Source organism: Natrinema sp. HArc-T2 (assembly GCF_041821085.1).
Classification (GTDB): domain Archaea; phylum Halobacteriota; class Halobacteria; order Halobacteriales; family Natrialbaceae; genus Natrinema.
The window spans coordinates 333324-378168 of record NZ_JBGUAZ010000004.1 but is presented as its reverse complement, the minus strand read 5'-3'; the positions used below and the strand labels follow the sequence as shown (position 1 = coordinate 378168).

General features: G+C 63.8%; 52 protein-coding genes and 2 tRNA genes (1 of these 54 running past the window's edge). 23 read left to right on the top strand and 31 right to left on the bottom strand.

Annotation, left to right across the window (positions count from 1 at the left end):
- Positions 1-132: 132 nt before the first annotated feature.
- A tRNA-Cys gene (locus tag ACERI1_RS12695) sits at positions 133-208 on the top strand.
- Between the two features lie 346 nt (positions 209-554).
- Here the strand turns inward: ACERI1_RS12695 and ACERI1_RS12690 are convergent.
- The 3 genes from ACERI1_RS12690 to ACERI1_RS12680 all read right to left on the bottom strand — a co-directional run bounded on the left by ACERI1_RS12690 (position 555) and on the right by ACERI1_RS12680 (position 1581).
- Positions 555-628: transfer RNA gene (locus ACERI1_RS12690), tRNA-Lys, on the bottom strand.
- A 62-nt stretch (positions 629-690) separates the two neighbouring features.
- The gene (locus ACERI1_RS12685; protein ID WP_373618545.1) at positions 691-1386 is read right to left on the bottom strand and encodes a hypothetical protein; all 696 of its coding nucleotides are present in this window, start codon (positions 1384-1386) and stop codon (positions 691-693) included.
- A 54-nt stretch (positions 1387-1440) separates the two neighbouring features.
- Positions 1441-1581, bottom strand: a complete 141-nt coding sequence (locus ACERI1_RS12680) for a hypothetical protein (RefSeq protein ID WP_373618544.1) — start codon at positions 1579-1581, stop codon at positions 1441-1443.
- A gap of 723 nt (positions 1582-2304) precedes the next feature.
- Between ACERI1_RS12680 and rimI the strand changes: the two genes are divergently transcribed.
- The 5 genes from rimI to ACERI1_RS12655 all read left to right on the top strand — a co-directional run bounded on the left by rimI (position 2305) and on the right by ACERI1_RS12655 (position 4837).
- Positions 2305-2778 carry a ribosomal protein S18-alanine N-acetyltransferase gene (rimI, locus tag ACERI1_RS12675; protein ID WP_373618543.1) on the top strand — a complete coding sequence of 158 codons (474 nt, stop codon included), beginning with the start codon at positions 2305-2307 and terminating at the stop codon, positions 2776-2778.
- Between the two features lie 43 nt (positions 2779-2821).
- Positions 2822-3229 (top strand): DUF5810 domain-containing protein, encoded by a 408-nt coding sequence (locus tag ACERI1_RS12670; protein ID WP_373618541.1) that lies wholly within the window; start codon positions 2822-2824, stop codon positions 3227-3229.
- Positions 3230-3254: 25 nt separating this feature from the next.
- Positions 3255-3665, top strand: a complete 411-nt coding sequence (locus tag ACERI1_RS12665; protein WP_373618540.1) for a DUF5809 family protein — start codon at positions 3255-3257, stop codon at positions 3663-3665.
- 85 nt (positions 3666-3750) lie between these two features.
- On the top strand, positions 3751-4353 hold the full coding sequence (locus ACERI1_RS12660; protein ID WP_373618539.1) for an NUDIX hydrolase: 603 nt from the start codon (positions 3751-3753) through the stop codon (positions 4351-4353).
- 109 nt (positions 4354-4462) lie between these two features.
- On the top strand, positions 4463-4837 hold the full coding sequence (locus ACERI1_RS12655; protein WP_373618537.1) for a rhodanese-like domain-containing protein: 375 nt from the start codon (positions 4463-4465) through the stop codon (positions 4835-4837).
- Between the two features lie 130 nt (positions 4838-4967).
- On the opposite strand, the gene yciH is transcribed toward ACERI1_RS12655, so the two are convergent.
- The 6 genes from yciH to ACERI1_RS12625 form a co-directional block, all read right to left on the bottom strand.
- Positions 4968-5261 (bottom strand): stress response translation initiation inhibitor YciH, encoded by a 294-nt coding sequence (gene yciH / locus ACERI1_RS12650; RefSeq protein WP_006180453.1) that lies wholly within the window; start codon positions 5259-5261, stop codon positions 4968-4970.
- A 117-nt stretch (positions 5262-5378) separates the two neighbouring features.
- Entirely contained in the window at positions 5379-7664 is a 2286-nt protein-coding gene (locus ACERI1_RS12645; RefSeq protein ID WP_373618536.1) for a DUF3488 and DUF4129 domain-containing transglutaminase family protein, read from the bottom strand.
- Entirely contained in the window at positions 7661-8662 is a 1002-nt protein-coding gene (locus ACERI1_RS12640; protein WP_373618535.1) for a DUF58 domain-containing protein, read from the bottom strand. The genes ACERI1_RS12645 and ACERI1_RS12640 overlap by 4 nt, the downstream gene beginning before the upstream one ends.
- Positions 8659-9639 (bottom strand): AAA family ATPase, encoded by a 981-nt coding sequence (locus tag ACERI1_RS12635; RefSeq protein ID WP_373618534.1) that lies wholly within the window; start codon positions 9637-9639, stop codon positions 8659-8661. Before ACERI1_RS12635 ends, ACERI1_RS12640 begins: the two co-directional genes overlap by 4 nt.
- A gap of 209 nt (positions 9640-9848) precedes the next feature.
- Positions 9849-10043 (bottom strand): cold-shock protein, encoded by a 195-nt coding sequence (locus ACERI1_RS12630; protein ID WP_008010533.1) that lies wholly within the window; start codon positions 10041-10043, stop codon positions 9849-9851.
- Positions 10044-10139: 96 nt separating this feature from the next.
- Positions 10140-10367 (bottom strand): hypothetical protein, encoded by a 228-nt coding sequence (locus ACERI1_RS12625; RefSeq protein ID WP_373618533.1) that lies wholly within the window; start codon positions 10365-10367, stop codon positions 10140-10142.
- 86 nt (positions 10368-10453) lie between these two features.
- On the opposite strand from ACERI1_RS12625, the gene ACERI1_RS12620 reads away from it, so the two are divergent.
- Entirely contained in the window at positions 10454-10648 is a 195-nt protein-coding gene (locus ACERI1_RS12620) for a hypothetical protein (protein ID WP_373618532.1), read from the top strand.
- 36 nt (positions 10649-10684) lie between these two features.
- Here ACERI1_RS12620 and ACERI1_RS12615 read toward each other — a convergent pair whose 3' ends face one another.
- The 6 genes from ACERI1_RS12615 to ACERI1_RS12590 form a co-directional block, all read right to left on the bottom strand.
- Positions 10685-11722 carry a 5,10-methylenetetrahydromethanopterin reductase gene (locus ACERI1_RS12615; protein ID WP_373618531.1) on the bottom strand — a complete coding sequence of 346 codons (1038 nt, stop codon included), beginning with the start codon at positions 11720-11722 and terminating at the stop codon, positions 10685-10687.
- A complete protein-coding gene (locus ACERI1_RS12610) occupies positions 11719-12492 on the bottom strand; it encodes a coenzyme F420-0:L-glutamate ligase (protein ID WP_373618530.1) in 774 nt (257 codons plus the stop codon). The genes ACERI1_RS12615 and ACERI1_RS12610 overlap by 4 nt, the downstream gene beginning before the upstream one ends.
- Positions 12493-12612: 120 nt before the next feature.
- Entirely contained in the window at positions 12613-13338 is a 726-nt protein-coding gene (locus ACERI1_RS12605; RefSeq protein ID WP_373618529.1) for an aspartate/glutamate racemase family protein, read from the bottom strand.
- Positions 13331-14923: a hydantoinase B/oxoprolinase family protein gene (locus ACERI1_RS12600; protein WP_373618528.1), complete on the bottom strand. Its 1593-nt coding sequence runs from the start codon at positions 14921-14923 to the stop codon at positions 13331-13333. Before ACERI1_RS12600 ends, ACERI1_RS12605 begins: the two co-directional genes overlap by 8 nt.
- Positions 14920-16950 carry a hydantoinase/oxoprolinase family protein gene (locus ACERI1_RS12595; RefSeq protein ID WP_373618559.1) on the bottom strand — a complete coding sequence of 677 codons (2031 nt, stop codon included), beginning with the start codon at positions 16948-16950 and terminating at the stop codon, positions 14920-14922. Before ACERI1_RS12595 ends, ACERI1_RS12600 begins: the two co-directional genes overlap by 4 nt.
- A 47-nt stretch (positions 16951-16997) precedes the next feature.
- The gene (locus tag ACERI1_RS12590; RefSeq protein ID WP_373618527.1) at positions 16998-18203 is read right to left on the bottom strand and encodes an Nramp family divalent metal transporter; all 1206 of its coding nucleotides are present in this window, start codon (positions 18201-18203) and stop codon (positions 16998-17000) included.
- Between the two features lie 456 nt (positions 18204-18659).
- Here ACERI1_RS12590 and ACERI1_RS12585 point away from each other — a divergent pair, with 456 nt between their 5' ends.
- From ACERI1_RS12585 to ACERI1_RS12570, 4 genes are read left to right on the top strand one after another with little or no spacing between them, the layout of a single operon-like run.
- Positions 18660-19322, top strand: a complete 663-nt coding sequence (locus ACERI1_RS12585; RefSeq protein WP_373618526.1) for an energy-coupling factor ABC transporter permease — start codon at positions 18660-18662, stop codon at positions 19320-19322.
- Positions 19319-19597 (top strand): energy-coupling factor ABC transporter substrate-binding protein, encoded by a 279-nt coding sequence (locus tag ACERI1_RS12580; RefSeq protein ID WP_373618525.1) that lies wholly within the window; start codon positions 19319-19321, stop codon positions 19595-19597. Before ACERI1_RS12585 ends, ACERI1_RS12580 begins: the two co-directional genes overlap by 4 nt.
- A 6-nt stretch (positions 19598-19603) precedes the next feature.
- Positions 19604-20332, top strand: coding sequence for a cobalt ECF transporter T component CbiQ (cbiQ, locus tag ACERI1_RS12575; RefSeq protein ID WP_373618524.1), 729 nt, complete (start codon positions 19604-19606; stop codon positions 20330-20332).
- Positions 20329-21054: an energy-coupling factor ABC transporter ATP-binding protein gene (locus ACERI1_RS12570; RefSeq protein ID WP_373618523.1), complete on the top strand. Its 726-nt coding sequence runs from the start codon at positions 20329-20331 to the stop codon at positions 21052-21054. Before cbiQ ends, ACERI1_RS12570 begins: the two co-directional genes overlap by 4 nt.
- A gap of 10 nt (positions 21055-21064) precedes the next feature.
- On the opposite strand, the gene ACERI1_RS12565 is transcribed toward ACERI1_RS12570, so the two are convergent.
- Together ACERI1_RS12565 and ACERI1_RS12560 are read right to left on the bottom strand one after the other, a co-directional pair.
- Positions 21065-21616, bottom strand: a complete 552-nt coding sequence (locus tag ACERI1_RS12565) for a ribbon-helix-helix protein, CopG family (protein WP_373618522.1) — start codon at positions 21614-21616, stop codon at positions 21065-21067.
- A 71-nt stretch (positions 21617-21687) separates the two neighbouring features.
- Positions 21688-22188, bottom strand: coding sequence for a metallophosphoesterase family protein (locus ACERI1_RS12560; protein ID WP_373618521.1), 501 nt, complete (start codon positions 22186-22188; stop codon positions 21688-21690).
- A gap of 61 nt (positions 22189-22249) precedes the next feature.
- On the opposite strand from ACERI1_RS12560, the gene ACERI1_RS12555 reads away from it, so the two are divergent.
- Entirely contained in the window at positions 22250-23635 is a 1386-nt protein-coding gene (locus ACERI1_RS12555; RefSeq protein ID WP_373618520.1) for an NUDIX domain-containing protein, read from the top strand.
- Between the two features lie 143 nt (positions 23636-23778).
- Here the strand turns inward: ACERI1_RS12555 and ACERI1_RS12550 are convergent, their stop codons facing one another.
- Positions 23779-23967 (bottom strand): hypothetical protein, encoded by a 189-nt coding sequence (locus ACERI1_RS12550; RefSeq protein ID WP_373618519.1) that lies wholly within the window; start codon positions 23965-23967, stop codon positions 23779-23781.
- Between the two features lie 218 nt (positions 23968-24185).
- On the opposite strand from ACERI1_RS12550, the gene ddh reads away from it, so the two are divergent.
- Positions 24186-25112, top strand: coding sequence for a D-2-hydroxyacid dehydrogenase (gene ddh / locus ACERI1_RS12545; RefSeq protein ID WP_373618518.1), 927 nt, complete (start codon positions 24186-24188; stop codon positions 25110-25112).
- 326 nt (positions 25113-25438) lie between these two features.
- Here ddh and engB read toward each other — a convergent pair whose 3' ends face one another.
- Together engB and ACERI1_RS12535 are read right to left on the bottom strand one after the other, a co-directional pair.
- The gene (gene engB / locus ACERI1_RS12540) at positions 25439-26062 is read right to left on the bottom strand and encodes a GTP-binding protein EngB (protein WP_092930680.1); all 624 of its coding nucleotides are present in this window, start codon (positions 26060-26062) and stop codon (positions 25439-25441) included.
- A gap of 98 nt (positions 26063-26160) precedes the next feature.
- Positions 26161-26634: a hypothetical protein gene (locus ACERI1_RS12535; protein ID WP_373618517.1), complete on the bottom strand. Its 474-nt coding sequence runs from the start codon at positions 26632-26634 to the stop codon at positions 26161-26163.
- Between the two features lie 129 nt (positions 26635-26763).
- Between ACERI1_RS12535 and ACERI1_RS12530 the strand changes: the two genes are divergently transcribed.
- Complete coding sequence (locus ACERI1_RS12530) at positions 26764-28056, top strand: TIGR00341 family protein (RefSeq protein WP_373618516.1); 1293 nt, start codon at positions 26764-26766, stop codon at positions 28054-28056.
- A gap of 54 nt (positions 28057-28110) precedes the next feature.
- On the opposite strand, the gene ACERI1_RS12525 is transcribed toward ACERI1_RS12530, so the two are convergent.
- A complete protein-coding gene (locus ACERI1_RS12525; protein ID WP_373618515.1) occupies positions 28111-29094 on the bottom strand; it encodes an NOG1 family protein in 984 nt (327 codons plus the stop codon).
- A gap of 82 nt (positions 29095-29176) precedes the next feature.
- On the opposite strand from ACERI1_RS12525, the gene ACERI1_RS12520 reads away from it, so the two are divergent.
- Positions 29177-29548, top strand: a complete 372-nt coding sequence (locus ACERI1_RS12520; RefSeq protein ID WP_373618514.1) for a DUF5518 domain-containing protein — start codon at positions 29177-29179, stop codon at positions 29546-29548.
- 37 nt (positions 29549-29585) lie between these two features.
- Here the strand turns inward: ACERI1_RS12520 and ACERI1_RS12515 are convergent, their stop codons facing one another.
- The 4 genes from ACERI1_RS12515 to ACERI1_RS12500 form a co-directional block, all read right to left on the bottom strand.
- The gene (locus ACERI1_RS12515; protein ID WP_373618513.1) at positions 29586-29939 is read right to left on the bottom strand and encodes a four-helix bundle copper-binding protein; all 354 of its coding nucleotides are present in this window, start codon (positions 29937-29939) and stop codon (positions 29586-29588) included.
- Positions 29940-30060: 121 nt separating this feature from the next.
- Complete coding sequence (hisE, locus tag ACERI1_RS12510) at positions 30061-30345, bottom strand: phosphoribosyl-ATP diphosphatase (protein ID WP_373618511.1); 285 nt, start codon at positions 30343-30345, stop codon at positions 30061-30063.
- Positions 30346-30813, bottom strand: a complete 468-nt coding sequence (locus tag ACERI1_RS12505; protein ID WP_373618510.1) for a bifunctional nuclease family protein — start codon at positions 30811-30813, stop codon at positions 30346-30348.
- Positions 30814-30920: 107 nt separating this feature from the next.
- A complete protein-coding gene (locus ACERI1_RS12500) occupies positions 30921-33386 on the bottom strand; it encodes an ATP-binding protein (protein WP_373618509.1) in 2466 nt (821 codons plus the stop codon).
- A gap of 217 nt (positions 33387-33603) precedes the next feature.
- On the opposite strand from ACERI1_RS12500, the gene ACERI1_RS12495 reads away from it, so the two are divergent.
- Together ACERI1_RS12495 and ACERI1_RS12490 are read left to right on the top strand one after the other, a co-directional pair.
- Positions 33604-34677: a DUF4157 domain-containing protein gene (locus ACERI1_RS12495; RefSeq protein WP_373618507.1), complete on the top strand. Its 1074-nt coding sequence runs from the start codon at positions 33604-33606 to the stop codon at positions 34675-34677.
- A 3-nt stretch (positions 34678-34680) separates the two neighbouring features.
- Complete coding sequence (locus tag ACERI1_RS12490; protein WP_373618506.1) at positions 34681-35520, top strand: hypothetical protein; 840 nt, start codon at positions 34681-34683, stop codon at positions 35518-35520.
- A gap of 106 nt (positions 35521-35626) precedes the next feature.
- On the opposite strand, the gene pdxT is transcribed toward ACERI1_RS12490, so the two are convergent.
- On the bottom strand, positions 35627-36244 hold the full coding sequence (pdxT, locus tag ACERI1_RS12485) for a pyridoxal 5'-phosphate synthase glutaminase subunit PdxT (protein ID WP_373618504.1): 618 nt from the start codon (positions 36242-36244) through the stop codon (positions 35627-35629).
- Positions 36245-36423: 179 nt separating this feature from the next.
- On the opposite strand from pdxT, the gene ACERI1_RS12480 reads away from it, so the two are divergent.
- Positions 36424-36639, top strand: a complete 216-nt coding sequence (locus tag ACERI1_RS12480; protein WP_373618503.1) for a DUF4177 domain-containing protein — start codon at positions 36424-36426, stop codon at positions 36637-36639.
- A 51-nt stretch (positions 36640-36690) separates the two neighbouring features.
- Positions 36691-37671 (top strand): hypothetical protein, encoded by a 981-nt coding sequence (locus ACERI1_RS12475; protein WP_373618558.1) that lies wholly within the window; start codon positions 36691-36693, stop codon positions 37669-37671.
- 133 nt (positions 37672-37804) lie between these two features.
- Here the strand turns inward: ACERI1_RS12475 and ACERI1_RS12470 are convergent, their stop codons facing one another.
- Positions 37805-37966: a preprotein translocase subunit Sec61beta gene (locus ACERI1_RS12470; RefSeq protein WP_008010615.1), complete on the bottom strand. Its 162-nt coding sequence runs from the start codon at positions 37964-37966 to the stop codon at positions 37805-37807.
- 118 nt (positions 37967-38084) lie between these two features.
- Here ACERI1_RS12470 and ACERI1_RS12465 point away from each other — a divergent pair, with 118 nt between their 5' ends.
- Positions 38085-38354, top strand: a complete 270-nt coding sequence (locus tag ACERI1_RS12465; protein WP_008010616.1) for a co-chaperone YbbN — start codon at positions 38085-38087, stop codon at positions 38352-38354.
- A gap of 134 nt (positions 38355-38488) precedes the next feature.
- Here the strand turns inward: ACERI1_RS12465 and npdG are convergent, their stop codons facing one another.
- Together npdG and ACERI1_RS12455 are read right to left on the bottom strand one after the other, a co-directional pair.
- On the bottom strand, positions 38489-39157 hold the full coding sequence (gene npdG / locus ACERI1_RS12460; RefSeq protein WP_373618502.1) for an NADPH-dependent F420 reductase: 669 nt from the start codon (positions 39155-39157) through the stop codon (positions 38489-38491).
- A gap of 91 nt (positions 39158-39248) precedes the next feature.
- Positions 39249-39506, bottom strand: coding sequence for a hypothetical protein (locus ACERI1_RS12455; protein WP_373618557.1), 258 nt, complete (start codon positions 39504-39506; stop codon positions 39249-39251).
- A 93-nt stretch (positions 39507-39599) separates the two neighbouring features.
- Here ACERI1_RS12455 and ACERI1_RS12450 point away from each other — a divergent pair, with 93 nt between their 5' ends.
- The 3 genes from ACERI1_RS12450 (at position 39600) to ACERI1_RS12440 (ending at position 44119) form a co-directional block, all read left to right on the top strand.
- Positions 39600-40439, top strand: a complete 840-nt coding sequence (locus ACERI1_RS12450; RefSeq protein WP_373618501.1) for a glycerophosphodiester phosphodiesterase — start codon at positions 39600-39602, stop codon at positions 40437-40439.
- 351 nt (positions 40440-40790) lie between these two features.
- On the top strand, positions 40791-43262 hold the full coding sequence (locus tag ACERI1_RS12445; protein WP_373618500.1) for a cbb3-type cytochrome c oxidase subunit I: 2472 nt from the start codon (positions 40791-40793) through the stop codon (positions 43260-43262).
- 89 nt (positions 43263-43351) lie between these two features.
- Positions 43352-44119 carry a Nif3-like dinuclear metal center hexameric protein gene (locus ACERI1_RS12440; protein ID WP_373618499.1) on the top strand — a complete coding sequence of 256 codons (768 nt, stop codon included), beginning with the start codon at positions 43352-43354 and terminating at the stop codon, positions 44117-44119.
- On the opposite strand, the gene ACERI1_RS12435 is transcribed toward ACERI1_RS12440, so the two are convergent.
- Together ACERI1_RS12435 and ACERI1_RS12430 are read right to left on the bottom strand one after the other, a co-directional pair.
- The gene (locus ACERI1_RS12435) at positions 44120-44440 is read right to left on the bottom strand and encodes an ester cyclase (RefSeq protein WP_373618498.1); all 321 of its coding nucleotides are present in this window, start codon (positions 44438-44440) and stop codon (positions 44120-44122) included.
- Between the two features lie 246 nt (positions 44441-44686).
- Positions 44687-44845: the final stretch of a putative quinol monooxygenase gene (locus ACERI1_RS12430; RefSeq protein ID WP_373618497.1), read on the bottom strand. It continues 231 nt past the right edge of the window; only the last 159 of its 390 coding nucleotides appear in the window; its start codon lies beyond the right edge, outside the window; the stop codon is at positions 44687-44689.

Sequence of the window (44845 nt, the reverse complement as noted above, 5' to 3'; positions counted from 1 at the left end):
CTTTAACCCTACACAGCTGCTGCTCCAGCAGTGGCTGTGTGGGGTTTTCTGCGTATATTCACGGCACAATTTCAGACACGGGCTGTTCCGTACCGCTACGCTTAAACGAACGCAGTAACAACGATAAGATGCGCCAAGGTGGCAGAGTCCGGCCGAACGCAGCGGCCTGCAGAGCCGCCCACCGCCGGTTCAAATCCGGCCCTTGGCTCTCACACGTTATCCAGAAGTCCAAGACGATTAGATCTGGGAAACTCTTCTTTTATTTCGAGGTGCTATGTGTCGCTCTTGAGAGCATCTCAACGTCCGAATGTATCCTGTGTATGAAAGCACTGATGAGTTCCCCGAAGCGATCGAATCAGTTGATATGGCCTTCCACGCGATGCATTTGTCCGCGCTCGAGCACAGCGGCGCGACAGTCGACTCGAGAGTTCGCACAACGGCCTGACGTTGAGATGGAGTTGCTCGTGTACCCGGTTGTGACTGGTTTCGTTACCGAACGCTGACGAGTGTGGTCGCATTGCTCCTCACGATCACGAAAGTGTTCGTCGCAAAAGCGGGCCGGGCGCGATTTGAACACGCGACCGTCTGGTTAAAAGCCAGACGCTCTGCCAGACTGAGCTACCGGCCCTGTAGTTCTCTCTTTTGGGGAGGACCGGTTAAACGTTTCTTTCTCGGTCGGCGCCGAGGCCGTCATTCGAAGTAGTCCTCAAGTGCGTCCGTGACGAGCTGACCTGGTTCGACGCCCTCGATAGACGCCCGTTGCCGGAGATCGCGGTACGTCGTCGGTGAGAGCGTGAGTTCGAGCTCACCGAGGACGACGTCGTGTTCGACGAGCGCCCGATCGATCGGAACGCCATCGTTGACCTTGCTGGCGATACTGCGGACATCGCGGACGGTGAGGTCGCCATCGAGGGTTGCCCACGCGAGCAACAGTCGTGCTTCGCCACCGACGCGAGCGATGTGTTTGGCAGCAGTCGGTGCGATTCGTCCGAGCGCCACCTGTTTACGGACCGATCGCGGGAGGTCGTGGACGCGGGCCCACTTGCGGATAAACGAGACAGTCGTTTCGCCACTGGCGCGTTCGGCTGCGGCTTTGTACGACCCCTCGCCACGGACGAGGGCGGCACAGGCGGCTGCACCGCGGAGCATGTAGAGGTGGTCGTCGGTGGTTTTCCCAGCGGCGAACTGGCGGACGGTTTCGGCGGCGTCGGCAAGACTGTCGGGATCGTCAGGATCGAACTGAACGGCTTCGCGGGCGCGGGTTCCGGTGACCGATTCGTCGCCCCGGATAACTGGTGCGCCGACGGGCGATTCACGATCCGTCGGAATCGATCGACCGTTCTCACCGCGGCGGTTCGAACCCTCACCGGGCCGATTGTCGGTCATAACCCTGAATAGGTAGCTCGCATCAAAAAGCTCATTGTCTAGACGAGAGAGGTGTTACTCCTCGCGCTTCTCGGCGAGGTGCTCCCAGATTTCCGTACAACCAGCGCCTTCTTCGATGTCAGCGAGATGTGCGTCATCACGTTTCGTCGATTCTTGGTCGACCGGCTTTGGGTTGCATTCGGCTGCGTCAGTCATCGACGGTGCTTCGAACCCAGCCAGCATAAGTACCGTTTCGGCTGCAAGAGATACCCGTGCTCTGTCTTATGGGTCTATTATGCCGCTATCTCCGACGATAGCGCGTCCGACGCCAGCGTTTCGAACTGGTTTTGTAAGCGAGTTTACCCGGTTCGAGAGCAGGACTCTCCTCTGTCTCAGCTCTGAGGCAAAAAGCGGATCTCTGTGACCGACTGCTCGCTCGAGCCGCGCAGACAGCCCGAAACACGGAACTGTCCGGCGTCGTGTTGTCGTTCGAGAGAGCTAGTTCGTGCTGTTTCGGTTAGCTCGGGTGTGTACACGGCCCGACTGCTGTCGTGGCATGCCGGTGAACGTCGTCGTTCGTACGCTGGAGCGCTCACGTCTTCCGCAAGCCTCGAGGACGCAGGGGACTCGCTTGCGGCCCAGTGGTGGCAATATACTCCGCTAGGTGAGGCGCTCCTTGCGGCGAATTGTGTGCCAGTGTACCACGATGATGGCGTTGTGAGGCGGTGCTAGCGACAGTTGAACCCGAATTTGAATCGGATACTGCCTGCTCAGTTCCGTCGCGACGGCTCTATGTGCTGGCGCGCGGTCGCTTGACACTGGTCGCCGCGATCCGGTCGGTCGGCTCATATCGAATACGCCGCAACCGTGAACTGCGAACCGCCAACGTCTCTGCCGCGACGCGCACGGCTTTTACTGTTCGGTGTGTTAGCCTCGCGTGTGACGACCCCCGCTCCCGAGGATGGCGAGACGGTGTCAATTAGACCTGCAGAGCGTGCGGACCTCCTCGCGGTGGTTCGAATCGAGAACGCCTCTTTCTCGCAGGCCTGGCCGTACGACGCGTTCGAGCGGTTCCTCGGCGAGCCTGGCTTTCTCGTCGCCGAAACCGACGGAAAGATCGCTGGCTACGTCGTCGCCGACGTTACACAGCAGATCGGGCGCGCACTCGGACACGTCAAAGATGTCGCCGTCCATCCAGACCACCGTCGGGCAGGCGTCGCCTCCGCGTTGCTCTCCCGGTCGCTCGGCGTGCTCGCGGCCCACGGTGCCGACACGGTCAAACTCGAGGTGCGGCGGTCGAACGACGGGGCGAAACGGCTGTACCGGGAGTTCGGCTTCGAGCCGTTGCGGCGAGTTCCAAGCTATTATGCCGACGGCGAGGATGCGATCGTAATGATTCGGAAGTTGGGATAGCGGGTTGCGGGACGTTTTAGCGTCCGGAGTCGTACGAGTACGTATGGGATACGCCTGTCCGGTCTGTGACGCCGAGGAGGCAGACGCAGTACACCTCGCGAACCACCTCGCGATCACCGCGTCGCTCGGTCGCGACGACCACCGTGCGTGGCTCGCCGAGTACGCACCTGACTGGGGCGACTGCACGCCGGAGGAACTCGGCGAGCGCATCAGCCCGCACGCGGAAGAAATCGACACGCCCGAGTTCGAGGCGGCTGGCCACGATCACGGTCACGGACACGACCCCGGTCGCCCCGACTCGCTCGAGGAGGGAATCGCACGCCAGAGCCGCCAGCCAGGCCGCGGGTCGATGACCGCCGAGACTCAGCACGTCCTCGAGGAGGCCGCTGAGCTGACCCGCGAGATGCAGACGGAACGCGAGAGCGACGCCGACGAGAACGAAAACGCGTAACTACCACTCTCCCGACGTGACTGATATGCACACTGAGGGGACGTTTACCTTCGAGTCGGGCGAGGACGCGCGAGCGACGTACGACGCCGTCGGGCCCACAGCCCAGACGGTCGTCCGTGAGGTCGCAAAGGCGATGGCGTTCGACCGCGAGGAGTACGACGAGCGCGTCACCGGTGACGTCGTCGAAACGGCTCGTGATGCGCTCTTTGCGAGCTTACTCGAGGTCCACGTCGGCAGCCGTGCCGAGTTCGAGGACTGGCGTGAAACGTACGACGGCGAAGTGACGACAGTCGGTCACGAGGCCGTCGATCACGTCGTCTGGCACGTGGGGCCGGAGGACGAAGCCATCGCGGCGACGTTCCAGAACGAGGAAGCTGCGGCAGTTGCAACGCTTCGGCGGCAGGCGTTTGGGCGTTTGTACCGAGAGCTCGTCTAGACGGCCCGTTCGGAGCACAGGGAACGGGCCGGCTCCACGCCAGTGACCGCCATCTATTATCCGCTCGCGCACGCACCTTTCGACGATGACTGTACCCGACGACTGGGAGCTACTCGAGGAGCGAACGGAGTACGAGACGGGCTGGTACGACGGCGGTTACGACCGTCTCCAACAGCCGGATGGCAGCGAGAAGCGCTATTACTGGGCCGACCTGCCGCCAGCAGTCGTCGTGGTTGCGCGGATCGACGCCAGCGTGCTCGTGGAGACGACCGGACGGGGTGTCTCTGACGACGCCGCCGATGCTGGCGAGGAAGATCGGGTTCTGTTCGTCGAACAGTATCGCCCGACGATCCGCGAAACCCATCTCGAGCTTCCGGCAGGGATCGTCGAGGACGGCGAGTCCTACACGCAGGCGGCGACGCGCGAACTCGAGGAGGAGACCGGCTTTCGCCCCACGAGTACCGCACTCCTCCAGGAGTACGCGGTCGCGACCGGTGTCTTGCGCCACGACCGTGCGATCGTCTACGCCGAGGGACTCGAGCCGGGCCAGCGAGAACTCGACAACAACGAGTTCCTCGAGGTGATGACGGTGCCGGTGAGCGAGGCCCTCGAGCGTGCCCGTGAGCAGCCGACGAACGACGCGACGTTGGAGGGGCTGTTGCTCGCGAAAGAAGACGGGTTGCTGTAGGCGCTGTCGCCTTTCTCGCTCGACCGTTCGATTACGAGCCCGGTCAATTATGGTTCGGGTGACTGCCAAACCTGTACTGACTTAGGTCCACGCGTCTAACACGCCGCTGATGGACGGCGAAATCTCCACTGACGAGGTCCACGATCTTCTCGAGGACGATGCTGACGTTCGCATCGTCGACATTCGCGACGAACAAGCCTTCGAGCACAGTCACATTCCCGACAGCGAGAACATCCCGTTTTACGAACTCACGGGCCGGGTCGACGAACTCGAGGACGCCAACCACATCGTTACCGTCTGCCCGCACGGCAAATCGAGCGTGCAGGCTGCACAGCTCATCGGCTCTTATGAGGGGACTGCCGACGCACTCGTCGAGAGCATGGCTGGTGGCCTCGAGAAGTACGGCATGAAGTTCGGTCTCGTCCGTGAGGACACGGCTGATACAGATGGCGCGGAATCGACCACGAACGAGTCACCGTTCTGATCGCTGGCGTGGCGTGATAGCAGGATTATTGAACGACAGCGTCGCGACTGCTCGAGAGCGGTAAAAAACGGAGGTAGTAGAACTGCGACGCGGTCGTGGGCTCGGAAGCCGTCTCAGAGCATCGCGGGCATTAGGCGACGTTGAAGCCGCGGTCCCGAAGGAACTCCTCGATGCGGCCGGTGTGGTTCCCCTGGAGCTCGATCTGGTCGTCCTCAACGGTGCCGCCACAGGCGAACTTCGATTTGAGATCCGACGAGAGACTGTCCAGATCGACGTCCTTCGGATCGAATCCTTCGACGATCGTTACCTCTTTCCCGTATCTGCGCTCGTCAATGCGGATGTTGAGTTGCTGTTGTCCCTTGGCCACGTCCTCGCAGACGCAGAGTTCCTCGGGCAGCCCGCACGTCGAGCAGACTTCCGACATTACGTTCGTTGCTATGAAACGGGCATATTAAACACTATCGGGACCCGCATGCTCTCGCGTGGTTCTTTTTGTGTACGCCGGAACTCTCACGGTCACTGACTGCGGAGCTGTCAGCTGTCAGCCGTCTCGACGCAGCCACCCGACTATCGGGAGTCGGGCGCGAGCGAGGTCGTCGACGATCGCGATTGCGTCGTCGGCTTCCGCCCGACTGACGCCGTTTCCGTAGGTCGCTCGTTCGTAGTAGTCGACGACGCGTTCGGTTCGCGGATCGATCGGCGTCGCGTCGGCTGTCCTCGACAGCGCGTGTAGGTATGCACGAACCGACTCCGACCGACGCCGCGGACGATACTGCCGGGCGAGCAGGCGCTCGAGGCGGGTAAAGGCGCGTTCGGCGTCCCGATCGGGGTCGTGTCGGCGACCGTGCCAGTAGAGCTCGAGGGTGTGACGGAGCCGCGTCGTCGCGTTGGTTCGACGCGCGCCTGCGGCGAGGCCGACGAGAGCCACGAACCCGAGTGCTGCCGTTTCGCGCGTGATCGTGACGAGCGGGCCGTCGTTCGTCGAGTCGCCGCCGTTCGTGCCGGTGGCGGGATTGGACGGCGTCTCGTTCGTTTCGTTGCCCTGCGTTGTCGATGTCGAGTTGTTCGAGTCGTTCGGATCGGTGGGTTCGTTGGGGTCGGGTTCCGGTTGTTCGACGGGCTCGTTACCAGTTGGGTCGGACGGCTCGTCGGAAACGGGCACGTCGTCGCTTTCTTCGGTGTCTACGCTCTCGGTGTCGGCGTCGCGGGCTTGCTCGAGCCGGTCGGTGTGAACCGCATCGCGGCTGTCGCCCGGTGTCGGATCGAACCGGACCCAGCCGTGTTCGGGGAAGTAGACCTCGACCCAGGCGTGGGCATCGAGCCCGCGGACGACGTAGGTATCGTCGTCGACCTGCTGGCCGCTCGTGTAGCCGGTAACGTAGCGGGCCGGAACCCCTTCCGCGCGGAGCATCTGAGTCATTGCCGTCGCAAAGTAGACGCAGTAGCCTGCCTCCATCTCCGTCGTGAACGCCTCGGCGACGTTGCCGTCGGGTTTGGTGACCGACAGCGAGTACTCCTTCGAGGACTCGAGGTGGCGTTCGATCGCGACTGCGGTTTCGTATGGATTCTGTGCGTCAGCCGTGATTTCGGCGGTCTGCGATCGGAACTCGCTCGAGGTGCTTTCGGGCAACTGGAGGTACCGATCGGTCACCGCGTCGGGATAGTCCGTTCCGGCAGCCCGGAGCGCTACCGGATCGGGATCGACGACTGCACTCACGACGGTGTAGCTCTCGCCCGCCGACAGCGGCGTCTCCGGCCGCGGCTGGCCGTGTCCTGAAACGGTCGTCCGTCGTGTCACGTCGCCCTCGAGGGCGATCGGTTGTGGTGCGACGGGCATGACGCCCAGTTTCGTCTCGGCGGTGATGGTCTGCTCGACCGTCTCGTCGCTGTTTGGTGGCGACGCGAGCCGCCCATCGTACCGGCTGCTTCGACCGGTTCGGACCCACCCGTCACCGGTGAATCGATCGTAGACGCCGGTCCGCCAGTACGATCGCTGGTCCGACTCGACGGTAAATCGGACCGCCGGCGAGAGCTCGACCGCTCCCGCGATCCCCGACCGCTGGGGCGCGGTATCGAGCGTTGCCTCGAGCGTGCCGGGCTCGCCCTGGGCGAGGTGGGTCGGCGCTGCCGGCTGGCCGGGGACGACTGTAACTGAAAGCGAGAGGACGATGGCCAGCGCGAACAGTGCTGCGAGCAGGTCTGCCTGCTCGATCGAGCCGCCACGGCGCTCGAGTTCGCCGGCAGCGACGGCACCGATGGCGGCGAGGGTGCCGACGACGGTGACGAGGGTGCCCGCGTCGCCGGTCAACACGAGAAAGCCGAGTGCGGCCCCGCCGGGGACGACGCCGAGTCCGTACCGGCCTCGCACGGCGAGATACCACGAGAGAAAGACGGGGGCAGGTACAAATCCCAGCGTCCAGATGCCTGCTTGTACCATCTGGAGAAGTGGCAGGCCGGTTGCGAGCGCGACGGTATCCGAGACGATCGTATCAGCCGCCGTCACGACGATGCTCGGGTCGACGCCGGCCGACGTGAGGTAGTAGGCGAATCCGACCCCTGCTGCCGCCAGTGCAAGGGCCGCTGCGGTCCACGGTCGGATCAGTCGCGCGAGCACCGTCGCCCCGACGAGCATCACTGCGACGAGTGTGATCAGCGCCCGACTGCCGCCGACGACCTGTGTAACCCCGTAGAGGACACTTACGTACGATGCTGTCAGGACTAGCAGACAGGCCAGTGCGAGCGTGCGGGCAGCCCCGTTCTCAGCGGTCTGGCCCGTCTCGAGCGAGATCGGTTGCTCGTTGGCCTGCCCGGATGTGTCTGTGCTCATACCGTCACCTCCCGGTGGTCGCCACTGGTGACCTCATCGAAGGGGAGTTTGCTGTCATCGGTGACGATCGTCGTTCCGTGTGCGTCGGTCCGAACCAGCACGTCGGCGGCCTGTCGCGTCCGTTCGTCGAGGTCGCCGGCACCGACGACGGCGAGCAGGCCGAGGAGCGACCGGTGGTGTTCCCGTCCCGCTCCCGGTGGTTCTCTCCCGTTGGGAACGACGAGCCCGACTGACGCCCCCTGCTCGAGGAGGGCAGTCACGACGGTCGCGGCGGCGGCTGCCAGTTCGTCGTCACAGCCGGCGAAACAGCCGGCGGCGACGGTGACGGCACCGGCTCCCTCGCCGTCGTCGTACTCCCTGACGAGCAACTCGCCGTCGGGGTGTTTGGCCGCGCTCTTCCAGTGAACGTCGCGCAGCGGATCTCCGCGACGGTACTCACGGAGGTGGTCGAACGCCTCGCGTTCGTGGCGATCGGTGACGCCGGCCAGCGCCTGCAGGTCGTCGACCGCACCCCGACCGAGCTCGTGGAGCTGCGGATAGACGAGCACGGGCGTGCGGTCCGTGTACGCGAAACGGCGTTCGACGAGCCCGGCAACGTCGCTGACGACGATCTCGAGCGGGCCGACTCGATGGCTGCCTCGGTGTGCGAGTTCGATGTCGTAGGTGACCGTCTGTTCGTCCTCGAGTGTGATCGCGGCAACGGGTGCTGTAGCCGTCGAGAGACCGTCGCCGACGGTGTCGCGGACGGTCGCGGCGAGCGGGCTGTCGGTCTCGATCGTGACTGTGACTGTCCGGTGCTCACCGACGAACCCCTCGGCGACGGGCTGGCGGGTGACGCGTGGTCGATCTGTACGGCTGACCGTGACGAGGCCGGCAAGCAAGACGACGACCAGCGGGACGACGACCGCGTTCAGCGCTCGAGGACCGTATTGCCAGCTCAGTGCAACGGCTCCGCCCGCGGCGGCGACGACGGTCCAGCCACGGCGTGTGAGTCTCATTCGACGGGAACGCGCTCGAGGGCGTCGTCGACGACCGTGTCCCCGTCACGATCGCGATCGGTCGTCTTGATCCGATGGCTCATCACCACGGGTGCCTCGATCTGAACGTCGTCGGGGAGGACGTACTCCCGACCGTTCGCGGCGGCACGTGCCTGTGCCGCACGCAACAGCGAGATCGACCCGCGAGGGCTGACACCGATGTGTGCGTGCTCGCGGGTGTACGCGGCGAGTCGCGTCACGTACTCCCTGACTGGCTCTGCGACTTGCACCGTCGAGACGGTCTTTCGGGCAGCGATGAGCGTCTCGCGGTCGGTCACCGGCTCGAGCGCCTCGATGGGATGGTCGCCGACGGTCCGACCGAGCAGGTCGGCTTCCTCGTCGGGATCGGGGTAGCCAAGCTGGAGTTTCTTCATGAAGCGATCGACCTCGGCAAAGGGCAGGTCGTAGGTCCGGTTCGGCTCGACAGCGTTCTGCGTCGCGATCACGGTAAACGGCGTCGGTAGCGCACGCGTCTGGCCGTCAGTGGTGACCTGTTGTTCTTCCATCGCCTCGAGCAACGCGGCCTGGGTCTTGGGTGGCGCGCGGTTGATCTCGTCACCGAGGACGATGTTGCCGAAGACGGGGCCGGGCTGGAACTCGAACTCACGGGTTTGCTGGTTGAAAACGTTGACGCCGGTGACGTCGGTCGGCAGGAGATCGGGCGTAAACTGGATGCGGCTGAACGAACAGTCGACCGACGTGGCGATTGACCGCGCGAGCATGGTCTTACCGACGCCGGGAACGTCATCGAGTAGGACGTGGCCACGGCCCAGCAAGGCGATGACGACGTGTTCGATGACGTCCTCGTGGCCGACGATGACGCGTGAGACGTTCGCTTCGATGTCGGCACAGAGCCGTTCGACTGTCGCGGTCTCGAGGTGATCGTCCTCGGCGGTCGGCTCGGTACCTGCATCTACTGGTGGATTGGTATCAGTCATATGCTGGAAGCTCTCGACGAGGACCCGGTCATTACTACGGCATCCACCGCTCCGGAACATATGTTTTGTGCCACGTGAATGATACCTGTCGGAGAATGCGTTACCGTCGATACCTGCCGATCGACCGGCAGCGTCTCACGGATCTGCTCGCTCGAGCGCTGCTGCTATGCGTGTAGCAATCAGAAAACGATACCTCCTATCGGACCGGCCTAGAGCCGCTCGACGTTCGTCGCGCGTGGCCCCTTCTCGGCCTCCTCGATGTCGAACTCCAGCTCCTGACCCTCTTCTAAGTCAGGACCGCCGATGTCCTCCATGTGGAAGAACACGTCCTCGTCCGCGTCGTCAGTCTCGATGAATCCGTAGCCGCCAGTGTCGTTGAAGAATGCGACCGTACCTTTCGCCATTGCAGGTGAATAAAGCCCCGACGAAGACATAAAACTTCGGGAGCGCACTCGCAAGGCCGCCTCGAGACGGGCTGTATTGCCAGTCTCACCCCTCTCCTACCACGTTTTGCAGTCGGGACAGACGAATTCGCCGTCGCCACGCCAGACGCGGTCGGTCGACTGCTCACAGCGGTTGCACGTATATGTTCCCCAGGCGTACGTCGGCTGGATGGTCGTCTTCGGCACTGGAGCCGTTTCCGATGACGAACCATCGTCGTCAGTACTCGAGCCGGACGCTGATTCGTCGGTGGCCGTAAACTCGGAGAGCGTCGCGTCGTCGGTCACGCGTCGGGATAGATTCGCTGTCGGTATAATCGCTCCGTCGGCGCGGGACCGGCACGGCCAAGTACCATCGATAACAACCCCCGAATATGGTCACCATTACACCGATGAACATTGTCGTGGAAAACATCAGTGATATGATTAGACTCTTCAGCGACGTGGCGATGGGCGATGGCCTTGCGCCTCTGCTCGTCCTCGTCGGCGGACTCATCGTCGCGTTCTCGATGGCCGTCTTCGGCCTGCTGACCCTCGGTGCCGTCGGCGACCTCTTTACCGCGAGCTAAGATCGATCCCGACGCTACGTTTTGGCAGTTGTTTCGTCACTGCGTCGCACGAGCGAGCGCCTCGCTCGCCCGTTCGACCGCGTCTTCGAGGTCCGGCCCTAGCGGCGAGCCCACGACGATCCCGTCGACGTGCTCGAGCGCAGCCGCGAACCGGTCGGCGACCGTTTCCGTCGTCCCCGCGATACAGAAGGCGTCGATCATCGCCGGGGTGACGTGGCCGAACGCCTCGGTCAGCTCCCCTTGCTCGAGTGCCTCGCTCACGGCAGTGGCCGCCTCGCGGTCGATCTCGTGGCGCTCGAGGACCGGCTCCGCGGCCCCGCCGACGATGAATGCGACGGGCGGGCGGGCCGCCTCGCGTGCCTCGTCCTCGCTGCCGGCGACGCTGACGCTCGCGAACGCGAGCGCTTCGAACTCGCCGTAGTCATCGGGCCGATCGGCAAGCCCTTGCTCGAGTTGGCCAGCGGCCCACTCGAGGTCTTTCGGATGCGAGGCGTTGACAAGCGCGCCGTCGGCGTGTTTGGCGCTCATCCGGAGCATGTGCGGCCCCTGTGCCCCGACGTAGGTCGGAATCTGCCCGGATGGGGGCTCGAAATTCAACGAGGCGTCGGTCGCGCTGAAGGTTCCGTCGTGGGTAATCGTCTCGCCGGCCCAGAGGTCGCGCGCGCGATCAAACGTCTCGAGGACGCGCCGGAGCGGTCGGTCGCGGTCGATGCCCAGATTCGACAGTGAGGAGCGGTCGCCGGCACCGACGCCGAAGACCGCGCGACCGTCACTGACCTCGTCGATCGTCGCCACCTGTGCCGCGAGTTTCACGGGGTGGGTCTCGTAGGGGTTGACTACGCCCGGCCCGAGTCGGATCTCCTCGGTGGCGTCGGCCATCCGCGAACACACCACGAACGGGTCGCGGTTGAAGTAGTGGCTGCTGGCGAACGCGATGTCGAACCCTTCGGTTTCGGCCAGTGCCGCGAGGTCGGCGATCCGCTCGGGTGGGTGTTCTGGCGTGAGTTCGATGGCCCACGTCGGGTCGTCGTTCGCGGTCGGTACGTCGTCGCTCGAGTCAGTGGTGTCTGTCATGTGTCGTCAAAGCTCCATTCTCGCAGCGCCTGGCGGACGAAATCGTCCTCGACGGCGCGAAACAGTTCGTCGCTGCCTGCGTGATCGCCAAAGTTCCAGTTGCGGACGACCACGGCGGGCGTCCCGCCGGCCCCCTCGCCAGTGACGAGGTTCGCAGCGGCCGCGAGTTCGTCGACCACGGACTGGACGGTGACGCCGAGTTCGTGACCGTCGCGATCCTGCTCGCCGCGCCAGTCGCGGCTTGCGGGCATACCGGCCCAGCCGATCGCGACGCCCTGCTGGCCGTGGCGAAACGACCGCCCGCAGGTGTCCGTGACGATCACCGCGACGTCCTCGATACCCTGCTGTGCGAGCCCCGTACGGATCCGTTCGGCGCTCTCGCTCGGTCGCTTCGGCAGCAACAGCAGGTCGTGGTCGGGCACGTTCGAGCGATCGATCCCTGCGTTCGGCGCGATGTGGCCAAAGCGGGTTTCGGCCAGCAGGAACGGGCAGTCTATCAGCAGTTCCGTACTCTCCTCGAGCACCGCCTGTGCGAACCGCGGATCTTTCTCCTCGCCGGCCACGGCCTCGATGCGGTCGGCGATCTCCTGGGCGCGGCCGCTGACGAGGTAGTCCGCGAGATCGGCCGTCCGGCCCTCGGCCTTCGAGACGATCGTGCTCGCGACGGTGAGTACGTCGCCGGGCTCGAGGGCGGCCCGCTCCGCGACGAGCGCGGCGATGTCGTCGCCGGGGCGGATCTCGGGCAGGTCCGCCACGCCGTTGAGCTTCATACCGAAGCGTAGGGCAGCGCCGTCAAAAGCGCACCGTCACCGGAGACTTCAGCCAGGGATGGCGATTGTCAGCGCACTTCCACCACGGTGACGCGGCCCCGATACCGACAGGACGTGGCGCTATCGGTCGTGGTCGAACAGCGTTCCCGGACCATCGATCGCGATCCCGGCTGTCCCACAGACGTCCCACAGCGTCGCGCCGTTGCTCGTGATCACCGGGACCCCCAGTTTCGACTCGAGGTCGTCGACCGCAGCCAGCGAGCGGTAGTTCGTACAGGAGACGAAGACGGCGTCGAGGTCGGCGGCGTCATCGACGTGCTCGAGCACCTGTCGGGACACGTCGTCGGGCGTCAACGCGCCGATGGCCGTATTCGCTTCGAGTCCCCGGCCGTCGATCGATTCGACCCCAAACCCTGCCGCCTCGAGGAAGTCCCGCTCCTTTTCGTCGAGATCGCTGGTATAGGGCGTCACGACCGCGATTCGCTCGGCATCGAGCGCCTCGAGCGCGCGGACGACAGAGCGAGCCGTCGCCACTGCGGGAACGCTGGCTGCCTTGGCCAGTCGCTCCTCGAGTTCGGCGTCGAACCCCGGCCCGTGGAGCAGGCTGCCGGTAGTACAGGCGTATGCGACCGCGTCGACGTCGGCGTGACCGAGTAACTCGGCGGCGCGGGCCGCGTCGTCGCTCATCGCGTCGAGTTCGTCGACGGTTACCGACTCGAGGGCCATCCGCGCGCCGTGGACGGTGACCGACTCCGGGAGATGCGCTCGAAACTCCGGCTCGGCCGTCGTGTTCGACGAGGGGACGACCAGGCCCAGCCCTTGGGGGCGCTCGCTCGGCTCAGACATCGTCGTCACCGTCGTCCGCTGCCGGTTCGCCGTGGCCGCCGCCACCGGGCGTCTTGACCGTGACCGTCGTGCCGGCGTCGACGTCGACGGTCGTCTTCGCCGGAGCCGGCTCGCCGTCGATCAGGTTCTCGCCAGTCGCGCCGTTTTCGCCGCCGGCGACGCCCTTCGGCGCGTGGCGACGGCGTTCGGTCAGCAGCGAGACCGTCGCCGCTTTCTCGACGGTGACCGAGCGCTCGAGGCCCAGTCCCCCGCGATGGCGACCGCGGCCGCCGCTGCCCTCGCGGAGCGCGTAGCGCTCGACCCGCAGCGGGTACTCGGTCTCGAGCGATTCGATCGGCGTGTTGAGCGTGTTGGTCATGCCGACCTGGACGCCGTCCATCCCGTCGCGCTCGGCGCGGGCACCGAAGCCGCCGGCGATTGTCTCGTAGTAGGTAAAGGAGCCGTCCCGGGCTCCGATGGTGAGGTTGTTCATCGTTCCCTGGCCCTGTGCGGGAACCCGATCTGGTGCCGCCTGCGCGAGCGCGGTGAAGACGACGTCGGTGACCCGCTGGCTGGTCTCGACGTTGCCGCCGACGACGGCGGCTGGCGGCTCCGGATTCAGGAGCGTCCCTTCGGGCGCGTGGACGCTCACGGGCTCGTAACAGCCGTGGTTCGGCGGGATCTCGGGATCGGTGATCGAGCGCACGACGAAGTAGACGGCGCTCGTCGCGACCGCCAGCGGCGCGTTGAGATTCCCTGCGAGTTGGTCTGCGGTCCCCGAGAAATCGACGTCGATCGCCTCGCCGTCGACCGTCACCGTGACGCTGATCGGGATGTCCTCGTCGGTCACGCCGTCGCCCTCGAGGACGTCGGTCGCCTCGTAGGTGCCGTCGGGTAGCGCCGCGATCTCCTCGGTGATCCGCTCGCGCGAGTAGTCGATTACGGCATCGAAGCCGGTGAGGACGGTTTCGCGGCCGTGTTCGTCGAACAGTGCGGCGAGGCGTTCCTCGGCGCGTTCGTTGGCTGCCTGTTGTGCGCGGAGGTCGGCCCGGCGCTCGCGGGCGTTGCGGACGTTCGCGAGTACGAGCTCGCGGACGTCCTCTCGGGGCTCGCCGCCCTCGACGAGTCGGGTCGGTGGCAGTCGGAGCCCTTCCTGATAGATCTCCTGTGCGCCCGCGGGCATGCTGCCAGGGGTCATCCCGCCGACGTCGGCGTGGTGGGCCCGCGAGACGGCGTAGCCGACGATCTCCTCGTCGGGGGCGATCGGCGAGACCATCGTCACGTCCGGCAGGTGCGTCCCGCCGGTGAAGGGGTCGTTGAGCACGAACACGTCGCCCGGCTGTGGGTCGTGTTCGCGGACGGCCTCGACGGCGGCCGGCATCGCGCCGAGGTGGACCGGAATGTGCTCGGCCTGAGCGATCATCCGCTCCTCGGCGTCGAACAGCGCCGTCGAACAGTCCCGTCTCTCCTTAATGTTCGGCGAGTAGGCCCCGCGGATCAGGGTCTGTCCCATCTCCTCGGCGACGCTCTCTAACTGGTTGCGCAGGACCTCGAGGGTCACTGGGTCGATACTGTCCGCCGTGTCGGGTGTCGAATCCCCTGTCATTGTGCTTCTGCCTCCGTTCGCGTCATGACGAGCGTCCCATCGGCGAGTATCTCGCCGGTCCAGGCTGGCGGGACGACCGTCGTACTCTCTGCCTGCTCGAGCACCGCTGGCCCTGCGACCGACGCGCCGGTCTCGAGTCGATCCCAGTCGTAGACTGTCGTCTCCCGCGCGCCGGCCTCGGGGAAGTGTGCCTCCCGGGAGCCGACGACGGCGTCGCCCGTTCCAGTGTGGCTGATTCCCGGTTCGGTCCCCGGAATCGTCGCCGTCGCGCGGAGGTTGACGACCTCGATCGATTCGTCCATCGCGTAGCCGTAGGTCCGCTCGTGGGCTGCGTGGAAGCGGTCTGCGACCGCCGCCGCGTCGAACGTCTCGTCGACGGGGACGGTCAACTCGAAGCTCTGGCCCGCATACCGGCAGTCGGCGGCCCGTTCGACCCGCGCCGCGTCCCGGTCGGACGCGTCCGCGAGCACGTCCGCGACGAGGTCGTCGTAGACGCTCTCGAGCGTCGCTCGCTCCGCGCCGTCGAGATCGACGCCTACCGTTCGCACGGCGTCGTAGCTCTCGTCGGCCGCGAGGAGGCCAAACGCCGAGAGGACCCCACCCGGTCGCGGGACGACGACCCGATCGACCGACAGCGAGTCGGCCAGTGCCGCGGCGTGCATCGGGCCCGCGCCGCCGAAGGCCACGAGCGCGAACTCGCGAGGGTCGTGGCCCCGCTCGACGGTCACCGAGCGGATCGTCCGCGTCATCGTCGCGTTCGCCACGCGGTAGACGCCTTGTGCCGCCTCGAGCGGTCCCTCGAGGCCCGCTTCGTCGGCCAGTCGACCGAGCGCGTCTCGGGCTGCCTCGACGTCTAAGGTCATCTCGCCGCCGAGTGCGGTCTCGGGGCCGATGTAGCCCAGCACGACGTTGGCGTCGGTGACGGTCGGCTCAGTCCCGCCGCGACCGTAGCAGGCGGGGCCGGGCTGAGAGCCCGAGGATTCCGGCCCGACACGGAGCGCGCCGCCGGCGTCGACCCAGGCGATCGAGCCGCCGCCCGCGCCGACGGTGTTGACGTCGACCATCGGCGTCCGGATCGGCAACCCATCGATTTCGGCGTCGGTCGTCCGTTCGGCCTGGCCATCACGGACGAGGCTCACGTCGCTCGAGGTCCCGCCCATGTCGAAGGTGACGAGTCCCGCGACGTCGTCGTCATCGACGGTCGCTGCGGCACCGACGACGCCGGCGGCAGGTCCCGACAGCGTCGTCGTCACGGCGTGTTCGCGCACCGTTTCGGGGTCGGCGATCCCGCCGTTGGCCTGTATGATCCGCGGTACGGGGATGCCGGCCTCGCTGGCCTCCTCGACCAGCTGGCCGACGTAGGTATCGATCGCCGGTCGGACGTAGGCGTCGACCGCCGTGGTCGAGGTGCGCTCGAACTCGCGGAACTCCGCGAGCACCTCGTGGGACGCGGAGATGGGTACGTCCAGCTCCTTGCGGAGCGTCTCGGCGACGACCCGCTCGTTTTCCGGATCCGCGTAGGCGTGCAACAGCGAGACCGCGACCGCCTCGACGTCGCGCTCGCGTAGCGTCGCCGCCAGTTCGCGGATCTCGGTTTCGTCGACCGACCGTTCGACGCCGTCTTTGGTCGTTCGCTCGTCGACCTCGAAGCGCCGCTCGCGGGGGACCAGCGGGTCGGGCTTTTCGGCCTCGAGATCGTACAGATCTGGCCGGTCCTGCCGGCCAATCTCGAGGACGTCCCGGAACCCCTCGGTCGTCACGAGCGCCGTCTTCGCGCCGCCGCGCTCGAGGAGGGCGTTGACCGAGACGGTCATCGCGTGAGCGAAGCCGTCGATCTCGCTGGGTGCGATGTCGGCGCTGTCGCAGGCTTTCTCGATGCCCTCGAGGACACCGATGTGTTGTGGTTCCGTCGAGGGCACCTTCGCGGTGACGAGCCGGTCATCGATCGAGAGTGCGACGTCGGTAAACGTGCCGCCGACGTCGACGCCGATGCGGGTCTCGTCGCTGCTCGAGTCGTTGTGCGTCATTGCGTCCGAATTCGTATCGTGGTTCGTTGCGTCTGTCATTGAGATCGTTAGACGAGGAGAACGTCGTAGAGCGTTCGGAGGCCAATACCGACGACAACGAGCGTGACGATCCCGCCGAGGACGTTCTGGAGGGTGGTGTTCGTGTACTCGCCCAGCAGGTCGCGGTTGTTCATCGCGTAGATGAGGAAGACCGCCAGGATCGGCAACAGGAGTCCGTTGGCCACCTGTGCGAAGACGATCACCTGGATAGGATTGTAGTCCAGTGCCGAGAAAACGATGCCGATGCCGAGGATCGTCATCCAGATCGCCCGGAATCGCGTCGATGTCAGGTCACGTTCCCAGCCGAGCGCGCCGGCGGTAGCGTAGGCACCCGCAAGCGGCGCACTCATCGCGCTGGTAAAGCCAGCAGCGAACAGGCCGATCGAGAAGAACGTGAGCGCGTAGCCGCCGAAGACGGGCTCTAACTGATCGGCCATCGCACCGACGTTGTCGATCTCGGTTCCCGCGGGAAAGACCGCGGCAGCCGTGACGACGATCGCCGTCGTTATCAGGCCGCCGACGACGACCATCCCGATCGTGTCGGCGCGACACTCGGCGAGGTCGCTTGCGCCGTCCCACCGTTCCTGGACAGTGCTCGCGTGCAGGAACAGGTTGTAGCCGACGACGGTGGTGCCGACGAGACCGGCGATGAGATACGCCGAGCCGTCGGGAACCGTCGGGACGAGGCCGCCCGCAAGCGCGCCGACGTCCGGTCGGACCATGACGGCGTTAAGCAGGAACGCCGCGCCCATGACGCCGACGAGGCCGATGAAGACCCGTTCGATCAGTTTGTAGTTCCCCGTCCACAGCAGTCCGGCGGCGATCAGGCCCATAATCGGGCCCCAGACGTTCTCGCTGACGCCGGTGATCGTCGCCAGCCCGGCGGCACCGCCGACGATGTTCCCCGTCTGGAACGCTGCCGTCCCGATTCCGATCGCGCTCACGACGAGTGCGACCGAGATCGTCCGCGGGAGCGGATTGTCGAACTCGTTTCGGAACGCTTCACCCAGTCCTTCCTGCGTAATCAGGCCCAGTCGCGCGCTCATCTCCTGGAGGACGATCGTCGCCAGAATCGAGAACGCGATCGTCCACACGAGCAGGTACGCGTACTCTGCTCCGATCACACTTGCAGTCGTTACCGTCCCTGGACCGACGAACGCCGCCGCGACGAGCGCTCCTGGTCCGATCGCTTTCAGCCGGTCAATAACACCCATGATGCGTATTCACATACAACACTCTCCGAACTCCTCAAAAGGGTTGTTAAGAGTCGAACATACGGTCACGCAGCCTAGTGTGAACTCGAGATCGTCGTATGAATTCGTATGAACTCGTGTGATCGTTCTCCTCTGCTCCGGGTCTAGTGGACGCTGCAATCAGTGCTCGATTCGGTGGCGCCAGCGGACGAGCTATCGTCGTCACTGGACGTCAGTGCACACCTGATCGAACGAGGTTGTGCGATCGGTCTGTCACTCGTTTCAGTTGTTACTATAGTGACGGGACCTATCAGCTGTGCGCTCACTGCTGTACAGTCTGGCCGAACTTCGATAACCGCGTGCCTCCACTGAATTTCGGGGGAGTGAGCGCCTTCTCGAGAGAAAATCTGCTTGTATTAGATCAATCAAAATTGTTTTAATGGGGAAGCCAGATAACTGCGAGTACGGCGATTACATATGCACATCATGGAAGGGTTCCTGCCCGGCGTCTGGGCGCTCGCGTGGTACGCGATTGCGGCCCCAGTCGTCGGCTACGGGATGCTGAAGACGGCACGTTTAGTGAAGGAAAGGGATGTTAACAAATCTCATATTGCCGTCGCTGCGGCGTTCATCTTCGTGCTGTCGGCGCTGAAACTGCCGTCCGTTACCGGGAGTACGTCGCATCCGACGGGCACTGGCATTGCGGTCGTCCTCTTCGGGCCAGCCGTCACCGCGTTTCTCTCGACGATCGTTCTGCTGTATCAGGCGCTGCTGCTCGGTCACGGCGGCCTGACGACCCTCGGTGCGAACGTCGCATCGATGGGGATCATCGGCCCACTCTTTGGCTGGGTCGTCTACCGCTCGGTTAAACCCCACACGGACCTTCAGAAGGCGACGTTCGCTGCAGCCCTCGTCGCCGACTGGACGACGTACGTCGTCACGTCCACCCAGCTCGCTCTTGCGTTCCCGGCGGAACCGGGGCTCAGTGGGGTGCTCGATTCCGCGATCACGTTTTTGGGCGTCTTCGCGCTGACGCAGCTCCCGATCGGAGTCGTCGAAGGCGCACTCGCGGCTGGCTTGATCGGCTACATCTCCATGTCGAGTGAGTCGGTCCGAACCCGGCTTGGGGTGACAGCATGAATCGGTGGCTCGCCGCGGGTGGCCTCCTGATGGTCGGGCTCGTCCTCTTTTCGTTTACCACTGCGGGTGCATGGGGTGGGGCCGACGGCGCTGCGGGCGAGAAAGTCGATTCCGTCGCCCCGGATTACGACCCGTGGTTCGAGAGCCTCTGGACGCCCCCGAGCGGCGAAATCGAGAGCTTGCTGTTCAGTCTCCAGGCAGCGATCGGCGGCCTCCTGATCGGCTACTATCTCGGACGAACGTCTCCGCTGCAATCCGCGTCTGAGACGCCGTAGTGAGTCATGCACCACACGAGCCTGGAACAGATTCAGATCACCGCGAACTCCCGAATCGAAGGACGCTTGAACGCGTACTTCGTCTTTGCCGCACTGGTGTTGCTCCTCGTCGCTCCCAGTCGGCTCGCGTACGTCTGTGCACTCGCCTGCTTCGTGTCACTCGGTATCGATGCGACAGGCCACGACTATCTGCAGGTGGTCCGACTGCCGGTGTACTTTCTGCTCCCGAGTCTGGTCCTCATCGCGCTGTTTACCAGCGGGCCGACCGCCGTCTCCATGGGCCCGCTCTCGATTTCTTCGACCGGGATCGACCGGTCGATAACGACCGGACTCCGATCGTTCGGATCGATGACGATCCTGGGCTATCTGGTCGTGACGACGACGGTCCCGCAACTGTTCGTCGCGTTGCGATCGCTGCGGTGTCCACAGTTCGTCATCGAAATCTCGTTGCTCACCTACCGCGTCATCCAGATCCTGCTCGACGAACTCCGCCGCCTCGAGTTCGCGGCGAGAGGGCGTCTCGGCTTCCGGACGCGCCGGTCGACGTTTCGAACAGCGAAGTTGCTGTCGTTTTCAGTGTTCTTGAAGTCGATGTCACGAGCCGAGACCCTCAACGACGCGATGCTGGCGCGGAACTACAACGGTGAGATGCCGATGGCACGGACCACCAGTCAGGGCCACGGCTACGCGGCTGCCGTGCTCACGTTGATCGCCATCGCCGGGTGGGCCGTATGATCGAAACCGACGACCTGCACTTCCGACACGGCGACGACCCCGTCCTCGATGGCGTGAACTTCGAGGCACACACGGGTGAGGTGACGGTCATTTTCGGTCGTAACGGCGCCGGGAAGTCGACGTTGTTGCGCCACTTCAACGGCCTGTTCGAACCCGATTCGGGAACCGTGTTCGTCGGGGGCGAGCCCGTCGAATACGACGACGCCTCGCTTGCTGACCTGCGGATGCGCGTTGGACTCGTCTTTCAAAATCCCGACGATCAGATCGTCGCGCCGACGGTCGAACAGGACGTCGAGTTCGGCCCGCGGAACGCGGGCATCGACGAGCCCGACAGGATCGAGCGTGTCCTCTCGGAGTTCGACCTCGACGGACAGACCGACCGTCTGTGTAACACGCTGAGCGGTGGCGAGAAGAAACGCGTCTCGCTGGCCGGCGTCCTCGCGATGGAACCCGAGTACGTGCTGCTCGACGAACCGACCGCTGGACTGGACGGCGATGGGTGTCGGACGATAGTCAGATTCGTCGAGTCTCTTACCGACGCCGGGATCACGCCGATCATCGCGACCCACGACGTCGGCTTCGGGCTCACCGTCGCCGATACGGTGACGGTGCTGGAAGACGGCGTCATCGATTACCGAGGAGAGACCTTCTCGCAGGCGCTCGCCGAACGATACGGCCTTCGAAACTACGTCTTCGAGACGTGGGCGTCACCCGCCGAGTGACTCGCCGCCGTCAATCCCTGTTCTCGTCTCCCTCGGTCACGATCACCTTCGAAACGCCTTGCTCGAGTCTGATCTCCGTCGGTAACTCGACGGTGCTGCGTTCGATGAATCGTGTCATGAACCAGCGCACCGCCTCCGAGGGAAAGACGAGGTGATAAACCCCGTCGCCTTCCTGACGGACGTCGAGAAAGCCACAGAACGACAGCCACTCGAGGAGGTCCCCGACTTCGTCGAACCGGGTCGCGTACTCGTGGGCGTGGTAATCTGAGACGCGGTCGGCAGCCTCGACGAACGCCGGATCGGGATCACCGCCGTCGTAGCAGTACGTGAGGAAAGCATGCAGGAAGTCGATGTCAAGCAGGACGTGCTCGCCCGACGAGAGCATCTGGTAGTACTGTTCTAAGTTGTCGCTTGGCTTCCCACTCGCCGCCTCGAAGTTCGCCGCGTAGAAGGTGAGGGCGCGCCGTACGACCTCGCTCTGTCCGTTCCCCGTCTCGGCAACGAGCGTCTCGAGGGCCGTCGCCGAGTCGTCGTCAAGCGATACCGTCACTCGCTGTGTCATAGTCACACAGGGGTACTCGAGACGGATAGCGTTCACGCACTCTGCCGATCGGTGTCGGATGCCCGATCGATTTAGCCGGATCGCAACTCGACTTCCAGCTCTCCGTCCGTGACGGTTGCGACGTACATCGTCGCGCGGTCGGCAGGTGCCGCACCGGTCGCGCTGCCGGGATTGAGAACGCGCACGCCGTCGACAGCCGTGTCGACGACCTCGTGGGTATGACCCGCGACGACGACCGGCTCGGCGGTGGTCGCTTCGACGCGCGCGGTCTCGACAACCCGTCGCTGCCAGCCCGCCGGCGAGCCGGTTCCGTGGGTCACCGCGAACGTCACCCCGCCGACCTCGAACGTGTCGGTGTGGGGAAGCTCGAGTGTCGGCGGATCGGTGTTTCCACGGATGGCGGTCAGGTTTCCGTTCGCGAGGGCTGCGATCCGCTCATAGGACCGTTGAGAGTCGAAATCGCCCGCGTGGATCGCGTGGTCAGCCGCCTCGAGTTCGTCGCCGACCCAGTCGGGGACGGCGCGTTCGCGGGAGGGGACGTGCGTGTCGGAGACGATCGCAACTCGTGACATATGTGGTCCGACGACAGCCAGTCCCGAAAGCGATTCCCTCCGCGCGCTCGTCTCCCAGTGTATGACCGAACAGAGAGGGAGCGATGCTGATGACGACGAAGCGGCCCTGGACCACGTCGTCACCGGGTTTCTCCGTAACCGTGGCGAGATCCTGTTGCTCCGACGCAGCGATGCAGTCGGAACCTACACCGGCCAGTGGGGTGGCATCTCCGGCTTCGCGGAGGGCCAGCCCGACGACCAGGTCCGCGTCGAGATCCGCGAAGAAACCGGCCTCGAGCCCGATGCCGTCTCGCTCGTCCGCACCGGACGACCGGTCGAGTTCGAGGACACCGACCTCGTGCGCGAGTGGGTCGTCCACCCCTATCTATTCGATTGCGAGACCCGTGAGCTCGAACTGAGCGAGGAACACGACACTGCCGAGTGGGTGTCTCCGACCACGATCTGCGAGGGCGTGGGCGACGACCGCGAGACGGTGCCGAAGCTGTGGACGGCCTACGAGCGCGTCGCCCCCACCGTCCGATCGATCGCGGCCGACGACGAACACGGCGCTGCATACCTGTCGATACGCGCACTCGAGGTGGTGCGCGATCGGGCGGGGCTGCTCGTCGCCGAGCGCAGCGAGTTCGGCGCGGATCCCGACGACGAATGGGACGAACTCGCGGAACTGGCCCGTCGACTGCTCGAGGCGCGACCGTCGATGGCTGTCCTCCGAAATCGGGTCAACCGGCTGATGGCCGACGCAGACGGCACTGACGGCGATGCACCAGCAGTCCTCGAGTCGGCACTGTCGAACATCGACCGTGCGCTATCGGCTGATTCGGACGCCGCGAACAACGCGAGCGACCACATCACGGGTAGCGTCGCGACCCTCTCGCGGTCGGGGACCGTTCTCGAGGCACTCCAGCAGGGTGCCCCCTCGCGGGTGTTCGTCGCGGAATCGCGACCTGGTTGTGAAGGGATCGCTGTCGCCGAAACGCTCGCGGAGACGACCGACAGCGCCGTCACGGTTCACACCGACGCGGCGGTCGCGCACGTGCTCGCACGCGACGATATCGATCGGGTTGTGGTCGGCGCGGATACCGTCCTCCCCGACGGCACTGTGGTGAACAAGACCGGCACGCGCGCGCTGGCGATTGCTGCCGCCCGTGAGGGGGTTCCGGTTTCAGTCGTCGCGGCGACGGACAAGGTCTCGACCCGCGAGGACGTCAACCTCGAGTCCGGCGACCGAACCGCGGTCTACGACGGCGACGCGTCCCTCGACGTGTTGAATCCGACCTTCGACGTGACGCCTGCCGACTGCGTGACCGCGGTCATTACTGAGCGCGGGGCGCTCGAGCCCGGCGAAATCGAGGCCGTCGCCGAGGAACTGCGCGGACTCGAGGGCTGGTGTGACGACGGCGACCCAACAAAGCGGGAAACGACAGATCGAAACCCCTCGAGGGAGTAGCGTCGCATGGCGGCCGTGACGAAGTGTTACCCCCACCGAGCCCCTTGTGACGAGGGATTTTCCCCGAGCCGCCATTCTTCGTGAATCGCCTTGGTCACCGTTGGTGGTCTGTCGTGTGCGATCGTTCGCGCGAGATGGCCTCTCTATCCCCAGATCGTGGCGTTCCCAACGCAGTAGAACAACGCGATCCACCCGACGAACAGTCCCGCGACCACCACTGCGAAGTCTGCCAGACACGTCCCGACGACGACACAGTAGCCGATCCCGATCGTCAATAACAGCAACGAGAGACCAAACAGCACGTGACACCGTCGCGCTACGTTCGGATCCATACTCCTCCGTATCACGATCGACGGTAAATACCTATGTCAGATCCCAGTTATTTTAATGAAAACCGGTCTGTAGGGTGCACACTCCGCGCCAATGAGACTACGGAACAGGACTGTCACGGTCGTTCGGCGGGCGGCCACACACTGTTCGCATGGCCACCGTTGATTGGCCGTCTGCTCGGAGGCAAATCTTCAATCCCGTTTCTATCGTAGCTATCGCTATGCCATTCGAACTCGAGCGACTCGGCGTCCACGAATCGGTCGAAGCGGTCTTCCCACCGGCGGAACTCGCGGCCTTCCTCGCTGACCTGCCGATCGACGTCGCGGTGGTCGACGACGACATCGACGACTGTGATGCGGTCGTCACGCTCGTCTACCGCGAGGCGTTTCTCGAGTTGGACTGGATCCACTCGATTCAGGCGGGGTTCGATCGATTTCCGCGTGCCGTCCTCGAGGACAACGACGTGATCCTCACGAACAGTTCGGGCATCCACGACCGGTCCGTCGGCGAGACGGTCGCGGGCTACCTCCTTATGTTCTCCCGGCGGCTCGACGACTACGTCGCGAATCAGCAACGGCGCCACTGGGAGCGCCCCAAGTGGGACGAGGCCTTTACGCTCCCGGGGTCAACGGCCTGCGTCGTCGGGACCGGAACCCTCGGGAGTGGTGTCGCGGAGACGCTTGGCGCGCTTGGGGTTCGCGTCACGGGCGTTCGCCGCTCCGGCGACCCCGTCCCCGGCTTCGACGAGGTATACGCGAACGACCGGCTGCTCGAGGCGATCGGCGACGCCGACTTCGTGATCGTCACCGTCCCGCTGACCGACGAGACCCACCACCTGTTCGATGCGGACGCGTTCGATGCTATGCGCGATGATGCCTACTTCGTGAACGTCGCCCGGGGATCGATCGTCGACGAACCGGCCTTGATCGACGCACTCGAGGCTGGCGACCTCGCGGGGGCGGCGCTGGACGTCTTCGAGGAGGAACCGTTGCCCGACTCATCGCCGCTGTGGGGGATGGACGAGGTGATCATCTCGCCACACGCTGCGGCCTACACGCGGGACTACTACCGAGACGTGGGCGAGATCGTCCGTGAGAACGTCGGGCGGCTTGCAGACGATGAGGAGTTCTACAACCGCGTGGTCTGATGGAGAGAACACCCGATTGCAGAGCGGTGATGCTACCACCTATGTGATGGTTTTGAATCCATTGGCCGGGCGCACGGTTCGAGTACTACGAGAGCCGTGTAACCCGGGGAAGGGCAGGCTCTTACCAGATATTCATCGCGACCGAGGCCTGCGCGGCGCATAGCGCCGCGCGAAGTCGAACGACCGAGCGGGCCGACGACCGATGTGGAGAGCGCGGTGCGCTCGGAACGGAGGGAGGAGTGCTTTTGATCAACCTTTTACCGAGGGACGTCGCGTGCGAGGCGCTTCGTGCCTCGTACGCGACAGACTGCAGCGTAAAAGGTTGTTTAGAAGAATTTGAACAGATCGTCGCGGTTCTGCTCGTGGAGATGCTCCCGGACGGCCTCGTGCAGCGGCTCGAGTTGTCCCTTCTTCGCGCTGATCGGTGCGATGACCTCTTGCCACTGTTTCCACGGCGGATACAGGCCGAGGCGGTCACAGAGTTCGTTCAGCCGCTCGTCTTCGTCGTCGACTTTGTCCATCTTGTTGACGGCGACGACGGTCGGGATGTCCAGTTCCCGCAGGAAGTGGAACATCTCGACGTCGTAGGGGATCTCGTCGGGGCCGGAGTGGCGGTCGATGATGTCGATGACGCTCTTGCCGTCGACGACGAGGACGGCGACGAGGATGTTGTCGGCGTACGCCTCGAGATAGTGGACGATCTCGGTTTTGATCTCCTCGCGGAGATCCTCGTCGACGCCGCTCATGAAGCCGAAGCCGGGGAGGTCGGTGATGACGAAGTCCTCGGGAGCCCAGTCGTAGTGGTTGGGCTCGCGGGTGACGCCGGGTTTGCCGCCGGTGTCGAAGCTGTGGCCGGTCAGCTCGCGCATGAGCGTGGACTTGCCCACGTTCGAGCGGCCGACGAGGGCGACTTCGGCCTCCCGATTGGGGCGGGTATCGAACTCGATCATACGGGTCCGTAGGCCGGTGCAACCTTTATAGGCGTTGTAACTGGCGCCGACCGCTCGGGGCCGGTTCGGTATCCGTCGACCGTCGCACGCGTCGCATCTCACAGACTCGTCGCGACGGCCACCCCGATCCCGGTCGATATCGCGACGAGCGCGACGATCACCACGAGTCGGCGGCTCGAGGGCGTCGCCTCGAGGTCGACGTGGCGGCTGTCGCGGGCGGTCTGGACGCCGATCCAGGCAAGTGACGATCCTCCGGCGAGCATCGCTGCGGCGAAGAGCCACGCCGCCGTCCCACCGTCGACGAGTGCGGATCGGACCGCAGAGAGCATGACGACGCTTGCGAGGGTGATGTCACCGACTCCGACGAGAGCGTTCCACTGGACGGTTCGGTCGCCGACCGAGAGCGAGTCGGCGATCCCGCCGATGACGAACAGGACCGCCGAGAGGACAACGCCGGCGAGGAGCGCGATAGCCAGGAGGCCGGTGCGTACGCTCGGGCCGAAAGCGGCGAGATACGCACTGATCGATCCGAGCATGACGACGCCCAACAGCGGGGCGATCCGTCGTTTCATGCCGTAATTTATTTCCTTTGACACAAGTGAGTTTCGCGAGCGACGAACGGTCTCTCGAGCGACGATCCGACTGCCAATCTGTGACAGAATGCCCCGAAGTTATACCCCAGGGGTCCGTCACCCCTCGACGTGCGGCTCGTACAGTTGACGGTCCCGACGGGCAAGCGCCAAGCGATCCTCGAGGCCCTCGACGAGCGGAAGATCGATTACGTCGTGACCGACGAGAAGAGCAGTCGAGAGTATACGGCAGTTGTCTACTTTCCGCTGCCGGACGCGGCCGTCGAACCGGTGCTCGACGAGATCCAAGAGACGGGCATCGACGAGGACGCATACACGGTCGTCGTCGACGCGGAGACGGTCGTTTCCCGGCGGTTTCAGGCGCTGCGCGAGGAGTACGAGGACGGCAACGTCGGCTCGGATCGAATCTCGCGCCAGGAACTGCAGGCGGAAGCCGACGACCTGACACCGAGTTTGCCCGTCTACGTGGTGATGACGGTCATCAGCGCCATCGTCGCGACTGCGGGGCTGTTGTTGGACTCGCCGGCGGTCGTCGTCGGATCGATGGTGATCGCGCCGCTGATCGGCCCAGCGCTCGGGGCCAGCGTCGGGACCGTCGTCGACGACGAGGAACTGTTCACGGAGAGCGTCACCTACCAGATTATCGGCGTCGTGCTCGCCATCGGAGCGGCCGCGATCTTCGCGCTGACCGCCCGCACGACGAACATCATTCCGCCGGGGCTCGTCCTGTCGAACGTCGGTGAAATCTCCGAGCGGCTCGCGCCGGACCTGCTGTCGCTCGTGATCGCGCTCGGCGCGGGCGTCGCCGGCGTTGTCAGCATTGCGACGGGAACCTCCGTCGCGCTGGTCGGCGTCATGATCGCGGCGGCGTTGATCCCGCCTGCTGGCGTCGCGGGGATCTCGCTCGCGTGGGGCCAGCCGTCGGCGGCGATCGGTGCGACGGTGCTCGTCCTCGTCAACCTGCTCTCTGTGAATCTCGCCGGCCTCTTGACGCTGTGGTACGCCGGCTACCGGCCGGAGAACCTGTTCTCGCTCGGTGAAACCGAACAGCGCGTGCGAAAGCGGATCATCGGGCTCGCACTCGTCGTCCTCCTCTTCGCGGTGTTTCTCGGCGGGATTTCGTATGCCTCTTACGAGACTGCGACCTTCGAACAGGACGCTCGCGACGAAGTCCTGCAGGTCCTCACACAGGAGCAATACGAGAGCTACGAACTGCTCGAGTCCGAAGTCGTGATGGATACCGACTATCCGTTCCGCAATCCACAGCGGGTGATCGTGACGATCGGCGGCCCGCCGGATGCATCGGTACCCGAACTGGCCGACACCCTCGATGAGCGGATCAACGCCCACGCCGACGGGTCAGTCAGGGTTCAGGTCAGGTATGTCGAAATCCTCGAGCGGTGATGTCGCTGCTGTTCTCCGACGATAGTGTCAAGGGAAGAGCGCTTGAGTGCCCTGTTAGCCCTCGAACGGCAACTCGGGCTCGTACCCGATCGCCTCGACGGCGGCCTCGAGCACGGTCTCGACGTTCGAGTCGGTCGTGACGCTCATGGTGTAGTCGGCGGCGACCTCTGGATCGAGTTCGTCCGTCTCGAACCGGTCTGCCTTGTTCGCGACCGTCAACACCGGGACGTCCTCGAACTGGGCGGCGATCGAGTCCCGAAGCTCGAGCTGTGAGCCGATCGGGTAGCCGCATTCACCGGTGGGATCGACCATGACGAGCATGCAGTCGGCGAGGTGCTCGATAGCGCTGACCGCTTGCGATTCGATCGCGTTGCGATCCTGTGGCGGGCGGTCAAGCAGGCCGGGCGTGTCGACGATCTGATAGCGGATATGGTCGCGCTCGAAGTGGCCGAGACCGATTCCCTTCGTCGTGAAGGGGTAGGAGGCGGTCTCGCCGCGGGCGCTGGTAACGTCGTTGACGAACGACGACTTGCCGACGTTGGGGTAGCCGGCGACGACGATCGTCGGCTCGTCGGGGTTGATCTCGGGCAGATCGCGCAGGTCGTTTCGCGATTCGTTGATATAGAGCAGGTGGTCGTCGATCTGCTCGACGATGTCTGCGAGTCGGGCGAAGGCCTGCTTGCGGTGTTTGCGCGCGGTGTCGACGTCGGTCTTGCGCAGTCGCGGCTGGTACTCCTCGTGGATCTCGCGGGCCTTCCGGCTGGCCCACATCACTTCCGACAGCGCCTGCCGGAGTCGGTCGACGTCGACGATCGCGTCCGCTAGTTCGTAATAAAACGGATGCGCGTCGTACTCGAAGTCCGGCCACGCCGTCACCACGTTCTCTAAGTTGTCGGAGATGATGTTCGCCGCCGTCTGGAGCATCGACTGCTGGGCCTCGAGGCCGCCTTTGGCCTTGCCGGCCCGCGCTGCCCGCGAAAACGCCTTGTCGATCAACTCTTCCGACGTGGGCGTCGTCGGAAGGTCTTCGAAAATCATGCTCCGTGGTAGACGCCGCGACCATAAAAGGGCGTCCGTTGGCCGCCGTCAGCTTATGCCTGCTGGTGTGCTAGCGTTCACTATGACTGACTGGCGTGCCGTCTTCATCGGGTTCGTAGCCATGACTGTTGTCGGAACCTTCGGGCTCGTCGTCCCAGGCATCGGCCAGCTCGCTGCGGGGCTGTTCGGCGGCTTTGTCGCCGGCTACATCGCCGGTGGTGGGCTCGGCAGTGGCTTCTGGCACGGGTTGCTTGCGGGCGCGCTCGGTGGCATCATCGGCGGCTTGCTCGTCGGCGTCGCCGTCGGCCTCGCTGGCCTCGCGCTGGGTCCCCTCGGCGGCGCAATCTCCGGCGCTGCCGGGCTCGGCATCTTTATGATTGCCGTCACGATCTCGTTGGTCATGGCACTCGAGAGCGCAATCGCCGGTGCCGTCGGTGCGGCGCTCAGTGCTTGATCGCCGAATAAAATAGAGCCGCCTCGAGTGTGCGTTTTCAGGCCCCAGCCATCTCTCGACAGCTCTCGGCACACTCCGGCAGGATCTCCGCGCAGGCCTGGCAGTGGTCGTGGTCGTGTTGCTCGCACTCTTCGGCACACTCCTCACAGAGGTCCGCACAGAGTTCGCCGAGCTCGTCGTGATACCCCGAGTTGCGGGCCATGAATCGGGCGTGTAGCGACGCGATGTCGGCGACGTCACGGCAGAGCCGAATACAGCGGGCCATCTCTTCGCCGTCGTCCGCGCTGGCGTCGGCACACCACTCGCAGACCTGGGCGGCCTCGAGGCAGTCGTCGATACATGCTTGCATCTGCTCGTCCGAATGCGCGGTTTCGAGTTGTTGGAGCGCCATCACCGATGCGTTATTGCCCCAGTCGATTCAACGCCGTCGTGGACACTGCAAGCACGGTGGCGGCTCCGGCGGGATACTCTCTCGACGGCGCTCGAGCCGGCTCCAAGTGGCTTCGTCCGACTCAGCGCCGAGCCTCGAGTTCCGCCTCGAGATCCGCTAAGTCCATGTCCTTCATCGAGAGCAACACGAGCAGATGATAGATGATGTCGGCCCCCTCGTGGGCGATCTCCTCGTGATCGTCGTCTTTGGCCGCAAGAACGAGTTCGGTTGACTCTTCGCCGAGTTTCTCTAACACCGCGTTTTCGCCCTTCTCGTGGGTAAACAGCGAGGCAGTGTAGGAGTCTTCGGGCAACGTTTCCTTTCGGTCTTCGATGACAGCGAACAGTTCTTCGAGTATCTCGTCCATTTACAGCTCACCCGACACGTTGCGGATATCTTTGAGGTCGGCGAACTTTTCGCTGTCGTCTCGACCGTCCGCGAAGACCCCCTCGGTGACCTCGATCGGCGCGTTCGTTCGGGCCGCCAGCGCGAGCGAGTCGCTCGGTCGGGCGTCGATGACCGTCTCGCCACGGGGCGTCTCGAGATGCAGATCGGCGATGTAGGTGCCGCCGCGACCGTCCTCGCGTGCCTCGATCTCGTTGATGACGACGCGGTCAATCCGACTGCCCAGTTCTTCCATCACGTCGAGCAACAGATCGTGGGTCAGCGGCCGACCGATGTCTTCAGCCTCGATCCCGCGGGCGATACTCGTCGCCTCCTCGAAGCCGATGAAAATCGGCACGACGTCGTCCTCGCTCTCGATGGCGAGGACGACCACCGGAACCGGCCCCTGCGGGGTCCCCGCGACGCGAACCGCGTCGATGGATGCCTGCATACCCCTACTGTGGGGTGGTAGGGGCAAAACACGTCCGGTCGCGAATGCATGCACCACGGCTCCGCTCGAGGGCTCGGCCCGGCACGCGGCGGGCAGCCGATTCCGCGTCACCGCTCGAACGCGGCGGTCGTCTCGCGGGTGCGCTCGAGGTCGAAGATCCGCCAGGCACCGTCTTCGGGCCGTAGCTCGTACGATTGGGTTGTCCGGTTCCCGTTGCACGCTCGGGTCAGCTTCAGTACGACTCGATCGTCGTCGTCTCGAACGCGCTCGATCCCGCCAACGATCGACAGTTCGCCGCGTGAGAGGATCAGCTGCTCTTTGTGCGAGAACTCGTCGGCGAGCGTCCGGGAGTGGTACAGTTCGTGAGCCCGGTCGCCCTCGCCGTCGGCAAGCAGGTCGACGAACAGCCGGACGACGTCTTCGGGCGAGCGCTCGCCTGCCTTCTCGTCGAACGCTTGGCCGTGGTCGTCGTCTGGTTCGACCGCGGTGTCGACGCTCCGGAGGAGGTGGCTGTACTCGCTCGTCTCGAGCGGATAGAGCTGTCGCGTGCTAACGGTGGCTTCGATCGCACGAACGACGTGTCGCATCTCGATGCACTCGTCGCGGCTGGCCATGATCGCCGCCAGCCGGCAAATCTTCGCGATCTGGCCGCCCGTTAGCTCGATGGCTGCGAGGAGGTCGTACTCGAGGTCGCCGGTCGGTGCGTTCTCGGGGAAGGCGGTCCGCCAGATCGCTTCGCGAACCGGCGGTTCAGGTTTCGGGAACCACACCGTGTGGTCGATCCGGCGCTCGAACGCGTCGTCGATGTTCGCTGCGTTGTTCGTCGTTAGTACGACGACGCCTTCGTAGCGTTCGATGCGCTGGAGCAGATAGTTGACCTCGGCGTTGGCGTAGCGGTCGGTCGCGTCGTTCACGTCGGCGCGGTCGCCAAAGATCGAATCCGCCTCGTCGAACAGCAACATCGCGTTCGACTGGGCGCCAGCTTGAAAGATCCGTTCTAAGTTCTCCTCGGTCTCACCGATGTACTTCGAGACGACCGTCGAGAGGTCGACCTTGTACAGCGCCATCCCGACGTCGGCGGCGAGCACCTCCGCGGCCATCGTCTTCCCCGTTCCCGACGGGCCTTTGAAGAGTGCGACTACGCCGGCGGCTCGCGAGCCGACCTCGTCGAAGCCCCACTCACCGTAGATACGCGCCTTCTCCGTGATGTGATCGCGCAGCAGCCGAAGTTCGCGGTCGGTCCCATCGCGAAGCTTGATGTCGTCCCAGTCGCTTGCAGGCTCGATCCGGTGGGCGAGTTCGTCGAGCCCGTCGTCGGACTGGGCGCGACAGCCCTCGTAGACATCCGTCGCAGTGAGGTCGTCGCCGTCGGCCAGCGATCGTGCGGTTGCCAGCGCCGCCTCGAGTTGTCCCTGCGTGAGATCGAACGTGCCGGCCAGTGTCGACGGCTCGACGACGTCGGGCAGGGCATCGACGTTGTCTTCCCAAAACGCCAGGCGCAGGTCGATCGAGGGCCGCGGGAACTCGAGGATGGCGTCGATCGCAACGGTCGTCCCCGTCGGTCGCCACGCCTCGGTCCCGGTCACGAACAGCGGTGCTTCGAGGTCGGCAAACCGGTCGAAAACCGTCTCGAGCGTGTACTTAGTATCCCGCTTGCGGAGCGCGTCGGCGTTCGTGAGGTGGACCGAACAATCCTGGAGCAGTGCCTCTCGATGGAGTCGCTCGAGTGCGTTCCCATCACCCTCCTCGTTTGTCTCGAGGACCGCCGGCAGCGACGCACGGAGCAGTCTGTCGTCTGCCAGTGCCTCGATCGCGTCATCGCGTTCGCTACCCGCCGGCCCGTGGAAGTAGTAGCGACCGCCGGCCACGTCGGTCGCTGCAAGCGACGCGAGTCGATCGCGGACGTGTGGCTCGAGGCGGAGGTCATCGAGGGATCGATCGGGTGCTGTGAGAGTTGCGACCTGTTCTAGCGTAGGATCGAGGTCGACGTGTCCCTCGAGATACGAGACGAGGCGGGAATCGACGGTTACGAGACGGTGCTGTCTCGAGTGACTCGGCTCGACTGGCGCTGAAAGCGATACCAGATCGTGCTGGCGAAGCGGGGATCGTTGCCCTACCAGCGCGGTGGCGGCCAGCCGCTGTGGTTCGGTTCGGGAGAACAACTCGCCGATCAGGCCGACCGTCGGGTGCGTTATCGCGTCGCCGTGTAGTTCACGGAAAAAGCCCTGATAGTCGGCGTCGAGTTCGGGGGCGAGTGCCAGCACGAACACGTCGAGATGCGCTCGAGATAGTCCGAAGCGGTCGGCCAGACGCTGCAGCCGAAGTGTGACAGCTGACGGTGACTGCTGACAGCGCTCGTCGATCCGGGCTGCGCGGTCGATGAGGTGGTGAACCGTCTCGACGGGCAGTCCATATGACAGGGTCACAGACTCGTCTGCCAATTCGACCTCCGCTACAGTCGCCAGTGCCTCCCCTGCCGGGATCGTGTCCGTGTTTTCTATACACGCCTCGAGGAGGGTTCCGATTCGCTCGAGTTCGTCCAACAGATGTGCTCGTGTGGTCTCGTAGGGCATTCGATCGGTATCGAGAATACCACAACGCACAACAATAAAATTTAGATATAATTCAGTAGCAAATACTATTGTACATGAGGTAAAATGATGGAATACCATAGCGATGGGACGATATGCTTCGCGATCGGAGCGGTCGTCCGACGAGTCACGATCGTCGACGCCGCTTTCGATCCGACAGTCGCGTACTGCGGACGTCACAGTCCAGCGGACAAGCGACATGACAGCAGCCAGTGACGAACTTCCCCACTCGATCGGCGGTCTCGGTGCCGCCGAACGGCTCGAGCGAGTGAAAGAGCAAACCGAATCACCCACCGAACGGACGACGAACGATCCGTGTTCCGACAAACACTGGCATCGTGGTGTTTCAACGTCGCTCCAGCGAACCGCGTCGGCACGGGACACGGGCCCAGCCGGTGAGACACAGGTTCCCGACTCGGTCCGGGATGTCATTTCCTCGCCTGGCCGGTCGCTGGATCCGTCGATCCAGCGCGCGATGGAAGACCGGATGGGTGATTCGCTGGGCGACGTGCGGATCCACACCGGGTCGAAGGCGGCGCAGGCCTGCGAGCACATCAACGCTCGAGCGTTCACCGTCGGGAATCACGTCGCCTTCAATTCTGGCGAATACGACCCCGAATCGGCGGAAGGCCAGCACGTGCTCGCCCACGAGTTAGCACACGTCCGCCAGCAGACCGGCGGGGCGATCTCGATGCTGCCGCAGGAGGATCTGGGCCTCGAGATCGATCCTGATCCACAGTTAGAGCGGGAAGCCGAGAAAACTGCTCAGCAAGTGATGCGAGGCGGTGAGTTGGGCATTCAGCGTCTCGGTAAAACGGATGTTCACATTCAGCGCTCGATCAAGAATCGGGCATCATCACTGAAAGATCGATTGTTCGGAAAAACTGACGAAGCCAGTCTGTCGCTCAACGATATCGACGAGAGTTCCGGCGTCGACGAGCGTCTCTACGCGCTGGCAGAGAACCAAGACCAACTGCAGGCTAAAGTCGATGAACTATCGACCACACTCGAGGGGAGCCTTTTGGAGACGGTTCGTGATGCCGGGACTGGCGAAGCGCTCAAGATAGGAATGACGGAAGTTGGGCAGGAGTCAGGGATCCCCTTTGGCAAAACTATGGGTTCGCTTGCAGGGAGTGCGCTCCAAGCAATTTACAACAACCGACAGAAGGTGCTCGAGATTCTCGGATTCAAGCCCGAGTCCACTTCCGATGAAGCACGGGAAACTGAGTCGAGCAATCGTCCTGATAGAGTGCCTGGTCCCGAGGTGATGTAACAAATGAAAGCCTTACTAGGCGATGAAGATACAGGCGGGATCGGAATCAGAGTCATCGATAATAACGGAGCTAGCCACGGAATTTCGGTCGACTTTGATGGAAAAATAACGTACCACGAACAAGACGGCTACCCGGATGACCCGGACAGACGAACGAGCCATGGCAACGAGATGGTCGATCAAGCACGGGATTACGCCAAGTGGTACGTCGCTCAAAACACCGAGCACGACACGGCTCCCTGGTACCTCCGAAGTGATCGGATCGAGCAGGTCAAAGAAGCCGTCGCGAACCTTCCCGAAGACGACCTGAATCGCTATTTCGATCACTACTATCGACAACTGGCTGGCGCGTACGATTCGACTATCACACAACCACATCCGGATCCCGTTCCAGCCGGTGGGGCGATGAACGAGTACCGTGAGCACAAACTCGACGTCTACCTTACTGACGATAGGTGCGACATCGACGCCACGTCCGATGTCCACGTGATGTACTACGCTGACATCAATGACGACCGCCTCGTCCGTGGCGAAGATCCCTATCCAGACCGAAAACCGGATACGCGCCTCGAGCACGTCGTCATCGATCTCGACAGGGATCAGTTCCGGGAATTCCTGGTCTATCTCCTTCGCTGTCAGATTCGTGATAGCTACCTCGCCCGCGGTGAGAAACCACCGGACGAATATCGCGTTCTCGGTCCCGGAACGGACCACATGATGGTCCGGTGTATGAACCGTGATGGCGTTCCCCCATATCACGATTACACCGCCACTATCAGCGAGTACCGTGCGGAGGATACGTTCAATGCAGGGCTGTTCGCGCCACTGTTGAACCTCCTCTAAGCGATCAGTCCGTGATGCACGCGATACAGGACACCACACTGAACAAGTGTTCTGCACTCCGCTGTGGTGGGCCGCAAAGAGAGCACCGCTCGACCGATCGGTCGTCCTATGCGGACTCCTCGAGTCTGGGAACCGCTGCGGCCTCGTTTTCGAAGAAGGCCAGTCCGTGAATCCGGCTATCGGGCGTCAGTTCGGGATGAAACGCGGTGCCGACGACCGGGCCGTCTCGGACCGCGACTGGCCGACCGTCCCACGTCGCGAGCACCTCGGCGTCGCCGACCGAGTCGATCGCCGGCGCGCGGATGAACACTGCCGGATACGGGTCCTCGAGGCCAGATACCTCGAGTGGCGCTTCGAAGCTGTCTTTCTGGCGACCGAAGGCGTTGCGCTCGACCGACGCGTCGAGCAGCCCCAGTTCGTCGACCCGGTCGTCGCCGGCGTCGCTCGAGGCGACGATGAGACCGGCACAGGTCGCAAGCAGCGGTTTCCCGGCGGCGACGTGTGCCTCGATTTCGGGGGCAATGCCGTCGCTGTGGAGCAGCCGGGAGATGGTCGTCGATTCCCCGCCTGGCATCGCTAATAGGTCACAGTCGGGGACGACTCCTGCATCACGGATCTCGTGGACGGTGACCTCGTGGCCGTGGGCCGTGGCGGCGCGTTCGATGGCCGCGGCGTGTTCTTCGACGTCGCCCTGGACTGCGACGACGCCAGCAGTCAGTGACATGGCCGCGGGTATGGATGGCGCGCTCAAAAAGGTCGCGTCACCGGCTTGCTGTGGCGAACGCCAACGATGGTGCCGATTTCGACGACTGCAGTCAGTAGTCGTATGATATCGTGACCTCTTCGGTCGGGAGATTGCCTGCCCCAGCCTTACTGGTGTTGGCCACGTCCGATCATGTATCGATGAGCCAGTCCGACGTGCGCCGCTGGGAGTACAAAACACTCAGACCGTCACGCGACGAAACGAAAAAGGAGGCCACGGATCCGCAAGCGGCGCTGAACGACTACGGTGCGGACGGCTGGGAACTCGTCGCGACGATCGAGTACACGGGCGGTGGCACCAAGTTCCTCGTGTTCAAACGGCCCGCTGGCGCGAGCACCGGTGGCGATGAGGGGTGATTCGGTGTGACCGAAACGTCCGGTGAGTCCGAAATAAGCACGGCAAACACGATGCGCGAGCGTGCCGGCGAGAGCCGCCTCAAAATCTGGCTGCTCCTCGGCGCGAACCGTCTTCATGTAACCGCTGTCCTGGCGCTGGCCGTCTTCGTCGGCTTCGTCGCGGCTGTCACCCTGCTCCCGAAGCCGCTGACGCCACAGTTACAGACCGGCGACACGATCGAAACGATGTTCTCGACGATGCTCTCGGCTATCATCACCGGGACCACGCTCGTTGTCACGATCGGTCAGCTAGTCCTTTCCCAGGAGAATGGGCCGCTTGGCGACCAGCGCGAGCGAATGGAGAACTCGATGGATTTTCGGGACTTCACCGAAGAGCTGATTGGCTCACCCAGTCCGGCTGATCCGTCGACGTTCCTCCGGGAACTCGTCGGTGTGGCCCAGCAGCGAGCCGAAAATCTTCGCGAGCATGTCTCCGAAAACGACGCCGACGGGCTCCGAGCGGACGTCGACGAGTTCACCGACAGTCTCGTCGGCAACTCCGAAACCGTCCGCGACCAGCTCGAGGGTGCGTCGTTCGGGACCTTCGACGTCCTATTCGCGGCGCTCAACTACAACTACGGCTGGAAGATCTTCCAGGTCGAACGGATCGCAAACGAGTACGAGGACGACCTTTCTGACGACGAACTGGCGCTGTTAGATGAGCTGAAGACCGCGTTGAGTCTGTTCGGGCCGGCGCGGGAACACGTCAAGACCCTGTACTTCGAGTGGGCGCTCGTCTCGCTCTCGCAGATGATCCTCTATGCGGCGGTGCCGGCGCTGGTCATCGCCGGCATCATGCTCACCGTCGTCGATGCGGGCACGTTTCCCGGACAGACACTCGGCGTCACGAATATGACGTTGGCGATCGGGCTGGCGTTTACGATCACGCTCGTGCCGTTTCTGCTGTTTACGGCCTACGTGCTCCGGATCGTCACGGTCGCAAAGCGGACGCTCGCGATCGAGCCGCTCATCCTTCGCGACTCACAGCGGTAGGCCGCGATTCGGATCATGTCCTACCCCACCGAGTGCCGGCTCGATCCATCGTCGACATCGATCGGTTATCGCAGTCAGCATGATGCACTGCTCGAGGCACACTGATGGAAGTGAACGGGTCGAGAAAGGCGAGTTACGAGATAAACGTCAGTAGCTGAACCAGCACGCCCAGCATGACGCCGAACGCGATGACCGTCTTGGGGTCGATACGGATAGCGTTCGAGTCCTCGGAGTCGAAGTACCGGACGAGTCCGGCACTGGACATCAGCCCGCCGGTGTTCTGTCCTTTGTCCATATCCGATCCTATGGGTCCCTCGAACTAAACCTTTCGACCGGTCCGTGTCGTCGATGACGGCAATGCAATAGCAGTGGGAAACCCTTATGCGCGGCGCGTGGCAACTAGGGTTGACCGCATGACCGTCACACTCAAGGACTTCTACGCTGACTGGTGTGGCCCCTGCAAGACCCAGGACCCGATCCTCGAGGAGCTCGAGGAAGACTGGGAGGGCCAGTTCGAAGTCGAGAAAGTAAACGTCGACGAACAGCAAGACGTCGCCAACGAGTACCAGGTCCGATCGCTGCCGACGCTCGTCATCGAGAACGACGACGGCATCGTCGAGCGCTTCGTCGGCGTCACCCAGCGTGACGACCTCGAGGACGCCCTCGAGTCCGCCGGCGCGTAGACGACCAGCACCAGCGGTGATTATTCTCGTTTCACCGACCGACGAGCGGTCGCACTGTCACAGTCTGCTCGTCGCACAGAGTGACCCGGACCACTCTCGAGCAACGTGGCCAGCGACCGCACGAGAGCCGCTGTCTAGATCCACTTCACGCCGACGTCGTGCATGTCGTCGTTGTACTTCGCGATGTTGATGACCAGCGGCGTGACGCTCTCGACTTCTGCCGCGTTGGCCAGCGGACCAGCCTCGAGCGCGCGTAGTCCCTCGAGCTCGCGTGCGAGGTTGCAGACGGTGTCGCGGGCCGTGTCGTCGTCGGCGACGACGAGCGTATCGAGGTCGAGGTCGGTCTCGAGATCGGCGAGTGCGCCGGCCGCGAGGTTGTGGAACGCGCCGACGACGGGGACCTCGTCGGGGGCCCGCTCGGCGACGAGTTCGGTCACGCTGCCGGTCGACGGCGGATGGTAGTGGAGGCCATCTTCGTCGCCTTTCATGCCGACAGCGGGGGTCACGAGGACCGTGTCCGAATCGAGGTTGTCGGCGACTGCCTCGACGGTGTCGCCGACGTGGTACGGCGGGACGCTGAGCACGACGATATCCGCGCGGTCGGCGGCCATCTCGTTGACGAAGCCCTTGATGTCGACCGAGTCGGTGTGGTCCTCGAGCGCCGCCTCGTAGTCTGCGACCGCATCGCGGGCCTTTTCGGGATCTCGCGAGCCAATGAGCAGTTCGTGACTCGTATCTCGCCCGAACCGGAGCGCGAGTCCTTCGCCGATATCGCCAGTGCCGCCAAGTAGCGCAATTCGCATACCTCTCTCTCGGGACGGGACGCGAATAAAAGGGCGGGAGGGTGGCCGATCTCGCCGGGTTCTCGCGTGAGGGCTCTGCTCGATGTGACTCCTATGGTGCGTCGTCTTCGGTGGGATTCATTGCGGCACCCAGTCCGCTGTCGTAGACGTCGCGCTCGCTCACCTCGCGAAGCCGCTGGTCGAGTCGCGTTGCGAGTTCCTGCCGGCGGTCCTCGTCGACATCGGGCTCGCCCGCGAGCGCGCGAACGTCGTCTCGAGCGGCTTGCAACACGGTGACGGCACTCTCGGTTTCGAGGTCGGCGGCGCGATCGAGTGTGCGCTCGACGATCGCGAGCGTGGGCTCGGTCATAGCGGCGGTTCGCAGGGAGTTGGCATCAACGCCGGGCCAGAACATGCCACGTTCGAGCGGGAGTTCCATTAGCCGGCCCGCCGACGGTCACTTATGGCACGTCCTGCCGTCATCGCTCACCGTGGCTACGCCGGTGTCGCACCTGAAAATACCGTCGAAGCGGCCACGCGTGCAGTTGCCGATGACGAGACTGCGATGCTCGAGGTCGACGTTCAGCCCGCCGCCTGCGGCACCCCGGTGGTGATCCACGACGAACACCTCGATGGGAGTCGCGACGGTCGCCCGCTAACGGACGCAGCCGGGCTCGTCTGGGAGACACCGCTCGAGGAACTGCAGGAGGCACACGTTCTCGGTACCGACGCGACGGTGCCGACGCTGGCCGACTTTCTCGCGGCTGTCCCCGAGACCGTCGGCGTCAACGTCGAACTGAAAAATCCCGGGACGACAGAGCTACGTGTCGGTGAGTCGCTCTCGTCGAGCGAGCGCGATCAGCGCCGCGAACTGTGGCAGCCGTTCGTCGAGTGTGTCGTCGCCAACTGTGCGGCGTTCGGCGGCGACCTGCTGTTCTCGTCGTTTTGCGAGGGTGCGATCGCAGCGTTGCGGGAAATCGCCGACTACGCTGTGGCACCGCTGGTGTGGGACGACCTCGAAGCGGGTCTCGAGATCGCACGCCGCTATGATTGCGAGGCGATCCATCCACCGCGGAACGCGATCGCCGGGATACACCTGAGCGAAACGGCCTATGCTGGCGTGTCAGCCGGTGGTCCCGAAGTAGACGTTCTCGAGGTAGCCCACGCGGAGGGGCGAGCGGTCAACGTCTGGACGGCGACGAACTGGGTGCAGTTCGACACGCTCGCGGCAGCTGGCGTCGACGGCATCGTCGCTGACTATCCCGGGTTGGCTCGAGACTTGAGTGACGATCAGAGCCACTGACCGTCAGTGCACACCTGATCGTACGACAGCTGTGCGATCAGTGTGTCAACCGTTTCAGTTGTTACTATAGCGATCGACGCGCTTGGTGTCTTGGCTCGTGTCTGTCGTTGCTCGAGTCTCGATTGAAACTCGTCTCCCGGTCGGATTGTCACTGCGTGTTCCGGCAGGTAAGTAGTGCCTGCAGATGCGTCGTGTACCTTGATGCGTGCTATCGTGGTAAGACGGCGAGTATGAGTCTCCGTCGCGTACCGAGGTGCTGTCTCGGTCGGTGTTTCGAACCGCTTCGTCACAGCGTCTCCGACGTGACGATGGCTGTGTGGGGCGCCACCCGGGTTGTGGAGGTGGTGGCCGATGAGTGAGTTCCCGCCGCGAACGACGATCAAGCGCTGGCTGGTGACGACGAATCACAAGGACGTCGGGATTCTCTACTTGTTTACTGCGCTGTTCCTGCTCGTCGCCGGTGGCGTCCTCGCGTTGCTGTTCCGGATCCACCTGTGGGAAGCAGGCGGGATCGGCTTTCTGACGAACACGCAGTACAATCAGGCGGTGTCAGTCCACGGGCTCTTGATGGTCTTCTGGTTTATTTCGCCGCTTGGCTTCGCCTTCGCGAACTACGTCGTCCCCTTACAGATCGGAGCGAAAGACCTCGCCTTTCCCCGACTGAACGCGCTGAGCTACTGGTTCTATCTCTTCTCTGGACTTCTCATCCTACTGTCTTTTTTCCAGGGGACGACGTGGGCAAACGGCTGGTACATGTACGCGCCGCTGAACGTTCCGATATACAACCCTGGCTATACGCTGTCCATGGGTGGCAACACGACGATTCTCGCGCTGACGCTGTTCGTCATGTCGGTCACTCTCGGTTCGGTGAACTTCCTGACGACGATCCACTGCTGTCGCGCTGAGGGGATGGGGCTCTGGAACATGCCACTGTTTACGTGGGGGACGTTGCTGACCGTCTGGATGATGCTGTTTGCCTTCGCGGCGCTGCTGGCCGCGCTCATCCTCATGCTTACCGACCGCATCCTGCTGACCCAGTACTTGTCGTCGACCGCGCAAGGCTCGAGTCTCCTCTGGGGACACATCTTCTGGTTCTTCGGCCATCCGGAGGTGTACATCGTCTTCTTCCCCGCGCTGGGGATCATGTTCGAGATCGTCCAGACGTTCACTGGTCGTCGGCTGGTCGGTCGCAAGTGGGTCATCATCGCGATGGTGCTCGTCGCGATCCAGTCCTTTTTGGTCTGGATGCACCACATGTTCCTGACGACGATCAACCTCCCGATCAAGACGCTGTTTATGGCGACGACGATCGGGATCTCGTTGCCCTTCGACCTGATGGTCTTCGCGATGATCTATACGATGGTCAAGGGTCGGGTGCGGTTTACGACGCCGTTCCTGTTCGTCCTTGGCGCGCTCGTGTTGTTCATTATCGGTGGGATCACCGGCGTCTTCCTCGGCGCAGTCGTCCTCGACTACGAGTTCCGTGGCACCTACTGGGTCGTCGCGCACTTCCACTACGTGATGGTCTCCGGTGTCACCGCGCTGATCGGCGGCCTCTACTACTGGTGGCCCAAGATCACCGGCAAGATGTACTCCGAACGGCTGGGAAAACTCAGCTTCGCCGTCTACTTCATCGGGTTCAACCTGCTGTACTTTCCGATGTTCATCGCCTGGGAGACGCCCCGGCGAGTCTTCCACTACGCCGAGAGCGCACAGATCTATCAGCAGCTCGCGACCGTCGGCGCATTCGTCCTCGCCCTGTCGATTCTGCTCGTCTTCATCACGCTGGCAAAGAGCATTGTCTCGGGGCCGGACGCCCCCGACAACCCGTGGCAGTTCGCACGCACTGCCGAGTGGGCGACGACCTCGCCCCCGCCACTGGAAAACTGGCCAAACCGACCCAGCTACGCCAGCGGCGAGTTGCGGTTCGTCGATGACGCGACCGCGGCAGACGGGGGCGCGGTCGCCCACGGCAAGGCAGGCCAGGCCGAGTCCCTCGAGACCGAACACGAAGATCACGCGAGCATCTGGCCGTTCGGGATCGGGATCGGGATGTTCGTTACCTTCCTCGGGCTCTCCGGGCTGACGCCCTTCGTCGCCGAGTTTGCGGTCCCACGCGGGGCTGAACTTCCCGGTACTGCTGCCAGCTCGCCGAACGTCCTCTATCCCGTGCTGTCGCTCGTCGGTGTCGCCATCCTCGGCTACACGCTCTTCGAATACGGTCGCGAGGAATTCAACGCACCCGAGATGACGATCGCCGAACGCTGGCCGTTCGAGGGCGTCGGCACGACCAAAACCGGCGTCTGGTTCTTCCTGGCGTCGGACGTCGTCGTCTTCGGGGCCGTCATCGGCGGCTACGTCTTCATGCGGCTCAACGCGGGCTGGGGGACGATCGAACCCGTCCCGCCATCCGAGATCATCGGGCTGGTCAACACCTACGTGCTGTTGACCTCGAGTTTCACGGTCGTTCTCGCGCTGATGATGGCCGAACGCGGGAACAGACGCGGCCTGCTGGCGTCGATGGGCGCGACGCTGGCACTCGGGGTCACCTTCCTCGGGATCAAGGGCTACGAGTGGAGCCAAGAGTTCGCCCACGACATCTACTGGTTTACCGACCTCGAGTACTCGATGTACTTCGTGACGACCGGCCTGCACGCCTTACACGTCATCCTCGGCCTGCTCATCGCCGGGTTCATGGTCTATCGGATCCTGACCGTCGACGCCTATCTCGAGGACGATCGACCGGTAGAGTACTTCGGGCTCTACTGGCACTTCGTCGACATCGTCTGGGTGATCCTCTTCCCGCTGTTCTACCTCATGTAGCGCGGCCCCCTCGTTTTGTTCGAAGCGATGTGTGACTCGTCGAAACTGAATCAGTCGGATACAAGGAGAGCGCCGCCGAACGGTCGGCTATGGAACTTGCGCGCGTCGTCGATCGACTCGACGCGGAGCTTCGAACCGCAGACTATGCCGACCTCGATGCGAGCGCGAACGGCCTTCAGGTCGGCCCGGACGAGGCCGACATCGAACGCGTCGCGTTCGCCGTTGACGGCGTCCGCGAGACGTTCGAGACGGCGATCGAAGCCGACGCGGACCTGCTGGTCGTCCACCACGGCATCTCGTGGGGCGGGTTCGATCGCGTCACCGGTCGGACCTACGGCCGGCTCGCGCCGTTGCTCGAGCACGACCTCGCGCTGTACGTCTCACACCTGCCGCTCGACGGCCACCAGGAACTTGGCAACGCCGCGGGGGTCTCCGACGTACTCGACCTCGAAGAGCGCACGCCGTTCGGCGAACTCGGCCCCGAGTACATCGGCCAGCGCGGGACGGCAGCCAACCCCTACAGTCCCGACGAAGTGCGCGAGCGCCTCGAGGCAACCCTCGATACGGGCGGTCAGCCGGTCCAGCACCTCGCCTTTGGCCCCGACGACATCGACGATGTCGCGATCGTCACCGGCAGCGGCACCGACTGGCTCGCCGAGGCCGTCGCGGCCGACGCGGACGCGCTGGTGACTGGCGAAGGGAAAGGAAAGGCCTACCACGAGGCCAAAGAAGCCGGCATTCACGTCTTCCTTGCGGGACACTACGCGACCGAGACGTTCGGCGTGCGATCGCTGCAGGCGTTGGTCGAGGGGTGGGGGCTCGAGACGACGTATCTCGACGTGCCGACGGGACTGTAGTCACCCCCAGCGGTAAGCTGTCATCTCGCGGCCGGTCGGCGGGATGCCGTTGTATTCGCCATTGTGTGTTGCTGTCACTGTCCATTCCTTCATGACCATCTCATCGTCGGCGAGGATGTTGTCTACCGTGACGTGCCAGTCGGGGAACCCCGTCCGGAGGTCCCGGAGATACGCTTCAAACGCTTCGCGGCTGTGAAACTCGCCGTCAGACAGTGATGGCACGTACACGTCAACCGAGTCGGCAACGACATCCAACTTCGAGAAGTCCCCGTTCCACAACTCTCTATACTCACGTTCGACATCTACTGCGGTCTGTGTCATGAGAAATCACCATTCTGGGAACGTTTCCCAGCCAGTCGTTTCCACTCCTCCCGTCATCGCATAACGTTCGTTCGAAACTCCGACGGCATGTGTGTTAAAATCAACCATGCTCAGGAGATCGTCGGGACAGTCGTCGGTTCCAGCACCTGACAGAGACGCGCTATATATTCAGCAGCGCGTTCGCCAACTGCTCAATCTCTGTCAGTAACAGCATGACCGATAAAGAGGATGGATTCAGCACACGGGTCAGCCGACAGAAACCCGATCGATTCCGTCGTGACGGTCGTGGATCGACACGTGTCCGTGTCCCAGCGTCGATGCCTTCTCCTCGAATTGGCGGACGAGTTCCTCGCTCGGCCGTCCGTACACGTCGATAGCCTCGAGGTCGATGAACTCACCGACCGG

Excerpts from the sequence above, each read along its gene's own strand:
- ACERI1_RS12595 (WP_373618559.1), bottom strand. The coding sequence starts at position 16,950 with ATGACGCACAACGACTCGAGCAGCGACGAGACCCGCATCGGCGTCGAC.
- ACERI1_RS12525 (WP_373618515.1), bottom strand. The coding sequence starts at position 29,094 with ATGATTTTCGAAGACCTTCCGACGACGCCCACGTCGGAAGAGTTGATC.
- ACERI1_RS12465 (WP_008010616.1), top strand. The coding sequence starts at position 38,085 with ATGACCGTCACACTCAAGGACTTCTACGCTGACTGGTGTGGCCCCTGC.
- ACERI1_RS12655 (WP_373618537.1), top strand. The coding sequence starts at position 4,463 with ATGGACGGCGAAATCTCCACTGACGAGGTCCACGATCTTCTCGAGGAC.
- ACERI1_RS12605 (WP_373618529.1), bottom strand. The coding sequence starts at position 13,338 with ATGTCTGAGCCGAGCGAGCGCCCCCAAGGGCTGGGCCTGGTCGTCCCC.
- ACERI1_RS12615 (WP_373618531.1), bottom strand. The coding sequence starts at position 11,722 with ATGACAGACACCACTGACTCGAGCGACGACGTACCGACCGCGAACGAC.
- ACERI1_RS12620 (WP_373618532.1), top strand. The coding sequence starts at position 10,454 with ATGGTCACCATTACACCGATGAACATTGTCGTGGAAAACATCAGTGAT.
- ACERI1_RS12645 (WP_373618536.1), bottom strand. The coding sequence starts at position 7,664 with ATGAGCACAGACACATCCGGGCAGGCCAACGAGCAACCGATCTCGCTC.
- ACERI1_RS12505 (WP_373618510.1), bottom strand. The coding sequence starts at position 30,813 with ATGCAGGCATCCATCGACGCGGTTCGCGTCGCGGGGACCCCGCAGGGG.
- ACERI1_RS12550 (WP_373618519.1), bottom strand. The coding sequence starts at position 23,967 with ATGGATCCGAACGTAGCGCGACGGTGTCACGTGCTGTTTGGTCTCTCG.
- ACERI1_RS12670 (WP_373618541.1), top strand. The coding sequence starts at position 2,822 with ATGGGATACGCCTGTCCGGTCTGTGACGCCGAGGAGGCAGACGCAGTA.
- ACERI1_RS12515 (WP_373618513.1), bottom strand. The coding sequence starts at position 29,939 with ATGGCGCTCCAACAACTCGAAACCGCGCATTCGGACGAGCAGATGCAA.
- ACERI1_RS12640 (WP_373618535.1), bottom strand. The coding sequence starts at position 8,662 with ATGAGACTCACACGCCGTGGCTGGACCGTCGTCGCCGCCGCGGGCGGA.
- ACERI1_RS12585 (WP_373618526.1), top strand. The coding sequence starts at position 18,660 with ATGCACATCATGGAAGGGTTCCTGCCCGGCGTCTGGGCGCTCGCGTGG.
- npdG (WP_373618502.1), bottom strand. The coding sequence starts at position 39,157 with ATGCGAATTGCGCTACTTGGCGGCACTGGCGATATCGGCGAAGGACTC.
- yciH (WP_006180453.1), bottom strand. The coding sequence starts at position 5,261 with ATGTCGGAAGTCTGCTCGACGTGCGGGCTGCCCGAGGAACTCTGCGTC.
- ACERI1_RS12500 (WP_373618509.1), bottom strand. The coding sequence starts at position 33,386 with ATGCCCTACGAGACCACACGAGCACATCTGTTGGACGAACTCGAGCGA.
- ACERI1_RS12455 (WP_373618557.1), bottom strand. The coding sequence starts at position 39,506 with ATGACCGAGCCCACGCTCGCGATCGTCGAGCGCACACTCGATCGCGCC.
- ACERI1_RS12440 (WP_373618499.1), top strand. The coding sequence starts at position 43,352 with ATGGAACTTGCGCGCGTCGTCGATCGACTCGACGCGGAGCTTCGAACC.
- ACERI1_RS12475 (WP_373618558.1), top strand. The coding sequence starts at position 36,691 with ATGCGCGAGCGTGCCGGCGAGAGCCGCCTCAAAATCTGGCTGCTCCTC.
- ACERI1_RS12580 (WP_373618525.1), top strand. The coding sequence starts at position 19,319 with ATGAATCGGTGGCTCGCCGCGGGTGGCCTCCTGATGGTCGGGCTCGTC.
- hisE (WP_373618511.1), bottom strand. The coding sequence starts at position 30,345 with ATGGACGAGATACTCGAAGAACTGTTCGCTGTCATCGAAGACCGAAAG.
- ACERI1_RS12635 (WP_373618534.1), bottom strand. The coding sequence starts at position 9,639 with ATGACTGATACCAATCCACCAGTAGATGCAGGTACCGAGCCGACCGCC.
- ACERI1_RS12665 (WP_373618540.1), top strand. The coding sequence starts at position 3,255 with ATGCACACTGAGGGGACGTTTACCTTCGAGTCGGGCGAGGACGCGCGA.
- ACERI1_RS12570 (WP_373618523.1), top strand. The coding sequence starts at position 20,329 with ATGATCGAAACCGACGACCTGCACTTCCGACACGGCGACGACCCCGTC.
- ddh (WP_373618518.1), top strand. The coding sequence starts at position 24,186 with ATGCCATTCGAACTCGAGCGACTCGGCGTCCACGAATCGGTCGAAGCG.
- ACERI1_RS12495 (WP_373618507.1), top strand. The coding sequence starts at position 33,604 with ATGACAGCAGCCAGTGACGAACTTCCCCACTCGATCGGCGGTCTCGGT.
- ACERI1_RS12660 (WP_373618539.1), top strand. The coding sequence starts at position 3,751 with ATGACTGTACCCGACGACTGGGAGCTACTCGAGGAGCGAACGGAGTAC.
- ACERI1_RS12435 (WP_373618498.1), bottom strand. The coding sequence starts at position 44,440 with ATGACACAGACCGCAGTAGATGTCGAACGTGAGTATAGAGAGTTGTGG.
- cbiQ (WP_373618524.1), top strand. The coding sequence starts at position 19,604 with ATGCACCACACGAGCCTGGAACAGATTCAGATCACCGCGAACTCCCGA.
- ACERI1_RS12450 (WP_373618501.1), top strand. The coding sequence starts at position 39,600 with ATGGCACGTCCTGCCGTCATCGCTCACCGTGGCTACGCCGGTGTCGCA.
- engB (WP_092930680.1), bottom strand. The coding sequence starts at position 26,062 with ATGATCGAGTTCGATACCCGCCCCAATCGGGAGGCCGAAGTCGCCCTC.
- ACERI1_RS12445 (WP_373618500.1), top strand. The coding sequence starts at position 40,791 with ATGAGTGAGTTCCCGCCGCGAACGACGATCAAGCGCTGGCTGGTGACG.
- ACERI1_RS12630 (WP_008010533.1), bottom strand. The coding sequence starts at position 10,043 with ATGGCGAAAGGTACGGTCGCATTCTTCAACGACACTGGCGGCTACGGA.
- ACERI1_RS12565 (WP_373618522.1), bottom strand. The coding sequence starts at position 21,616 with ATGACACAGCGAGTGACGGTATCGCTTGACGACGACTCGGCGACGGCC.
- ACERI1_RS12535 (WP_373618517.1), bottom strand. The coding sequence starts at position 26,634 with ATGAAACGACGGATCGCCCCGCTGTTGGGCGTCGTCATGCTCGGATCG.
- ACERI1_RS12520 (WP_373618514.1), top strand. The coding sequence starts at position 29,177 with ATGACTGACTGGCGTGCCGTCTTCATCGGGTTCGTAGCCATGACTGTT.
- ACERI1_RS12610 (WP_373618530.1), bottom strand. The coding sequence starts at position 12,492 with ATGAAGCTCAACGGCGTGGCGGACCTGCCCGAGATCCGCCCCGGCGAC.
- ACERI1_RS12600 (WP_373618528.1), bottom strand. The coding sequence starts at position 14,923 with ATGACAGGGGATTCGACACCCGACACGGCGGACAGTATCGACCCAGTG.
- ACERI1_RS12490 (WP_373618506.1), top strand. The coding sequence starts at position 34,681 with ATGAAAGCCTTACTAGGCGATGAAGATACAGGCGGGATCGGAATCAGA.
- ACERI1_RS12480 (WP_373618503.1), top strand. The coding sequence starts at position 36,424 with ATGAGCCAGTCCGACGTGCGCCGCTGGGAGTACAAAACACTCAGACCG.
- pdxT (WP_373618504.1), bottom strand. The coding sequence starts at position 36,244 with ATGTCACTGACTGCTGGCGTCGTCGCAGTCCAGGGCGACGTCGAAGAA.
- ACERI1_RS12560 (WP_373618521.1), bottom strand. The coding sequence starts at position 22,188 with ATGTCACGAGTTGCGATCGTCTCCGACACGCACGTCCCCTCCCGCGAA.
- ACERI1_RS12470 (WP_008010615.1), bottom strand. The coding sequence starts at position 37,966 with ATGGACAAAGGACAGAACACCGGCGGGCTGATGTCCAGTGCCGGACTC.
- ACERI1_RS12590 (WP_373618527.1), bottom strand. The coding sequence starts at position 18,203 with ATGGGTGTTATTGACCGGCTGAAAGCGATCGGACCAGGAGCGCTCGTC.
- ACERI1_RS12685 (WP_373618545.1), bottom strand. The coding sequence starts at position 1,386 with ATGACCGACAATCGGCCCGGTGAGGGTTCGAACCGCCGCGGTGAGAAC.
- ACERI1_RS12555 (WP_373618520.1), top strand. The coding sequence starts at position 22,250 with ATGACCGAACAGAGAGGGAGCGATGCTGATGACGACGAAGCGGCCCTG.
- ACERI1_RS12680 (WP_373618544.1), bottom strand. The coding sequence starts at position 1,581 with ATGACTGACGCAGCCGAATGCAACCCAAAGCCGGTCGACCAAGAATCG.